Annotated in this window: 58 protein-coding genes; 36 read left to right on the forward strand and 22 right to left on the reverse strand. The window is 45.4% G+C overall.

Annotated elements, in window-relative coordinates:
• On the forward strand, positions 1–85 hold an 85-nt coding region (locus FQV28_RS04165; RefSeq protein WP_146494376.1), incomplete at its 5' end, for an IS3 family transposase.
• Between the two features lie 65 nt (positions 86–150).
• Here the strand turns inward: FQV28_RS04165 and FQV28_RS04170 are convergent.
• A complete protein-coding gene (locus FQV28_RS04170; protein ID WP_146494321.1) occupies positions 151–813 on the reverse strand; it encodes a B3/B4 domain-containing protein in 663 nt (220 codons plus the stop codon).
• Positions 814–879: 66 nt separating this feature from the next.
• On the opposite strand from FQV28_RS04170, the gene queG reads away from it, so the two are divergent.
• The 3 genes from queG (at position 880) to FQV28_RS04185 (ending at position 3,150) form a co-directional block, all read left to right on the forward strand.
• Positions 880–2,025 carry a tRNA epoxyqueuosine(34) reductase QueG gene (gene queG, locus FQV28_RS04175; protein WP_146494322.1) on the forward strand — a complete coding sequence of 382 codons (1,146 nt, stop codon included), beginning with the start codon at positions 880–882 and terminating at the stop codon, positions 2,023–2,025.
• Positions 2,026–2,034: 9 nt separating this feature from the next.
• Positions 2,035–2,508 (forward strand): tRNA (uridine(34)/cytosine(34)/5-carboxymethylaminomethyluridine(34)-2'-O)-methyltransferase TrmL, encoded by a 474-nt coding sequence (trmL, locus tag FQV28_RS04180; RefSeq protein WP_146494323.1) that lies wholly within the window; start codon positions 2,035–2,037, stop codon positions 2,506–2,508.
• Between the two features lie 333 nt (positions 2,509–2,841).
• Positions 2,842–3,150: a hypothetical protein gene (locus FQV28_RS04185; RefSeq protein WP_146494324.1), complete on the forward strand. Its 309-nt coding sequence runs from the start codon at positions 2,842–2,844 to the stop codon at positions 3,148–3,150.
• A gap of 65 nt (positions 3,151–3,215) precedes the next feature.
• Here the strand turns inward: FQV28_RS04185 and FQV28_RS04190 are convergent, their stop codons facing one another.
• Complete coding sequence (locus FQV28_RS04190) at positions 3,216–4,517, reverse strand: NCS2 family permease (RefSeq protein ID WP_146494325.1); 1,302 nt, start codon at positions 4,515–4,517, stop codon at positions 3,216–3,218.
• Positions 4,518–4,667: 150 nt separating this feature from the next.
• Here FQV28_RS04190 and FQV28_RS04195 point away from each other — a divergent pair, with 150 nt between their 5' ends.
• Both FQV28_RS04195 and FQV28_RS04200 read left to right on the forward strand, forming a co-directional pair.
• Positions 4,668–5,498, forward strand: coding sequence for an aldo/keto reductase (locus FQV28_RS04195; RefSeq protein WP_146494326.1), 831 nt, complete (start codon positions 4,668–4,670; stop codon positions 5,496–5,498).
• Positions 5,499–5,592: 94 nt separating this feature from the next.
• Positions 5,593–5,835: a DUF1572 family protein gene (locus FQV28_RS04200; RefSeq protein WP_255472798.1), complete on the forward strand. Its 243-nt coding sequence runs from the start codon at positions 5,593–5,595 to the stop codon at positions 5,833–5,835.
• Positions 5,836–5,942: 107 nt separating this feature from the next.
• On the opposite strand, the gene FQV28_RS04205 is transcribed toward FQV28_RS04200, so the two are convergent.
• From FQV28_RS04205 to FQV28_RS04215, 3 genes are read right to left on the reverse strand one after another with little or no spacing between them, the layout of a single operon-like run.
• Positions 5,943–6,788, reverse strand: coding sequence for an RluA family pseudouridine synthase (locus FQV28_RS04205; RefSeq protein WP_146494328.1), 846 nt, complete (start codon positions 6,786–6,788; stop codon positions 5,943–5,945).
• 55 nt (positions 6,789–6,843) lie between these two features.
• Positions 6,844–7,314: a thioredoxin family protein gene (locus FQV28_RS04210; protein WP_146494329.1), complete on the reverse strand. Its 471-nt coding sequence runs from the start codon at positions 7,312–7,314 to the stop codon at positions 6,844–6,846.
• 1 nt (position 7,315) lies between these two features.
• Positions 7,316–7,741, reverse strand: a complete 426-nt coding sequence (locus FQV28_RS04215) for a disulfide oxidoreductase (protein WP_146494330.1) — start codon at positions 7,739–7,741, stop codon at positions 7,316–7,318.
• A gap of 132 nt (positions 7,742–7,873) precedes the next feature.
• On the opposite strand from FQV28_RS04215, the gene FQV28_RS04220 reads away from it, so the two are divergent.
• From FQV28_RS04220 to FQV28_RS04235, 4 genes are all read left to right on the forward strand, one after another.
• A complete protein-coding gene (locus FQV28_RS04220; RefSeq protein WP_146494331.1) occupies positions 7,874–9,418 on the forward strand; it encodes a carbon-nitrogen hydrolase family protein in 1,545 nt (514 codons plus the stop codon).
• Positions 9,419–9,502: 84 nt separating this feature from the next.
• The gene (locus FQV28_RS04225) at positions 9,503–11,203 is read left to right on the forward strand and encodes a phospho-sugar mutase (protein WP_146494332.1); all 1,701 of its coding nucleotides are present in this window, start codon (positions 9,503–9,505) and stop codon (positions 11,201–11,203) included.
• 102 nt (positions 11,204–11,305) lie between these two features.
• Positions 11,306–12,421: a GAF domain-containing sensor histidine kinase gene (locus FQV28_RS04230; RefSeq protein WP_146494333.1), complete on the forward strand. Its 1,116-nt coding sequence runs from the start codon at positions 11,306–11,308 to the stop codon at positions 12,419–12,421.
• 14 nt (positions 12,422–12,435) lie between these two features.
• The gene (locus tag FQV28_RS04235) at positions 12,436–13,071 is read left to right on the forward strand and encodes a response regulator (protein ID WP_146494334.1); all 636 of its coding nucleotides are present in this window, start codon (positions 12,436–12,438) and stop codon (positions 13,069–13,071) included.
• A 643-nt stretch (positions 13,072–13,714) separates the two neighbouring features.
• Here the strand turns inward: FQV28_RS04235 and rsgA are convergent.
• Positions 13,715–14,794: a ribosome small subunit-dependent GTPase A gene (gene rsgA / locus FQV28_RS04240; RefSeq protein WP_186763777.1), complete on the reverse strand. Its 1,080-nt coding sequence runs from the start codon at positions 14,792–14,794 to the stop codon at positions 13,715–13,717.
• 393 nt (positions 14,795–15,187) lie between these two features.
• Between rsgA and ehuB the strand changes: the two genes are divergently transcribed.
• From ehuB to FQV28_RS04295, 11 genes are all read left to right on the forward strand, one after another.
• On the forward strand, positions 15,188–16,054 hold the full coding sequence (gene ehuB, locus FQV28_RS04245; RefSeq protein WP_146494336.1) for an ectoine/hydroxyectoine ABC transporter substrate-binding protein EhuB: 867 nt from the start codon (positions 15,188–15,190) through the stop codon (positions 16,052–16,054).
• 95 nt (positions 16,055–16,149) lie between these two features.
• On the forward strand, positions 16,150–16,806 hold the full coding sequence (ehuC, locus tag FQV28_RS04250) for an ectoine/hydroxyectoine ABC transporter permease subunit EhuC (protein ID WP_146494337.1): 657 nt from the start codon (positions 16,150–16,152) through the stop codon (positions 16,804–16,806).
• Positions 16,806–17,516, forward strand: coding sequence for an ectoine/hydroxyectoine ABC transporter permease subunit EhuD (gene ehuD, locus FQV28_RS04255; RefSeq protein WP_146494338.1), 711 nt, complete (start codon positions 16,806–16,808; stop codon positions 17,514–17,516). The genes ehuC and ehuD overlap by 1 nt, the downstream gene beginning before the upstream one ends.
• Complete coding sequence (gene ehuA, locus FQV28_RS04260) at positions 17,513–18,289, forward strand: ectoine/hydroxyectoine ABC transporter ATP-binding protein EhuA (RefSeq protein ID WP_146494339.1); 777 nt, start codon at positions 17,513–17,515, stop codon at positions 18,287–18,289. Before ehuD ends, ehuA begins: the two co-directional genes overlap by 4 nt.
• 162 nt (positions 18,290–18,451) lie before the next feature.
• Positions 18,452–19,693: an acyl-CoA dehydrogenase gene (locus FQV28_RS04265; RefSeq protein ID WP_146494340.1), complete on the forward strand. Its 1,242-nt coding sequence runs from the start codon at positions 18,452–18,454 to the stop codon at positions 19,691–19,693.
• Between the two features lie 27 nt (positions 19,694–19,720).
• Complete coding sequence (locus tag FQV28_RS04270) at positions 19,721–21,337, forward strand: long-chain-fatty-acid--CoA ligase (RefSeq protein WP_146494341.1); 1,617 nt, start codon at positions 19,721–19,723, stop codon at positions 21,335–21,337.
• 82 nt (positions 21,338–21,419) lie between these two features.
• A complete protein-coding gene (locus tag FQV28_RS04275; RefSeq protein ID WP_146494342.1) occupies positions 21,420–22,487 on the forward strand; it encodes a phosphotransferase family protein in 1,068 nt (355 codons plus the stop codon).
• 162 nt (positions 22,488–22,649) lie between these two features.
• Positions 22,650–23,645: a phosphotriesterase family protein gene (locus tag FQV28_RS04280; protein WP_146494343.1), complete on the forward strand. Its 996-nt coding sequence runs from the start codon at positions 22,650–22,652 to the stop codon at positions 23,643–23,645.
• Positions 23,646–23,759: 114 nt separating this feature from the next.
• Positions 23,760–24,953, forward strand: coding sequence for a cytochrome P450 family protein (locus FQV28_RS04285; protein ID WP_146494344.1), 1,194 nt, complete (start codon positions 23,760–23,762; stop codon positions 24,951–24,953).
• A 126-nt stretch (positions 24,954–25,079) separates the two neighbouring features.
• Positions 25,080–26,381 carry a DUF2254 domain-containing protein gene (locus tag FQV28_RS04290; RefSeq protein ID WP_146494345.1) on the forward strand — a complete coding sequence of 434 codons (1,302 nt, stop codon included), beginning with the start codon at positions 25,080–25,082 and terminating at the stop codon, positions 26,379–26,381.
• 102 nt (positions 26,382–26,483) lie between these two features.
• The gene (locus tag FQV28_RS04295; RefSeq protein ID WP_146494346.1) at positions 26,484–26,888 is read left to right on the forward strand and encodes a YndM family protein; all 405 of its coding nucleotides are present in this window, start codon (positions 26,484–26,486) and stop codon (positions 26,886–26,888) included.
• Between the two features lie 81 nt (positions 26,889–26,969).
• On the opposite strand, the gene FQV28_RS04300 is transcribed toward FQV28_RS04295, so the two are convergent.
• The 3 genes from FQV28_RS04300 to FQV28_RS04310 form a co-directional block, all read right to left on the reverse strand.
• Positions 26,970–27,293: a DUF5658 family protein gene (locus tag FQV28_RS04300; protein WP_146494347.1), complete on the reverse strand. Its 324-nt coding sequence runs from the start codon at positions 27,291–27,293 to the stop codon at positions 26,970–26,972.
• Positions 27,294–27,576: 283 nt separating this feature from the next.
• On the reverse strand, positions 27,577–28,467 hold the full coding sequence (locus tag FQV28_RS04305) for a cation diffusion facilitator family transporter (RefSeq protein WP_146494348.1): 891 nt from the start codon (positions 28,465–28,467) through the stop codon (positions 27,577–27,579).
• Between the two features lie 64 nt (positions 28,468–28,531).
• Entirely contained in the window at positions 28,532–29,809 is a 1,278-nt protein-coding gene (locus tag FQV28_RS04310) for a hemolysin family protein (protein ID WP_255472803.1), read from the reverse strand.
• A gap of 230 nt (positions 29,810–30,039) precedes the next feature.
• Between FQV28_RS04310 and chrA the strand changes: the two genes are divergently transcribed.
• From chrA to kynB, 3 genes are read left to right on the forward strand one after another with little or no spacing between them, the layout of a single operon-like run.
• Complete coding sequence (chrA, locus tag FQV28_RS04315; RefSeq protein WP_146494350.1) at positions 30,040–31,209, forward strand: chromate efflux transporter; 1,170 nt, start codon at positions 30,040–30,042, stop codon at positions 31,207–31,209.
• Between the two features lie 13 nt (positions 31,210–31,222).
• Entirely contained in the window at positions 31,223–32,476 is a 1,254-nt protein-coding gene (gene kynU / locus FQV28_RS04320) for a kynureninase (RefSeq protein WP_146494351.1), read from the forward strand.
• The gene (gene kynB / locus FQV28_RS04325; protein ID WP_146494352.1) at positions 32,477–33,097 is read left to right on the forward strand and encodes an arylformamidase; all 621 of its coding nucleotides are present in this window, start codon (positions 32,477–32,479) and stop codon (positions 33,095–33,097) included.
• Between the two features lie 44 nt (positions 33,098–33,141).
• Here kynB and FQV28_RS04330 read toward each other — a convergent pair whose 3' ends face one another.
• Entirely contained in the window at positions 33,142–33,579 is a 438-nt protein-coding gene (locus FQV28_RS04330; RefSeq protein WP_146494353.1) for a phosphatase, read from the reverse strand.
• A 194-nt stretch (positions 33,580–33,773) separates the two neighbouring features.
• Positions 33,774–34,292, reverse strand: a complete 519-nt coding sequence (locus tag FQV28_RS04335) for a universal stress protein (RefSeq protein WP_146494354.1) — start codon at positions 34,290–34,292, stop codon at positions 33,774–33,776.
• 478 nt (positions 34,293–34,770) lie between these two features.
• Here FQV28_RS04335 and FQV28_RS04340 point away from each other — a divergent pair, with 478 nt between their 5' ends.
• Positions 34,771–36,507 carry an ABC transporter ATP-binding protein gene (locus FQV28_RS04340; RefSeq protein ID WP_146494355.1) on the forward strand — a complete coding sequence of 579 codons (1,737 nt, stop codon included), beginning with the start codon at positions 34,771–34,773 and terminating at the stop codon, positions 36,505–36,507.
• Between the two features lie 2 nt (positions 36,508–36,509).
• Positions 36,510–38,264: an ABC transporter ATP-binding protein gene (locus FQV28_RS04345; RefSeq protein ID WP_146494356.1), complete on the forward strand. Its 1,755-nt coding sequence runs from the start codon at positions 36,510–36,512 to the stop codon at positions 38,262–38,264.
• Between the two features lie 375 nt (positions 38,265–38,639).
• Here the strand turns inward: FQV28_RS04345 and FQV28_RS04350 are convergent, their stop codons facing one another.
• On the reverse strand, positions 38,640–38,867 hold the full coding sequence (locus FQV28_RS04350; RefSeq protein WP_186763778.1) for a hypothetical protein: 228 nt from the start codon (positions 38,865–38,867) through the stop codon (positions 38,640–38,642).
• A 528-nt stretch (positions 38,868–39,395) separates the two neighbouring features.
• Entirely contained in the window at positions 39,396–39,599 is a 204-nt protein-coding gene (locus FQV28_RS04355) for a YheE family protein (RefSeq protein WP_146494357.1), read from the reverse strand.
• A 74-nt stretch (positions 39,600–39,673) separates the two neighbouring features.
• Between FQV28_RS04355 and FQV28_RS04360 the strand changes: the two genes are divergently transcribed.
• The 3 genes from FQV28_RS04360 (at position 39,674) to FQV28_RS04370 (ending at position 42,063) form a co-directional block, all read left to right on the forward strand.
• Positions 39,674–40,831, forward strand: a complete 1,158-nt coding sequence (locus FQV28_RS04360) for a DUF445 domain-containing protein (RefSeq protein WP_370455110.1) — start codon at positions 39,674–39,676, stop codon at positions 40,829–40,831.
• A 12-nt stretch (positions 40,832–40,843) separates the two neighbouring features.
• On the forward strand, positions 40,844–41,191 hold the full coding sequence (locus FQV28_RS04365; RefSeq protein ID WP_146494358.1) for a YlbF family regulator: 348 nt from the start codon (positions 40,844–40,846) through the stop codon (positions 41,189–41,191).
• A 92-nt stretch (positions 41,192–41,283) separates the two neighbouring features.
• A complete protein-coding gene (locus FQV28_RS04370; RefSeq protein ID WP_146494359.1) occupies positions 41,284–42,063 on the forward strand; it encodes an enoyl-CoA hydratase in 780 nt (259 codons plus the stop codon).
• 159 nt (positions 42,064–42,222) lie between these two features.
• Here FQV28_RS04370 and FQV28_RS04375 read toward each other — a convergent pair whose 3' ends face one another.
• Positions 42,223–42,456 (reverse strand): YczI family protein, encoded by a 234-nt coding sequence (locus tag FQV28_RS04375; protein WP_146494360.1) that lies wholly within the window; start codon positions 42,454–42,456, stop codon positions 42,223–42,225.
• A gap of 177 nt (positions 42,457–42,633) precedes the next feature.
• The gene (locus FQV28_RS04380; protein ID WP_146494361.1) at positions 42,634–42,819 is read right to left on the reverse strand and encodes a YhzD family protein; all 186 of its coding nucleotides are present in this window, start codon (positions 42,817–42,819) and stop codon (positions 42,634–42,636) included.
• Positions 42,820–42,943: 124 nt separating this feature from the next.
• Here FQV28_RS04380 and FQV28_RS04385 point away from each other — a divergent pair, with 124 nt between their 5' ends.
• The 5 genes from FQV28_RS04385 to yhaM all read left to right on the forward strand — a co-directional run bounded on the left by FQV28_RS04385 (position 42,944) and on the right by yhaM (position 50,184).
• On the forward strand, positions 42,944–43,843 hold the full coding sequence (locus FQV28_RS04385; RefSeq protein WP_146494362.1) for an ABC transporter ATP-binding protein: 900 nt from the start codon (positions 42,944–42,946) through the stop codon (positions 43,841–43,843).
• A complete protein-coding gene (locus FQV28_RS04390; protein ID WP_146494363.1) occupies positions 43,836–45,083 on the forward strand; it encodes an ABC transporter permease in 1,248 nt (415 codons plus the stop codon). The genes FQV28_RS04385 and FQV28_RS04390 overlap by 8 nt, the downstream gene beginning before the upstream one ends.
• 103 nt (positions 45,084–45,186) lie before the next feature.
• Positions 45,187–46,404, forward strand: coding sequence for a metallophosphoesterase family protein (locus FQV28_RS04395; RefSeq protein WP_146494364.1), 1,218 nt, complete (start codon positions 45,187–45,189; stop codon positions 46,402–46,404).
• A gap of 4 nt (positions 46,405–46,408) precedes the next feature.
• A complete protein-coding gene (locus FQV28_RS04400) occupies positions 46,409–49,249 on the forward strand; it encodes an ATP-binding protein (RefSeq protein WP_146494365.1) in 2,841 nt (946 codons plus the stop codon).
• Positions 49,246–50,184 (forward strand): 3'-5' exoribonuclease YhaM, encoded by a 939-nt coding sequence (gene yhaM, locus FQV28_RS04405; RefSeq protein WP_146494366.1) that lies wholly within the window; start codon positions 49,246–49,248, stop codon positions 50,182–50,184. Before FQV28_RS04400 ends, yhaM begins: the two co-directional genes overlap by 4 nt.
• A 92-nt stretch (positions 50,185–50,276) precedes the next feature.
• Here the strand turns inward: yhaM and FQV28_RS04410 are convergent, their stop codons facing one another.
• The 7 genes from FQV28_RS04410 to FQV28_RS04440 form a co-directional block, all read right to left on the reverse strand.
• Positions 50,277–51,164, reverse strand: a complete 888-nt coding sequence (locus FQV28_RS04410; protein ID WP_146494367.1) for a peptidylprolyl isomerase — start codon at positions 51,162–51,164, stop codon at positions 50,277–50,279.
• A gap of 293 nt (positions 51,165–51,457) precedes the next feature.
• A complete protein-coding gene (locus FQV28_RS19440) occupies positions 51,458–51,643 on the reverse strand; it encodes a hypothetical protein (RefSeq protein ID WP_146494368.1) in 186 nt (61 codons plus the stop codon).
• A 60-nt stretch (positions 51,644–51,703) separates the two neighbouring features.
• Positions 51,704–52,249: a DUF3267 domain-containing protein gene (locus tag FQV28_RS04420; RefSeq protein ID WP_146494369.1), complete on the reverse strand. Its 546-nt coding sequence runs from the start codon at positions 52,247–52,249 to the stop codon at positions 51,704–51,706.
• A gap of 106 nt (positions 52,250–52,355) precedes the next feature.
• Positions 52,356–52,916, reverse strand: a complete 561-nt coding sequence (locus FQV28_RS04425) for an HTH-type transcriptional regulator Hpr (protein ID WP_146494370.1) — start codon at positions 52,914–52,916, stop codon at positions 52,356–52,358.
• A gap of 190 nt (positions 52,917–53,106) precedes the next feature.
• Positions 53,107–53,532, reverse strand: a complete 426-nt coding sequence (locus FQV28_RS04430) for a YtxH domain-containing protein (protein WP_146494371.1) — start codon at positions 53,530–53,532, stop codon at positions 53,107–53,109.
• 125 nt (positions 53,533–53,657) lie between these two features.
• Entirely contained in the window at positions 53,658–54,188 is a 531-nt protein-coding gene (locus FQV28_RS04435) for a tryptophan transporter (protein WP_146494372.1), read from the reverse strand.
• Positions 54,189–54,291: 103 nt separating this feature from the next.
• Positions 54,292–54,723, reverse strand: a complete 432-nt coding sequence (locus FQV28_RS04440; RefSeq protein WP_370455111.1) for an HIT family protein — start codon at positions 54,721–54,723, stop codon at positions 54,292–54,294.
• Between the two features lie 149 nt (positions 54,724–54,872).
• Here FQV28_RS04440 and FQV28_RS04445 point away from each other — a divergent pair, with 149 nt between their 5' ends.
• Both FQV28_RS04445 and FQV28_RS04450 read left to right on the forward strand, forming a co-directional pair.
• Complete coding sequence (locus FQV28_RS04445; RefSeq protein ID WP_146494374.1) at positions 54,873–55,622, forward strand: ABC transporter ATP-binding protein; 750 nt, start codon at positions 54,873–54,875, stop codon at positions 55,620–55,622.
• The gene (locus FQV28_RS04450; protein ID WP_146494375.1) at positions 55,606–56,811 is read left to right on the forward strand and encodes an ABC transporter permease; all 1,206 of its coding nucleotides are present in this window, start codon (positions 55,606–55,608) and stop codon (positions 56,809–56,811) included. Before FQV28_RS04445 ends, FQV28_RS04450 begins: the two co-directional genes overlap by 17 nt.
• The last annotated feature ends 181 nt before the right edge of the window (positions 56,812–56,992 follow it).

The following is a 56,992-nucleotide window of genomic DNA, read 5'->3' on the forward strand; positions in this document are numbered from 1 at the left end:
TTACATGTATTATTACAACTACATCCGACCGTTCCAAAAATTAAACTGCCACTCTCCGGTTGAATACCGGACAATGGCAGTCTAGGTGTTTTTTCTTGTGTCTCAAATTAACGGGTCAGTCCATTTTTCGAAGAGTGGTTTTTATGTTATTCACCAAACCGCAATGTCAGCGTCGCCGCCGTTGATGCCGGTGAACATATTGGATGCGGCAGTCAACAGCTGGATCGCAGTGTCGCGGTCCATGGACGGGCGCAAATAAAAGATATGTAGCGCATTGGCAGTCTGTTCGGTGACCATCGTGCGTTTAGAATCGACGTACGGGCTGCCGAAAGCGCCTTGCTCATCTTTAGATACAAGAATATTGGTTAAGGTATTGATGCGGTTGTTGAGGCCCTCGTATTGATCTTCTTCGGTGCCGACGGAAATTTCCACAGCACCTGAAATTTTGTCCGCATCGTACAGGCCGAGCGGGATTTCGTATTGCAGCGAAAGAAAGCTGTTCATATCTACTCCTGAATGGACAGGCGTCAAGTAATTCTGTTTGCGGATTCTGCGGAATAAAGCTTCTGCGGATGGGCGGTAACGGCTGGGATCTGAGCCAAGCGCTTTCCACAACAGTTGCCATTCGAGGAGTCCCGGAAAATCGGTGATTTCTTTGTCTTCCAAATCAAAGTATAATTGTTCCTGGAAAAGCTGGAGCCGGCCCTTTAACATTTGAGGTGACTCGGAAACGGTGATATTGTTATAATGAATCGTTCCTATTTTAAAATCAGGAAGAATTTCGATAATTTTAGGATTGATTGAGATGTCCATGCGCAATCTTCCTTCCAAATGGGTTTTAATCATCGTATCATAAAATAGAGTGAGGGGTTACCAACAATGAATCTCGAAGGGTTTCAACAAGAGCTTGTTGCATATGCCTCTGAAATTGGGATTGATAAAATCGGTTTTGCATCGGCAGAGCCTTTTTATAATTTGCGCCACCGGCTCCTCCGCCAGCAGCAATTGAAGTACCAGTCCGGATTTGAAGAACCGGACATCGACAAGCGGACACGGCCGGATCTGCTGCTGGATGAAGCGGTGAGCATCATCGCAATTGCGATAGCTTATCCGTCAAAAATGAAAGACGCACCGCAAGGCGTGAAGGGGGCGCGGCGCGGCATTTTCTCCCGTTCGTCTTGGGGGAAAGATTACCACGCAGCGCTGAAGGAACGCCTGACGTTATTGGAAGCCTTTATTGCGGCCCATTATCCTGATGCCCGTATGCGGTCAATGGTAGACACGGGTGAATTGTCAGACCGGGCAGTGGCGGAACGCGCCGGCATCGGCTGGAGCGCGAAAAACACCAACATCATCACGCCGGAGTTTGGATCGTATGTATACCTCGGGGAAATGATCACCAACATTCCGTTCCGGTTTGATGAACCGATGGAAGACCAATGCGGCGATTGCCGGCTGTGCATCGATTCGTGCCCGACAGGTGCGATTGTGGAAGGCGGCCAATTGAACGCCCAGCGCTGCATTTCGTTTTTGACGCAGACAAAAGGTTTTTTGCCGGATGAATTCCGGACAGTTATCGGCAACCGGTTGTATGGCTGTGATACTTGCCAAACGGTGTGCCCGAAAAACAAACGGAAAGCCAACCAGATCCATGCGGAATTCGAACCGGATCCGGAAATCGCCAAGCCGCTGCTAGAGCCGCTGCTCTCGATTTCCAATAAAGAATTCAAAGCGAAGTTCGGCTATGTATCGGGTTCGTGGCGCGGCAAAAAGCCGATTCAGCGCAATGCCATCTTGGCACTGGCGCATTTCAAGGAAGAGGGCGCCGTACCGGCATTGATTGATTTACTGATTAATGATGACCGGCCTGTCATCCGGGGAACAGCCGCCTGGGCAATCGGGAAAATTGGAACGGCTGAAGGGCTTATCGCTTTAAAACAAGCAGGGCAAAAAGAGCAGGATGAAGAAGTGCTTGAAGAAATTCACAAAGGATTGGCATTTTTTGCTGAAAAATTGAAAGGATAAGTGAAAGATTTGGCTATACACATTGTTTTGTACCAACCGCTGATTCCGGCAAATACCGGGAACATCGCCCGCTCCTGTGCAGGAACAGGAGTGAAATTGCATTTAGTCCGGCCGCTTGGCTTTTCAACAGACGATAAAATGTTGAAGCGCGCAGGCCTTGATTACTGGGAGCACGTGGATTTGACGTACCAGGATTCGCTGCAGGATCTGTTCGACAGCTACAAAGACGGGGAATTCTATTACATTACCAAATTCGGCACGAAAACGTATACGACATTCGATTTTTCGGACAGAGAAAAAGATCATTTCTTCGTGTTCGGCCAAGAAACAAAAGGCTTGCCAAGAGAATTGATTGACGAGAACCTGGACCGTTGCCTGCGGATTCCGATGAACGAGCATATCCGCTCGCTGAATCTGTCCAATACGGCGGCTATTTTGATGTACGAAGCGTTGCGCCAGCAGGATTATCCAGGATTAAAATGAAAAAAGGACAGCGGAATCGCTGTCCTTTTGCATTATTTCTCGTCGAATGTACCTGGTTTGTCGTCGTGCCCAGCTGAAAGAATAGCTGATAAGAAGGCTACCACGACACCTAAAATAAGGATTAAGTTCATAATTAACGACCTCCTTGAAATGTGCATCTGTTGTTTAGTATAGCTTATACACGGGAAAAATGAAATAATAGTGCGGAATGAAATGTGAAGAATTTCTGTCCATATCTGTGAATGATTTAAAGAAAGAAAAAATAAATTGAAACATAATCAGAACTCATTCGTATATATAACATACGAAAGTTTCGGGGAAGAGGTGAAAAGAATGAGAATGAAAATTTCTGTGGCTTTATTGTGGTTGACGGGGCTTGCCGAAGCATTCTTAGCGATTCCGTTCATTGGCGGTGGATTTGTCGTCAGCACCGGATATACAGCGCTTGGCGTCATGTTTGTCCTCCATGTGATCACATTGTTTTTCTGTTTTCGGGAATATTCACCAAAGAGCGGTTCGATTTTAGGGATTATCACAAGCTTAGTCTCTTGGTTCCCGCTGATCGGTTGGGCGCTTCACTTGCTGACAGCTGTTGTTCTTATTTTCTCGGCTGCAGTTTCAGACCGACGCGCAAGAATATAAAAATGGAAAAAACCGCCGAGAAGGCGGTTTTTTTTGTTTTGCAATCGTAGTATTGATAAAGCTTTTTAATGAGGCGCAATCAAAATTTGAATGGTGAAAAGCACTGCGAATACATACAAGATCGGATGGACCGATTTTCCCTTTCCTTTGAAAATCTTCATCAAAGGATAGGAGATAAAACCAAGCGCAATTCCTGTTGCGATGCTTGAAGTCAAAGGCATAGCCAGGATGATCAAGAAAGCGGGGAACGCTTCGTCAAATTGCTCCCAGTCGATTTGTTTGACCGCGCCAATCATCAAGCTGCCGACAATGATCAAAGCAGGCGATGTAATTGCAGCAACGCTTGATAAAGAACCGACAAGCGGACCGAAAAAAGCGGCAATGATGAATAGGATGGCAACCGTCAAAGTTGTCAAACCTGTCCGCCCGCCCGCAGCAACCCCAGCTGACGATTCCACATAAGCGGAGGTCGGGCTGGTCCCGATCATGGCACCCGCTGTAGCGGCGACCGAGTCGGCAAGCAATGCTTGGCGCATGCGCGGCATTTTGTTTTCTTTCATCAATCCTGCTTGTTTGGCAACCCCGATCATCGTTCCAGTCGTATCAAACAGCGTAACAAGCAAGAATGAGAACACGACGCCGTATAAGCCATACTGGATAACAAGTTGAAAAGCTTCGAGCGGGTTCCAGATGATGATGCCTTCCGGCAAGGACGGCAGTTTCAAGAATCCATCCCCGAATTTCAGTTGCCCTGTGAAGAAGGCGACAAGGCCTGTAACAATCATTCCATAGAAGATACCGCCGTGTATGTTCAACGACATGAAAATAAGGGTAATCAATAAGCCGAGCAATGTTAATGCTACAGGCGGGGAAGTCAAATCCCCAAGCCCGACTAAATTTGCTTCGTTGGCAACAATAATGCCGCTTAGGCGCATGCCGATAAAAGCGATGAACAGCCCGATTCCTGCTGTGATGGCATGCTTCAAGTTTTCCGGAATGGCTTCAATCAATACTTTTCGCAAACGCGTCAATGACAAAACAACAAAAATCAATCCTCCGGCAAAAACCGCCGCAAATGCAGTGGTGTAATCAATCGCACCGCCGGAAGCCAGCACCATCGACGTGAAATACGCATTTAACCCCATGCCGGGAGCTATGGCAATCGGATAATTGGCGAATAGCGCCATCCATAATGTGCCGATTACAGAAGCGATAATTGTCGCAAGGAATACTTGGTCAAACGGCACGCCCGCCGCTCCTAAAATAACTGGATTCACGATGACAATATAAGCCATTGTCAAAAACGTGGTAGTTCCTGCCAATACTTCAGTTTTTACATCTGTTCCATATTCTTTTAAATGAAACATCATTAAACTCCTCTCGAAACACGAACATTTTAAACGACCTTTCAAATATTATTCGCTTTTAAAAGAAAAAGCAAGAGTTTTAGAAAAAAAAGTGGAAAGTCGATATTTGTGCCGGCTATTTGTACAATGAGGAAAGAAAGGGTGAATGTTATGGAACTTACAATCAACTCAACAAAAATCTTACATAATGGTATTGAAATGCCGCGTTTCGGCCTCGGTGTTTACAAGATGACTGATAAGGAAATTGCAGTAGAGGCGATGGTCACTGCCATCAACGGCGGTTACCGTGCAATTGATACGGCGGCATTGTATGGCAACGAGCGGGAAGTGGGGGAAGCGGTACGCGCTTCGGACACAAAACGGGAAGAGTTGTTCATCACCTCAAAAGTATGGAACTCGGACCAAGGCTATGATGAAACATTGCGGGCATTTGACGCATCTCTCGAGCGGCTCGGCTTTGATTATTTGGATCTGTATTTGACGCATTGGCCGGTTCCCGGCAAGTACGAAGATACGTACCGGGCGCTTCAGCGCTTGTACGATGAAAAACTGGTCCGTTCTATTGGAGTTTCCAACCACCAAGAGCACCATCTTGAAAAAATCATGGCCACTGCCAATACAAAACCAATGGTCAATCAAATCGAACTGCACCCGCACTTGACGCAAAAGCCGCTGCGCGCATTTTGCGCAACAAACGACATTGCTGTCACTTCTTGGTCGCCTCTGGCACGCGGAACCTTATTAATGGAAAGTACTCTTCAGAAAATTGCGGACGCCCATGGCAAAACTGTTGCCCAAGTGATCATCCGCTGGCACCTGCAAAGCGATTTGCTCGTCATTCCAAAATCCGTGACGCCAGCCCGCATTGCACAAAACGCCTCAGTTTATGATTTTTCGTTGTCTGCAGAAGAAATGGCGATAATTGATGCACTCAACCAAGACCGCCGCACTGGCATTCATCCGGATAACATAACTGCTTGATAAAACAAACCGCCGATCCATTGAATGATTGGCGGTTTTTCGTTTTGGATAGGGACCGGAACTTAACTCCTCGACTTTCCGGACTATTGAGGAATTGACAGAGACTTCTTGGCAAAACCACGTTGCTGCACTAGACGCCGGACTTGGAGAGTGGCAAAGGGCCGTTGAAGAATCTACCGAAGAGCAGCTTCACGAATCAATTCCAGGATTTCCGGAAGAAGCTGTCTGGTGGGGAGCGCTATCCAATCTTTGTACACATAACACGTACCATATCGGGCAGATTATCTATATCCGCAAAGCACTTGGCAATTGGGAAATAGCAGCGGACTGGGCGTAGAAAAATAGCATCTATGTTTACCATTGCTTGTTGTACGGCCGCAAGTGACTTTTGCAAAATAAAAAACCTGCATAGAGAAATCTATGCAGGTTGCTTGATGTTCTTGGTTACCGTGAAGTGTCTTCAACCACAATTTTTTCGCCGGTAAACGGGTGGATAAATGACATGCGAAATGCATGCAGGTGATAGGCGCCGTCTTGTGTCGGCGTTCCTCCATACAATTCATCCCCGATAATCGGATTTCCAAGATGGGCGAGGTGCGCCCGGATCTGGTGAGTCCGGCCGGTTTCAAGCGTCAGGTGGAGGATTGATTTGCCTTCCATTTGTTTGATCACTTTATAATGGGTGACTGCGCTTTGGCCGGTCGGTGATGCAATGCGGCGGGAAGCATGATGGCGGTCGCGTCCTAGCTTCGCGTCGATGGTTCCGGATTTTTCGCGGACTTTCCCTTTGACGACGGCTTCATAATCACGGACAAGCTGTTTTTGCTCGAGCATGCGATCCAAGACATTTTTAGCAACTGGATGCTTGGCCACCATCAACAAGCCCGACGTTCCTTGATCAAGACGATGGACATGTTCGGCATAGGAACCGCCATTGCGGACGATATGGCCGAGAATGGCGTTGATGAATGTATCGATCTGGCCTGTTTCGTTCGGGTGTGTTTTCATGCCTTTCGGTTTGCTGGCGATGAGAAAATGGTCATCTTCAAACAATATCGGCAATTCCACATCGTGCTTCGGCTCATAAGGCGACGATGCAGGAGGCAAGTCGAAATGCAAAACCGTTCCTTTGGCGAGAGGTTCTTTCCAAATTACCTCTTGAAACTTATCGTTTTTCACGCTTTTCGCCATCCGCATTTCATGGACGACCTTTTTTCCTAATCCCCATTCGGACCGCAGCAATTCTTCGACAGTCATGCCGTCGTCTTTCACTTCATAACTCCAGCTCATTTGGCTTTCCTCCATAAAAAAGGATCATGCGCACTGCACATGATCCTTTTGTCAGTTATTTTAAAACAACTTCATTGAAAAACTGTTCAATATTTTCTTTCGGCTGTGAACCGACCCAGCGTGCCACTTCTTTTCCGTCTTTGTAGTGGACAAGTGTAGGCGTTGCTTCAATCGCATAATCCGTCCACCCTTGTTCAAACTCTAACAGATTGTACTGCATGACGTCTACAGCCATATCTTCAGCAACCGGCATCAAAACCGGAGTTGTTGCCTGGCAATGAGGGCAAGTTGGACTGAAAAAATAAACTGTCGTCGGCTCGCCGCTTGTAATCTTTTCATTGACTTCAGCTGGCAATGCAATGTTCTGGTAGTTTTCATCGTCCAACTGATCGATGGTCGGCTGTTCCAAATCTTCTGTGCCGTAAGGATTGTTTGCAAGCTTTTTGTCATTCGACTGATTGGTCAAGAAGATGATCAATCCGAAAATAAGGACGAAAACAGCCGCGATGGCTATCATTTTTTTCATTTTATTTTTCCTCCTTGAGTGTTTTCCATAAATAAATGCTCAGCCCTGCGATGGATGTAAATGCGATAAGCGCTAAAAATGGAATGGTGATAAATCCTAGCCAATTGATGTATTGGCCGGTACATGGTACTTGCCCGCAGGCAGGAGCTGAGTCAGCCAAAAAAGCCAGCTTTTGGATTCCGTAGTGGTAAAGGGAGATGCAGCCGCCGATAATGGCAAAAATCATGGTAGTAGCGGCGATGCGCACATTTTTCTGAACATAAGCAACTCCGATGATGATAACGAGCGGATACATGAAAATGCGTTGGATCCAACACAATTCACATGGTACATACCCCCGGATTTCAGAAAAATAAAGTGATCCCATTGTAGCAGCCAGTGAGACCACCCACATGGACAGCAAAACGTTTTCTTGGCGCTTGGACATATAAGTAGTACCTCTTTTCAAGATTTTCTTCTATAAAAGTATAATTCTTAAACCTCGGCAAGTAAAATATTATCATGATAGTAGACTATCCTATATAATGAACTATGAATCTTTTGTGAAGGAGTGGCTGCAGTGCCAGAACAGTTCGATTTATCCAATTTCGAAAAAAGCATGATCATCCGCGAGATGACGTATGCCGATATAAATGCAATTATGGAAATGCAGCGTTTATGTTTCCCGGGGATGGACCCGTGGAAAGAAGAGCAATTGAGAAGCCATTTGGGCGTTTTTCCACAAGGGCAGCTTGTAGCTGAACTCGATGGAAAAGTGATCGGCTCGTGCTCGAGCTTATTGATAAACTTTGATGAATACGATGACCGCCATACATGGGACGATGTCACTGACGGCGGATATATCACCAACCATAATCCTGATGGCTACAATATGTACGGGATCGAAGTAATGGTCCATCCGGAGTTCCGGCGGATGCAGGTCGGGCAACGGCTCTACGAAGCGCGCAAGGAATTGGCGCGAGAATTGAACCTGAAGTCGATTATCATCGGTGGACGGATTCCGAATTATTCAAAGCACGCAGATGAAATGTCGCCAAGAGAATACGTGGATTCGGTGTCCCGCCATAAAATCTACGATCCTGTGTTGACTTTCCAATTGATGAACGGTTTCCAGCTCATGCGCATCAATCCGAACTATTTGGATGACGACTTGGCTTCAGGAAAATACGCGACACTCATGGAATGGAACAATGTGGATTATAAGCCGATTTCCAAACGCCATTTCAAAACAAGTTTGCCGGTCCGCATCTGTGTGGTCCAATATCTGATGCGCGCCATCGAATCGTTTGAAGACTTGGCAAGCCAAGTGGAATATTTTGTCGATGTGGCATCTGATGCACATTCCGACTTTGTTGTGTTCCCGGAAATTTTCACGACACAGCTCATGTCCTTCTTGAATGAGCCATCGCCAAGCCAGGCAGTGCGTAAATTAACCGAGTATACACCTCAGTATATCGAATTGTTTACCGATCTTGCAGTGCGCTATAACGTCAACATTGTCGGCGGTTCTCACTTCGTCAAAGAAGAAGACGATGAAATTTACAACATTGCTTATTTGTTCCGCCGCGATGGCTCGATCGACAAACAGTATAAAATTCACATTACGCCGAATGAACGGAAATGGTGGGGAATTTCAGCAGGCGATTCAGTCCGCGTGTTTGATACGGATTGCGGAAAAATCGCCATCCAGATTTGCTACGACATTGAATTCCCTGAACTTGCCCGCATTGCGACAGATATGGGAGCCAATATCATTTTCACGCCATTCTGTACTGAAGACCGCCAAGGTTATTTGCGCGTCCGTTATTGTGCACAAGCGCGTGCTGTAGAAAACCAGATTTACACAGTCATTTCCGGGACAGTCGGCAACTTGCCGCAAACGGAAAATATGGATATCCAATACGCCCAGTCCGGCATTTTTGCGCCTTCCGATTTTGAATTTGCCCGCGATGGCATTGTCGGGGAAACAAACGCCAACTTGGAGATGGTGCTGATCGGGGATGTGGATCTTGAGATTTTGCGCCGCCAACGCCAAAACGGTACGGTCAAGCAATTGAAGGACCGCCGCCACGATGTTTACCGCGTGGAATATAAAAAAGATTGATATATAGAAGCCGCTTCCAAAATGGGAGCGGCTTTTTTTTGTGTTCTTTGGTAAACTAAATGTAAAAGAAAGGGAGGGATTTTTATGGCATGGCAAGAAAAAATCAAGCGCTGGCTTGAACACGATCAATTGGATGAAACAACAAAAGAAACCTTGAACCAGTTAAAAGATGACGACAAGTGGGCAGAAGACGCTTTTCATCAGGATTTGGTGTTCGGAACTGGAGGCATGCGCGGGGAAATCGGACCGGGCACAAACCGCATGAACATTTATACTGTGCGGAAAGCATCTCAAGGCATTGCGGATTACATAAAAGAGAATGGCGCAGAAGCGATGGCAAGAGGGATGGTCATTGCATATGACAGCCGCCGCATGTCCCCTGAATTCGCGATGGAAGCGGCGCGGACATTTGCTGCAAACGGCATTCATACCTATTTATACAGCGCTCCTCGGACAACGCCTCAGCTGTCTTTCAGCGTGCGTTATCTGAACGCGTTTATGGGGATTGTCATTACAGCAAGCCACAACCCTCCGGAATACAACGGCTATAAAGTATACGGAGAAGACGGTGCCCAATTGAATTTGGCGGATGCCGACCGCGTCATTGATTATGTAAGCAAGGTAGAAGATGAACTCAATATCAGCAACGCTGAGTTCCAAGAAAATCATCTTGTCATGATTGATGAAAAAATGGACCAGGCTTATATTGCCAATGCGTTAACCGTACAGGAACATGAAGCGGGCCCAATCCAAGCAGTGTTTACGCCGCTTCATGGCGCATCCGGCTCGACGGTGCAGCGCTTGTTGAGTGAAGCGGGTTATACCGGCGTCACGTATGTGAAAGAACAGATGGAGCCAAATGGTGAATTCCCGACAGTCAAATCACCGAATCCAGAAGAAGCTTCTGCTTTTGAAATGGCAATGCAATACGGCAAAGATGCCGGAGCGGATTTATTGATTGCTGTGGATCCGGACGGCGACCGCGTAGGGATTGCGGTTTGGGCTGGCGAACACTATGAACTTTTAAGCGGAAACCAGACCGGCGCAATTTTGATTGAGTACTTGCTCAGCCAAAAAGAACGCAAAGGCACACTGCCGGAAAACGGCCGTATCTTCAAGACCATTGTTACTTCTGAATTTGGGCGAGTTGTCGCTGATGCATACGGAGTTGGCTGTGAAGACGTGCTTACCGGATTTAAATTCATTGGTGAAAAATTAAAAGAAAATGATGCACATAAGACTTTTGAGTTTTTATTCGGATACGAAGAAAGCTACGGCTATTTGATCAAGGACTTTGCCCGTGATAAAGATGCAGTGCAGTCAGTCTTATTGCTTGTCGAAGCTGCTGCTTATTACAAGCAGCAAGGCAAGAGCCTGCACGATGTGCTTGTCGGGCTGTATGAGCGCTTTGGCTGGTACCGCGAAAGCCTTGTATCGATCACGAAAAAAGGCATTGACGGCGCCCGGGAAATCAGTGCGCTGCTTGAAGGATTGCGCAAAGAGCCCATTCAGGCCATCGCTGGTGTTCCGGTTGTCATGATTGAAGATTACGAAACGCAAAACCGTGTATTCACAGATCTTGCGACCCATGAAAAAATCGAATTGCCGCAATCGAATGTCCTCAAATATTTCCTGAAAGATGGTTCATGGATCTGTGTCCGCCCGAGCGGCACGGAACCGAAAGTGAAATACTATTTCGGCGTATTTGCGGATACCGAGCGGGACAGCGATGAAAAGCTGGAATTCATCAAAGAGTCTTTCCTGGATGAAATGAACAGACGCTAACAAAGCAGCTCCCTCTTGCAGGGAGCTTTTTCATTCCAAAGGCTGAGGCACAACTGTGTATAAAACGTGTATCGTTTAGGTATAGGCAGTGAGGTGGAAATTATGGTTTTAGACGAACATTCCAATGTGACGTTATTAAAAGAAATTGCCGAATTTCTTAATGAAGAAACGGATATGGACCGCATGCTCGATGGGGCGATTGACAAATTGCTGAAAGGCTCAAATTTCGAGACCGCTTGGATTTTTTTCATCGATAGCAGTGGCAAGCATCAATTGGTAGCGCATGCCAATTTGCCGCCGGCGCTTGAAGACCAAGATTGCCGCCATCTGCAAAAAGGTGGCTGCTGGTGCGTCAAACGCTACCGGGATAGCAATCTGAAAAAGGCATCGAACATTATCGCATGCCAGCGGATTGAAAACGCGCTTTCCGCCAAAGCAGGGGATACAGAAGGCATTACCCACCACGCTACTGTGCCGCTGCAATCGGGTGAAGAAAAATTCGGGTTATTGAATATTGCTGCGCCCGATACGGTTCGTTTTTCAAATGATGAACTGGCTTTGCTCGAATCAGTCGCGTTCCAAATCGGTTCCGCGATCAAGCGCATCGGGCTGACAAAGCAAGAGCAAGAACTCGCCCTTGTCAAAGAACGCAACCGGCTGGCGCGTGATTTGCACGACTCAGTTAATCAGCTGCTGTTCTCTGTCACTTTGACTGCGCGTGGTGGAATGGAAATGACTGAAGATCCGGACGTCAAAGAGACGTTTCGGGACATCCAGCACTTAACACAGGAAGCGTTGAATGAAATGCGGGCGCTTATTTGGCAGCTGCGTCCAAAAGGGCTGGAAAGCGGTTTGCTTGAAGCCATTAAGGGATATGCTGAGATGCTGGGCTTGTCGCTGGAACTGAAAGTGACCGGTGTTATCCAATTGCCATCGCGAATCGAGGAAACCTTGTTCCGAATCGCTCAGGAAGCATTGAATAATGTCCGGAAACACGCGGGGGTCAGCAAAGTGCAACTGTATTTGTCTGTCACCTCTTCGGATGTCTTGCTCGTCTTGAAAGACGAAGGCCGGGGATTTGCGATTGAGGAAGGGATCTACATTCCGTCAATCGGCATTCAAAGCATGCGTGACCGTGCGGCAGCGGAAGGTGGAGCGGTCGAATGGTCAAGCGAAATCGGAAAAGGGACGGAAATTCTCGTGCGAATGCCTTATTGAAGGGGGAGTTGTAAGTGAAAGTATTGATAGCAGATGATCACCATGTTGTCAGGCGCGGCTTGTTGTTTTTCTTGAAAACGCAGAAAGACATTGAAGTGATTGGGGAAGCGGTCAATGGAAAAGAAGCAGTCGAAATGGCGGCGGCACTTCAGCCTGACATCGTTTTGATGGATTTGGTGATGCCGGTTATGGACGGCATTCAAGCGACTCGAAAAATAAAAGAACAAAATCCGCACATCACCATTTTGATGCTGACGAGTTTTTCGGACAGGGACCATGTCGTGCCGGCGATTGAGGCAGGGGCTGCCGGTTATCAATTAAAAGATATCGAGCCGGATGAATTGGTTGCCTCGCTGCGGAGTTTGATGCGAGGGGAGAATACGCTTCATCCGAAAGCGACTTCTGAACTGTTGAAAGGGCCGGCAGAACCTCCGCCGCATACGGTTAATCTGCTGACTCCACGGGAACAGGAAGTGCTTTTTGAACTGACGAAAGGCAAGAGCAACCGGGAAATCGCCTCGGCGCTTTTCGTAACAGAAAAAACCGTCAAAACCCATATTTCCAATATCTTTACAAAACTCGGCGTTCAAGACCGCACACAAGCAGCTCTATACGCAGTCAAACATGGACTTACAGAGCCTGCACAATAAAAAAGAGTGATACGAAAACGTATCACTCTTTTTTTTCGGTTGTTGAATAACTCCTATAGTGAAGGGATCAGGAAATGTCCTCGTTGCTATTCCGCAAAACAGCTCCGCTTTCCGCGGGCTTGCGCCGAACTAACTCGGGCGAACTGCCCGAGTGGATTTCGGCACTGCGCTATCCCGCAGGAGTCTCCGCTGTTTTGCTCCATAGCTAAGGGAAATGGATTGGAACAAAGCTAGCTTCCCTTATTCAGCCGAAAGGCTTTCTACTTTGATCACTTGGTTACTAGGATAGACAAAGCTTACCTGCTTAGATAGATATCTAAATGAAGCGGAAGGTGGCGACTCCTGCGGGAATGGTGCGAGTCCTGAGACCCCGCAGGAAATGAGTTGGGCAAAAGTAATTTGCCCAACTCATTTGCGACGAAGCTAGCGCAGCGATGCAACGCTTTTTCATGTCTCGAAGCTAGCGTAGCGATGCAGAGACAGGAGCACAAGGTTTTCGCAGCGAGCGAGGAGGCTTAGGCCGCACCCCGAGGAAAGCGTCCGCATGGAGCGCAATGTGAAAAGAGCAACAAGAGTTTCTGGAAAGCCTGAGGAGCGATACGTACAAACGTATCGCTCCTTTTTGTTGCTTTATCTTATTGCTTCATCGTTTTTTCACGGGCCGTTTTCTGTAGTCTTTCGTAACCTGCTTCCACTTATTGCGCTCTGCTTTTTGGGCAGCAAGGTCGCTCTTTCGTTCCATATGGGCGAGTTCGCGCTTCAATTTCAAATAGCTTTGGTAGCGGTCACGCGGCAGTTCTCCGGTAGCCAGTGCTTCCTGGATGGCGCAGCCGGGTTCATTGCCATGGCTGCAGTCGCGGAAACGGCATGCATCCGCCAAAGTTTCCACATCGCTAAAACTTGTTTCCATGCCTTCCGAGGAATCCCCGAGCTGAAATTCCCGCATCCCCGGCGTATCAATCAGCAATCCGCCTGTCGGCAATAACACCAGTTCCCGGTGCGTTGTCGTATGGCGCCCTTTGCTGTCGTCTTCGCGGATTCCTTGTACAGCCATCAGTTCGCTTCCGGACAATGCGTTGATCAGCGATGATTTTCCGACACCCGAAGAACCGAGCAAAGCGCCGGTTTTAGCGCCTGCCAAGATTTTCTGCAAATTGTCGATGCCTTCGCCGGTGACACTCGAAACGGCATAAACCGGAACACCAAAAGCGACCGCTTCCACTTTTTGTAGATACGGCTCGATGTCCGCGCATTGATCCTTTTTGGTCAACACGACAATCGGATTTGCACCGGAATCCCAAGAGGCGATCAAGTAGCGCTCTAAGCGCCGAATATTGAAATCCTGGTTCAACGACATGACCAAAAATACAAAGTCAACGTTGACCGCAATGGTTTGAATTTCTGAAGTATCGCCAGCCGACTTCCTCGAAAACTGGGAAGAACGGGGGAGGACGCTTTGTATAATCCCTTTTTCTTCGCCCGGCATTTGTTCGACCATAACCCAATCGCCGACTGATGGAAACGCTTGATAACCGTGTTCGTGCTTGTATTTTCCGGAAAGGGAGCTGAGCCACTCGCCGTTGTCTGTTACAACTCGGTATAAATGTTTGTGTTCTAGTATCACGCGCCCGGGGATTCCCGGGGCTGAGGCTTTTTCTAGCCAGCTATTATTCCAACCGTACTGTTCAATCTTATTCAATGTGAATTCCTCCTGTTTATGCATAATAAAAAGACCATGGATGCGCGCAAATCGCAGTCCATGGTCCCCAGGCATAATGGAAGAAGCATATCGGTTAAGGCCGATACACAGAAGGGGGCACTATAGACTGGATTTGCGTTTTAGAAAATAAAATAGCCATAATGCCTCACCTCTTTCTTCAAGTTAAATCAAATATAGTCGAATGGAAAGAGAAGGTCAAGGTGTTTTGAAAGAAAAGTTGAATGAATCTGAAAACATTATTCCCAATTTTGATGAGACGAAGAAAAAATTAATAAAACCTGGCTAAATATATTTTAAGTATCAAAAATATGTTAGGATAAAAATGACACAATAAGAAAGAATATTCAGATAAATTTTCTTCTTGCAGATTGACTATCAAACAAAGGGGAGAGCGCCATGAAGAAGTGGAAGCAATTCACAAGTGGATCCATAGCATTCTTAATGCTGGCGGCATGTTCTTCAGGAGGCGGCGGCAGTGGGAGCACCTTGCAAACGATCGAAGAAGAAGGAACAGTAACGGTCGGGTTTGCCAATGAGCGCCCATATGCTTATCAGGAGAATGATGGATCGATCACTGGCCAATCAGTAGAAATTGCCCGGGCTGTTTTTGCAGAAATGGGTGTGGAGGAAGTGGAAGGAACGGTAGTCGATTTCGATTCCTTGATCAGCGGTTTGAATTCCAGGAATTTTGATGCGGTGACCGCCGGTATGTACATCACGCCGGAACGCTGCGAAAATGCCGCATTTGGCGAACCGGAATACAGGATTGGAATCGGCATTGCCACTCAAGCCGGAAATCCGATGGATATTAATAGCTATGAAGACATTGCAAGCAATCCAGATGCGAAAGTAGCAGTCATGGCCGGCGCGATAGAACGCGAGTATATGCTGGCGAATGGCGTAGCCGATGATCAGATTCAGCAAGTAAACGATATTTCGGCTGTCATTACGGCGCTTGATACCGGAAGAGTCGATGCCATTACGATGACCGATTTAACATTGCGGACAGCATTACAAGACCAAGATGCGCAAAACATTGAAATTGTAGAAGGTGTTGAACAGCCGCTTGTCGACGGAGAAGAAGTGATCGGCTATGGAGCCGCAGTCTTCCATCCGGACGATCAGGAATTAGTGGATCGGTACAATGAAGTGCTGGCGGAATTCAAAGAATCCGGAAAATTATTGGAGCTGATGGAACCGTTCGGATTTACGGAAGAAAATTTGCCTGGGGATGTTACGACAGAAGAGCTTTGCGCTGGCTGATCCGATTTGAAGAAATAGGACGTAACTGCGCCAGATACTCTATTGGAGCATCTGGCGCAGTTAGTTAAGATCAGCCATTAAAAGGAGTGAGTCTTATGGAGACGATTGATATTGTCGGTATATTGATGAGAGGTGTTACAGTCACGGTCAGTTTGCTCGCTGCAGCTGGTGTGCTTACTTTTATCGTCGCCTTCATCGCGGGACTGTCGCGCGTCTCCCGGTTCAAAACTGTCAGGCTGCTTACGACGGTCTACGTGGAATTTTTCAGAGGGACCTCGTTGCTGGTCCAGCTGTTCTGGATCTTTTTTGTTTTGCCGCAGCTGTTCGATATCCGGCTTGAACCGTTTTTGGCTGGAGTCGTCACACTCGGCTTGAACTACGGCGCTTATGCATCCGAGATTGTCAGAAGTGCCATCCTTGCTGTTCCAGAGGGGCAGACAGAAGCGGCCATTGCTTTGAACATGTCGCGCTTTCAGCGCATGCGCCGAATCATTTTGCCGCAGGCTCTTCGGACAATGCTGCCAGGATTCGGCAATATCTCTATTGAACTCTTAAAAGGCACATCACTGGTTTCGTTGATTACGCTGCAGGATATGATGTATTTGGCGCAAAATCTGCGGGCGTCGGATTACAGCCTCAGCCTTAAAGTTTTCGCGGTCTTGCTTGTCATGTATTTTGTGCTGGCTTTGCCATTGATCATTTTATCGCGGTATCTTGAAAGGCGCGCGTCCCGGGGGGTGGCTAGTACATAATGGAAATTTTCGATTGGTCATACGCCGCAGAAGTTTTTCCGTTGATATTTCGTGCCATGTTCGTCACGCTAGGAATCACATTAGCCGCATTTGCAGTGGCATTGATTGTTGGGCTTTTGCTTACTTTGCTCAGAAGATCCAAGTTCAAGCCCCTTGCATGGATCACCTATGCTTTTATCGAGTTTGTCCGGGGTACTCCGGTGCTGGTACAATTGTTTTTCGTCTATTTTGCCTGGCCAATGGTGCCAGTGGTCGGTTTTGAAATGTCGGCGATGACAGCGGGCATCGCGACGCTCGGCATCCATTACAGCACGTATTTATCAGAAATTTACCGTTCAGGCATTGAAGCGGTCGACCAAGGGCAATGGGAGGCGAGCAGAGCGCTCAATTTCAATAAGACGAAAACATGGACGAAAATTATTTTGCCGCAAGCCATTCCGCCGATCATTCCGATGCTCGGCAATTACTTGATCGTTTTGTTCAAGGAAACACCGCTCCTAATGGCAATTTCGGTGAATGAAATGCTTTTGACTGCGCGGAACCTCGGCTCGCAAGTTTTTTCGTTTGTTGAAGTCTATACGATAGTCGGACTGTTGTTCTTACTGTTGAGCTACCCGTCCTCTCTTTTGGTCGGCTTTGCTGAGAGGCGCATGAACAACCGGTATATGCGCAAAGACAAAAAAGTGAAAAAGGAGAATGTGATTTCATGACGACGCAACCCATTGTTCAGTTTAAGAATGTAAAAAAATCGTTTGGCGACCTGGAAGTGCTAAAAGGGTTTGATTTGGACATAAAACCCGGTGAAAAAGTTTCCATCATTGGCCCAAGCGGTTCAGGAAAGACAACTATTATTCGGATGCTCATGACGCTCGAGAAGCCGACGGAAGGCGACATTTTAGTCAATGGCGAAAATTTATGGCATATGAAAACGAGCGGCAAACAAGTGGATGCCAACGAAAAGCATTTGAGCAAGATTCGAGGGAACATCGGCATGGTTTTTCAGCATTTTAATTTGTTTCCGCATATGACCATCCTGCGCAACTGTACAGAAGCGCCGATCCAAGTACTCGGCCTCGGCAAAAAAGAAGCCGAACAACGAGCAATCGAAATGCTTCAAAAAGTCGGTTTGGCCGACAAAATTAATAACTATCCATTCCAGCTCTCGGGTGGCCAAAAGCAGCGGGTAGCGATTGCCAGAGCGCTTGTCATGCAGCCGAAAGTGATGCTGTTTGATGAAGTGACTTCTGCGCTTGATCCGGAACTGGTGGGCGAAGTCCTGCAAGTTATCAAGGATTTAGCCGAGCACAGCGACATGTCGATGATTTTGATTACACATGAAATGGATTTCGCCAGGGAAATTTCAGACCGCGTCGTCTTTTTCGCTGATGGTTATTTAGTTGAGCAAGGCCCTCCGGAAGAATTGTTTCTGCAGCCAAAAAGCGACAGGCTGAAAAATTTCCTTCAGCGGTTCAGCCGGGTCTGACGAAAAAGACTGAGGTTTTCTTTAAAGAACCTTAGTCTTTTACTAGTAAATCTACGATGCAATGCCTAAAAGATTCCTTGCATTTCGAAAATGAAAACGCTAACATTAAGTTAATATTCTGAACATACTAACTGGTTAGTATTAAGAAAGCAGGGATGGCTGTTGGATTTTTCGTATTCAGAGAAAACAAGAAAATTGCAGGAACAACTGGTTTTATTTATGGAAGAGCATGTATACCCAAACGAAAAAGTATTTGAAGAGCAATTGAACGGGCAGCAAAGCCGCTGGAGCAGAGTGCCGCCGGTTATGGAGGAGTTGAAACAAAAAGCGAAAGATGCCGGTTTATGGAATCTGTTTTTGCCGGAGAGCGAATACGGAGCCGGTTTAACCAATCAAGAATATGCGCCGCTTTGTGAAATCATGGGCAGATCACTGATCGGACCAGAAGTGTTCAATTGCAATGCGCCGGATACCGGAAACATGGAAGTGCTCGTCCGATACGGAACTGAAGAACAGAAAGCGCAGTGGCTAAAGCCTTTGCTGAATGGAGAAATCCGTTCGTGCTTTTCGATGACAGAGCCGGATGTGGCATCCAGCGACGCGACCAACGTTGCCGCATCAATCACCCGGGACGGAGATGAATATGTTGTTGATGGACGGAAATGGTGGTCGTCAGGAGCAGGAGATCCGCGTTGTAAAATAGCCATCGTCATGGGAAAGAACAATCCAGAGGCGCCAAAGTATGAACAGCAATCGATGATTTTAGTTCCCCTTGATACTCCAGGAGTAAGAGTTGAACGGATGCTGACCGTGTTCGGCTATGACCATGCGCCGCACGGACACGCTGAAATCACATTCGACAATGTCCGAGTGCCGGCAGCAAACATTATTTGGGGCGAAGGAAAAGGGTTTGCGATCGCTCAAGGCCGCTTAGGCCCAGGGCGAATCCACCATTGCATGCGCTTGATCGGAGCGGCAGAACGGGCACTTGAAGAAATGTGCCGCCGGGTTCAGGAGCGCAGCCCGTTCGGGAAACCGCTGGCAAATCAAGGCGTCGTCCGCGAATGGATCGCTGATTCGCGCCTTGAAATTGAGCAGGCGCGGCTTTTGACGCTGAAAGCCGCTTATATGATGGATACATCCGGCAATAAAGAAGCAAAAGCGGAAATTGCGATGATAAAAGTGGCGGCACCGAATATGGCATTGCGGGTTATCGACCGCGCGATACAAGCTTTTGGTGCTGCTGGAGTAAGTGATGATTTTACGCTTGCTGCCCAGTGGGCCAACTCTAGGACACTTCGTTTGGCCGATGGTCCTGACGAAGTTCACCGCAATCAAATTGCGAAACTTGAGCTGCAAAAATATCAGGAGAAGGAAGAGCCGTTCGCTCGCGCATTAAAATAGCAGATCATCTATAAAGGGGGAATTTGAATGAAATTGGAAAACGTGTGGTTCCAGCATTATCCAGAAGGTGTCCGCTCAGATTTTTCGTATCCTGAAAAAACGATGCCCGAGTTCCTGGCGGAAGTGGCAGGGAAAATACCTGATCGCATCGCTTTGAAGTTTTACCACAAAGAAATCACTTATAGGGAATTGCATGGGCTTTCGAGCGTTTTTGCGTCAGCTCTTCAGAAATCCGGTATCCAAAAAAGCGATCGTGTCGCCATTATGCTGCCAAACTGCCCGCAGTATGTCATTTCCTATTATGGCATCCTGAAAGCTGGTGGCATTGTCACCCAAGTAAACCCAATGCTGATCGAAAGAGAACTTCTGTATTTGCTGAATGATTCTGGTGCAGAAACGATTGTTGTTTACGAACCGTTATACGCCCGCATTAAAGCGATTGCTGACGAAACAAATTTGAAAACAATTATTGTCGTAAGTTTCGAACCAAACCAGCTGAAGCTCGAAACAGATTGTTCATTTGAAGCTTTTCTTGGAAAAGGCGATGGCAATATTGCGCCAATTCATATAAACATTCATGAAGATGTGGCTGTGCTGCAATACACGGGCGGCACTACCGGACAATCAAAAGGTGCCATGCTGACGCACCGCAATATAGCGGTAAATGCATTGCAGTCTCAAGAATTTTTCAAACAAGAAGTGGCATTTGGCGAAGAAAGCTGCTTGACAGTCATTCCGCTGTTCCACGTTTTTGGCATGATTTCCGCTATGAACTTATCAATTTTGAATGGATCGAAAAACATTTTATTGCCGCGTTTTGATTTGCAGGAAGTGCTGGAGACGATCAAAAACGAACAACCGACGACATTTCCAGGCGTGCCAACAATGTACATCGCCATCACCAACCATCCGGATGCGGAGAAGTACGGAATCGACAGCATCCATATATGCAATAGTGGAAGCGCGCCGATGCCGATAGAAACCATGCGGGAGTTTGAACGGAAAACAGGCGCTAAAATTTTGGAAGGGTATGGCTTATCTGAAGCCGCACCGGTCACTCATTGCAATCCGCCTTTTGCAAAGCGGAAACCAGGAAGCATCGGCATCGGTTTTCCTTCTACCGAATACAAAGTCGTCGATCTGGCGACAGGCGAAGAAGAAGCGCCGATTGGCGAGGCTGGGGAATTGATCATCCGCGGACCACAAGTGATGAAAGGCTATTGGAATATGCCGGAAGAGACTGCGCATACATTGCGTGGTGGCTGGCTCTTCACTGGAGACATCGCAAAAATGGACGAAGAAGGCTATGTCTATATTGTCGACCGCAAAAAAGATATGATTCTTTCAAGCGGTTTCAATGTTTACCCCCGGGATATCGAAGAAGTGCTGTACGAACATCCAGCTGTCCAAGAAGCGGTCGCAATCGGTGTTGCAGACCCTTATCGCGGAGAAAGCGTAAAAGCGATCATTGTCAAAAAAGCGGGGCAAGAAGCTACAGAAGAAGAAATCATTGAGTGGGCAAGCGGCAGAATGGCCGCTTACCGGGTGCCTCGGATAGTAGAATTCCGATCAGAATTGCCAAAAACTAACGTCGGTAAGATTTTGCGGCGCGCCCTCCGCGAAGAATCCGGATTCAAAGGATAGTACAAACAAAAAATACGGCATGAACAGGTTTAAAAATCTGTTCTCTTTTTTATATAAAGTTCTGAAGAGAGAGGAGCCAAGCATGGAACACTCAGTAAATAACACCATTCACGTAAGGTCTGGGGAAGAGCTGGATAATGAAAAGCTCAGCATTTTTTTGCGCAATCATATTGAAGGGATACCTGAGGGCAAATTACACATCCGGCAATTTGGCACAGGGCATTCGAATTTAACATACGCTCTAAAAATAGAAGAGTGGGAAGCTGTACTGCGCAGGCCGCCGCTTGGTCCGGTTGCCCCAAAAGCGCATGATATGGAACGGGAGTTCCGAATACTTTCTGCACTGTATCCCATTTTTCCAGCAGCTCCGAAACCGTTTGTTTTTTCGGATGATCTTCAAGTTGTCGATAGCCCATTTTTTGTTATGGAGCGCCGGCATGGAACCGTTCTTGATACTTCTTTTCCGGCAGCTGTTGAACCGGCAGAACATCTATGTAAAAAAATTTCCGAGCAAATGGTCGATCTGCTGGTTGAATTGCATGCAATTGATTATACAAAAACGCCGCTTGCCGCCATGGCGAAACCCGAAGGCTTCATGAAGCGCCAAGTGGAAGGGTGGGTTGGCCGATTTGACCGTTCAAAAACAGAAGAAATTGCCGGAGTTCGTGAATTGACGGAATGGATGGCGCAAAATGTACCGAACTCTCAGCGGCCGGCGATTATTCATTATGATTTCAAGTTGAACAACGCCTTATTTTCGGAAGATTTCTCTCGGATTACAGGTCTCTTTGATTGGGAAATGACGACTGTCGGTGATCCATTGGCGGATTTAGGTGCTGCTATGAGCTACTGGATTGAACCGGATGACCCGCCCCTATTGAAAAAGGGTCTTGGACAAGAACCAGTGACCGTGATGAGAGGTTTTTACACTAGGGAGGAATTTATGCAAAGGTACGCAGAAAAAAGCGGACGGGACATATCGGAAATGCATTTCTATCTGACATTTGCCTATTTTAAGTTGGCCGTCATCATTCAACAAATTTACTTTCGCTTTAAGAATGGCCAGACACAAGACCCTCGTTTCGCGCATTTCGATCAGTTTGTGAAAAGCCTTATTCAGCATGCATTGATGACTGCTCAAAAGAGATGAACTTGTGCCGGAATTCCACTTGCTATCAAAGAAAGAGGGGATCGGTGGCTTGCCGAAGACTGCTTATGTCTGGTCGCCGAATTCAGCGGCAGAACAATAATGTGTTTTCTCAAGCCGATTGCCCTTGAACAGAAACACCATAAACTAAAGGGGGCTGTCTAGATGGTAAAACAAATTGAAACTGTGACAGGTGCAATTTCTCCAGATCAGCTTGGAAAGACGCTAATCCATGAACATTTCATTTTTGGGTATCCTGGATTCCAGGGGGATATCACGCTTGGCCCGTTCAATCGGGAAAAAGCGGTAGCTGCAGGAGTGGCGACGGCGGAAAAAGTTATGGGACATGGCATCAAGACTGTAGTGGATCCGACACCGAACGAATGCGGACGTGATCCTGGAGTGCTGAAGGAAATTTCCGAACAAAGCGGCTTGCAAATTATCTGTGCTACCGGCTTCTATTATGAAGGAGAAGGGGCCACTCCGTATTTTAAATTCAGGGCCGCACTTGGAAGTGCAGAACGGGAAATCGAGGAAATGTTTTTAACGGAAATTACAGCCGGCATTGGAACGACCCGCATCAAACCGGGCATCATCAAACTGGCTTCCAGCAAGGATGAAATCACTGATTACGAAAAAATGTTTTTTAAGGCGGCTGCAAAGGCACAGCAAGAAACGGGCATCACGCTATTGACCCATACGCAGGAAGGCACGATGGGTCCGGAACAAGCTCAATTTTTGCTGGGCCTTGGAGCCGATCCCGCTGGAATCGTCATTGGCCATATGTGCGGCAATACGGATTCGTCTTACCATAAACGGACTTTGGAAACTGGCGTAAATATTGCGTTTGATCGTTTCGGCCTTCAAGGAATGGTGGGAGCGCCTATTGACCAGCAGCGCATCGAAACTTTGCTGGAGTTGTTGAACGAAGGCTTTGAAGATCAGATCATGCTGTCGCACGACTCCATCAGCATGTGGTTAGGACGTCCGCCTGTTATTCCGCCTGCTGTTGAAGCGGCTGTTGCCAACTGGCATCCTACCCATCTGTTCGAGAACATTTTGCCTGCACTTAAAAGCGCAGGAGTGACAGAAGCACAGTTGGATAAAATGTTCTTAGAAAATCCCAAAAAATTATTTGCTGCCGAGACTATAACCGCTTAAAAAGAAAGCCGGTAACCCGGCTTTTTATTTTGGGGTTTTTCCCAAATTTGGGTGAAAGGAACGAGTCAAAGTCATCGAGGTACGGGTATAGAAAAGAAAAAAGGAGGAGAAGCGATGAACGGTTCCAATTCAGAAAAACCTGCTTTGTTTTCACCAGGATTTTTGCAAAATCCCTATCCGACATATAGTGATCTACGGGAAACAGATCCAATTCACCAAGTGAGGTTTCCGGATGGCCAGCTTGGCTGGTTGGTTACTCGGTTTGAAGATGCGACAGAGGTATTGAAGGATCCGCGTTTTATCAAAGATATCTCCAAAATGTACGGAGGAAGTATGGACCAAATGAGCGTTTTTACGCAAAATATGTTGTTTTCCGATCCGCCTGATCACAAACGGCTTCGGGGGCTTGCACAAAAAGCTTTCACGCCGAAACTGATTGCAGGTATGCGGGACCATATCCAAGAAATTGCGGATGAATTGCTGGATCCTCTGTCTGATAGGAATTCAATCAATTTGATTGATGAATTTGCCTTTCCGCTTCCGATTATTGTCATCTGTGAAATTCTTGGTGTACCTGCAGAAGACCGGGATAAATTTCGTCTTTGGTCAAATTCTTTGATTGAGGGAACAAGCGGTGAAATCGGCGTCAGTATCTTCGAGCATATGAACCAGTTTATTCAATACTTAGGCGAGTGGTTTGCAAAAGTCAGGGAGAATCCAGGCGATGACTTGATCAGCCAGTTGATTATTGCAGAAGAAGAGGGAGACCGGCTGACGGAAAAAGAATTGTACGGTGTCGTATCTTTGCTGATTATCGCGGGCCATGAGACGACAGTCAATTTGATCGGCAACACAGTATTGGCTTTGCTGGAATTCCCGGAGCAGCAAACCTTATTGCGGGAACATCCTGAAATGATTCCACAAGCTCTTGAGGAATCGCTGCGCTATAATGGCCCCGTTGAATTCAGTACATCCCGTTGGGCATCTGAGGATTTGCAGTTAGCCGGAAAAAACATAGGCAGAGGGGACTTGGTTGTCGTGTCTTTGAATTCAGCCAACCATGATCCTGCAAAATTCAATGATCCAGAAACATTTGACATCACTCGAGAAAAAAGCCCGCACCTTGCCTTTGGAATGGGCATTCACTTTTGCCTTGGAGCGCCGCTAGCGCGTTTAGAAGGTGAGATTGCCATATCCAGTTTGTTGGAGCGCTTTCCCGAGATGCAATTGCAAATTGACAAGAGCAAATTGGAGTGGCGGCCAGGAATGATTGTCAGAGGCGTCAAAGAAATACCGCTATCGGTATAAAAAGCCATCTGCGGAATCTGCTAGATCTTAAAGGAAGGGACAGGAGATCCCTTCTTTTTTTGAGTTTGCTGGTTACCTATAACGGGAAAGGAGAGGGAAATCAAAAATGAAAGCAGGGGATAAAATGTGAAACCGATTTCCTACACATTAAAAGAAAAGGTTTGGATCACCCCGGCATTATACAGCATCGGGGCAATCCTTTTATCATTAGCGGCATTCTATTTTGATTTGTATTTCGTAGAACGCTTGCAAAGTTACATCCCCTCGATATTTCTGACAAGTGTAGAAGTTGGCCAGACCATACTGGGGATTTTGACAGCGGCCATGCTGACCATGACAACTTTCACTTTCTCAACGGTTCTGGTCGTTTTAACAACCTACACCTCTCAATTTTCGCCGCGTGCACCTGAGAATTTTATTAGAAGCCGGTCCACCAAGCATGTTCTCGGGATTTTTGTTGCTAGTTTTATTTTCAATATGCTTTCGCTCTTATATATTCGGGAAGATGTGTTTGACCACGAAATTTTAACAACAGCTATCGGTATTTTTATCGTTTTTTTCAGTATTGCAACCTTTGCTTACTATATTCATTTTGTTGCTACAAATGTGCAGATCAGCACATTGATCAATAAACTCATTGATGACGCAGAAGACGTAATCTCCCAATACATTGGACTTCAAGATGAAAATTATGTTTCTTTGACAAGTTGGGAACCCAAGAAACAGCGGGAAACCCTTAAAGCAAAAAGCAGGGGGTATATCCAATTTCTTGATCTTGTGGATTTGGTGAAAATCGCAGAAAAGCATGATATTCAAATTGAGGTGCTGGTTAAAATCGGCGACTATGTCTATAAGGGCAAACCGCTCATGCACATTTACAAGGAAGATAGCCAAAAGCTTTCGCTGGATGAATTTTTAACGGTTGGAGACGAACGGACTGCTGAGCAGGATCTTGGCTATGCGATACAGAAAATAGTCGAAGTTGCCATACGCGCAATCTCACCTGGCAGGCAGGATCCGAATACTACCAATGATATCTTGATACGTCTTGGGCATCTTTTAGGGGAAATGGGGCATTTAAAAACCGACGATCTGGTATTGGCGGATACCAGAAATCAGAATCGCATCCATTACCGCTTCGCTTCTTATCGCGAAATCTTGTACCGGACTTTCTACCAATTATCTTATCAGGGCCGGAATGATATTTCAGTCATTTCTTCTATGACAGAATCGCTTACGGTAGCTGCAGCCCTTGCACCGAAGATGAGGCATGAAACCATTTGGAAAACGCAGCTTTATATTCTAGAAGGCATTAATGACGAGGCTTTGAAAGACGCCGACTGGGAATTTCTACAGAGTAAAATCGATGAGTTGGCTGAGATGACAGAACAGCGGCCTGTCCGTCTTGAAGCGCTCTTTGAAGACTAAGATGATTTGTATAATTAAATGATATTTTATACTTAAAAAATGATTATAAAAAAATAAAGCTGGGTATAAATTAATGACACCAAAACAAAGGAGGAAAGTTAAATGAACCATATTAAAGCACTCATTATGAAGTTCGTCATGATCGCAGCAGTCCTTTTGATTGTATTGACCTTATTTTTCGACGTACCTTTCGCAGATACTTTATGGATCAGCTTAGTTCTTACTTTAGTAGCTTATGTCATGGGAGATTTGATGATTTTCCGAAAAGCTGGCGATGCAAGAAACCAAAACAAACGCAATATGATTGCTACAATTTCCGATATTGTTGTTGCCTTTTTAGTTATTTGGTTGATGGGTGATGCATTAGTGGGCGGCAATGTCGACATTGTCACACCAGCCATTATTTCTTCTATTGTTATCGGCGCAGGAGAATGGTTCTTCCATAAATATCTTGACCGTAATGTTTTCCCAGAAAAACATGACCATACTACAACTGCAGCCCGATAAAATAAGTTCAGTCAAATAAAACGCTTTTAAAAAGCATCACTTGAAGTGATGCTTTTTTTGTGCAATAAAGAAGCTTGTTTCTTAGGCCATTACCAGAAAGCTGATCCAGATTACATGGAGCAGCAAAATGACAGAGTAAAGCATATTGGTGGAAATGAGGAAAAAACGCCATTTCCCAGATTGAACGAAAACAAATGGGGTGAAAAGCAAACAGAAAAGAAAAAAGGACAATAATAGTTTGATGGAGAAAATGGCAAAAGGAGAAAATTCCTGTAATAAAGGATTTCCTTCGTTGATGAAGCCGAATGTCAGCCCCCAATATGTAAGTGTACCGTCTAGAACATTAAGAAGAATCAATGCCCAGATATGCTTTTTTAAAGGTGTATTGTTTTCAATCGCTATCATTTTCCATACCCCGCTTATCTTCTGGATTTTACAGATTAGCGCTATTTATACGAGAAAATAATTTTTCGTTGTCGCTATTATTTACCCGGAACGCATCAGGTTAATATTAATTGAATTTTCTGATAAATAACTCACTCTTAACTATATAAACATGTGCCATTTAAATCAAGCATGAACTGCAATCTTAATTTAGAGCATAAAAAAGCCTGTCTTGAGAGATTCAAGACAGGCTGAAGGACAACTAGGCGGAAGAAACGCCAATTGAAAAATTTAGATTCGAAGGTTATTCTTCATCATCAAGCGGCATCGTAAAGTCCGGTTCTATATGGACAAGAATAACGCAGTTCGGCTTTACTTTGTGGATTTTCCGTTCAATTTCTTCGGTGATCCAATGGCTTTCCATCACGTTCAAAGAAGGATCAACGGCAATGGTCAAATCGACAAACATGACATTTCCATGGTTGCGCCCTTTGAACTCCCGCAAGATTCGGACGCCTGGCACTTTTCGGACAATCACTGACATCGTTTCCCCTTCTTCTTCGTTGAACGCGTCTGTCAGCGTTAAGACTGCTTCTTTAAAAATATCCCACGCTGTTTTCAGAATAATGAACCCCACAATAAGCGCTGTAATAGTATCGAGAATGGGGGCCCCATAAATCGCTCCTATGATGCCGATTCCTGCGCCGATGCTGACAAGGGCGTCTGATCGGTTATCGTAAGCTGCAGCTTTAACAGAAGCACTTTTTATTTGTTGGCTCAACTTCAAGTTATAGCGGTATACTCCGTACATGACGATTGCCGAAAAGAAGGCAACTCCGGCAGTGAGCGGAGAAGGGGCTGCATCGGGCGGTCCAAAAAAACCGCGTGCAGCGCTGAGCAATACTTGGATGCCGATGACGGCCATAATGAAGGATGCTAAGAGGGATGCGATGGTTTCAGCACGCAAATGGCCGTAATGATGGTTTTCATCTGGGGGCTTTTGCGAAATGCGGAGGCCGACTAGAACTGCAACTGAGGCAATTATATCGGATAAATTATTCAATCCATCGGCTATTAATGCTTCAGAAGATCCAGTAAACCCGAAGGCAAGCTTGATCGCGCTAAGGAATATATAAGCGCCTATACTCAGCCATGCCCCTTTTTCTCCTTTGCGGAGGTTTGTGTATACTTCCATTTTTGTTTCCCGCCTCCAAGTCTTGTAAACAAAGGGAAACGACCCTCAAATGAGAGCCGTTTCGTTAAGTCATCTTATGTTCACTATTTAGCGTTTTATGTACTTCCAAATATCGAATGTGATGGCCATCACTTTCTTTAACAAGAAATTCGTAGCCTTGGTCAGTGATTTTTTGCCCTTTAATGATATCAAAACTTCTGGACATAAACCATCCTCCAATAGTATCTATGTCTTCCTCTCTAATGTCAATCCCCAACAATTGGTTAACACGATCAATGCGGATCTTTGCATCAAAAATATAGTGGTGCTCACCGATTTTTTGGACTTCCGGAGTTTCATCGGTGTCAAATTCATCGCGAATATCCCCGACTATTTCTTCAATGATATCTTCAATCGTAACAAGCCCACAAGTGCCGCCATATTCATCCCTTAAAATAGCCATATGAATATGTTCCCGCTGCATTTTCACTAAAAGATCGCCAATTGGCATAGAGCCGATTACTTGTATAATAGGTTGACTATACAGCGCGGCCGTCAATTCACCGATTGAAGTATCTCTCGCATAAGCTGTCAGCAAGCGTTTCATGTTTACAAGCCCGATTATATGGTCTTTATCTCCGCTAATGACCGGATAACGGGTAAACCGATTCACACCGGCAAGGCGAAAAACTTCTTTTACAGCCATGTCTTTTTCCACCGTGGCCATTTCTGTCCGCGGCACCATGATTTCTTTAGCCAGCAGGCGATTGAATTCGAGAATCTTGCTTGCATATGCATATTTAAATGGAGTGATGTTGCCGGTCGCGCTGCTGATTGCCAGCTTTTCTTTCAAATCTTCTTCGGCGTAGCTGTCAATGGCAAATACGAATCGCCTTATTCCAAACAAACCAAAGACAAGGTTTGCAAGCATTTTGATAAACTGCAGAACAGCAAGCAAAAACCGATATGCCCAAAAGAGCGGTTTTTCGTTCAATAAAACAATTGGTTCAGGTGCAACGGCTTTTGTGGTCAGTCTTCCTACAGAGATCATGGCAAGAGTGGCCGACAGAAAAGATACATTGAACAGCAGTGGTATGGCAGTATTATTTGATAGGTTCATAGCCAACACAAATGACTGGACCAATTTTTCAATCGTTCCATGAGCTATCCAGCTAAGTCCCAGCACAGACAAAGCAATTCCGATTTGGCATGCGAACACATAACCGTCGGCATTAACGTTAAAAGGCATAGGGATTTTCCGTTTGCCGGCTGCATGCTGATTCACATGAATAGGACGAGATTTGGAAATAGCAAATTCACTGGCGGAAAAAAAGGCAGCGCAGGTGATTGAAACGGCGAACACTATCAAATAAATGGCAAGGTCCAATAAATTCCTTTGCTTCAGATCCGTAAACGAAAGTGAAACAAAGTTTTCACCTCCTGCTGGCTAGGTAATGTGGATTAGCTTCATCATAAGATAAAAAAACAGAAAATACAAATTATTTCGTCTAGTAAATTTATATAACTGTAATAGTTATTTGCATTGGTTTTCCGTTATGCTAAAGAGATAAAAACAAAGAAAAGGAGAGGCTTATGGCAAACAAGAAATACATCGAAATTTTAAAAGCATCAACAAAACTTGGTTTGACTTCTTTTGGAGGTCCAACCGCTCATCTTGGCTATTTCAGGGAAGAATATGTCGCAAAGCGGAAATGGCTGGATGATAAAGCGTATGCTGATTTAGTGGCGCTATGCCAATTCCTGCCCGGCCCAGCCAGTTCACAAGTCGGGATTTCCATCGGGATACTGAGAGGAGGCTTGTTCGGCGGGTTTCTTTCATGGTTCGGATTTACAATGCCGTCCGTCATACTTTTAATGCTCTTCGCGTTGCTGATTACCAATGGGTCGTTCGATAGCGGCTGGCTTCAAGGCTTGAAAATTGTAGCTGTAGCCGTAGTGGCCCATGCATTATTGGGAATGGGAAAATCACTGGCACCGGACAAACCGCGAGTGGCAATAGCAGTAGGCGCCGCATCCGCCATTTTATTGGTTCCTACAGCATGGGCTCAGATCGCCATTATTATTCTAGCCGGCATTATCGGTTATGTTCTGTACCGGAAGGAAAAAGCACCAGATACAATAAGGCTAGCTTTGGCTGTCAGCAAAAAAACCGGTATGGCTGCTTGGGCTCTGTTTTTTGGGCTTTTAGTCGGTTTGCCGCTTTTGCGGCCGGTTATCGATTCGGTATATTACGCAATTTTTGATATTTTTTACCGGGTCGGTTCAATCGTTTTTGGCGGAGGACATGTTGTCTTGCCAATGCTTGAGCGAGAGGTAGTACCGGTTTGGATGTCTCCGGATTTGTTTATTTCTGGTTATGGGGCTGCTCAAGCGGTGCCAGGTCCGCTGTTCACATTGTCAGGTTATCTGGGCCAGATAATGGGCGGGGGCTTGGGTGTGCTTATAGCGGTTGTCGCAATGTTTTTGCCATCATTTCTTCTGGTAATAGGAATTCTGCCTTTTTGGAATACCGTCCGCAGCAAGCCGGGTGTCCAAGCGGCATTAAAAGGCGTTAACGCAGGAGTTGTCGGCATTTTGCTTGCGGCACTGTACGACCCGGTTTTCGTCTCGGCTATACAAGTTCCGGCCGACTTTGTAATCGCGATTTTATCTTTTGCATTGTTAGTCTATTTCAAATGGGCTCCGTGGAAAGTTGTCCTAGTAGCAGCTGTCTTAGGAGCGGCAGCTTACGCATTTCAATAATGGGGGTTGGAAAATGGCAACAGCGATCGAATTGGACGGGAAGGATGTTTTGTCTCGCTTCAAACAGGAATTTTATCAGCCGGATGGCCGCATTTACATGGACGGCAACTCACTTGGGCTAATGTCCAGGCGAGCCGAAGCCAAATTGGTGGAATTGATGCACAGCTGGAAAGTGTTCGGCATTGATGGATGGACGGAAGGAACGCATCCTTGGTTTACTTTAGCAGAAGAAATGAGTCTGCAGATAGCTCCTATGGTTGGAGCCAAGCCACATGAAGTGATGGTGACGGGATCGATAACTTCCAATATCCATCAAATGCTGTCGACGGTTTTTCTGCCGACCTCTGAACGCTTTGCTATTGTGGTTGATGAACTGAATTTCCCGTCCGATATTTACGCTGTGGAAAGCCATTTGCGGCTCCGAGGCCTTGATCCAAAAACAGCTATGCGAAAAATACCGAGCAAAGACGGATATACGCTGGAATATGAAGATATTGTCTCTCATTTGCAGGAAGATGTAGCGCTTCTTTTTCTGCCTTCGGTATTGTATCGAAGCGGCCAACTATTGCCGATCCGCAACATTACGGCAGCTGCGCACGATAAAGGCATTTTAACCGCGTTTGATTTGGCGCATTCCATCGGTGCTTTGCCGCATGAACTGCACAAAGACGGTGTGGATTTTGCCGTTTGGTGCCATTACAAATACATGAACTCGGGACCGGGAGGAACGGGAGGGCTCTTTATCCACGAGCGCCATCATCACCTTGAACCTGGCCATGCGGGCTGGTTCGGCTCTGATAAAGCAAAGCAATTCGACATGGATCACCGCTTCTCAAAAGCGGAAGGAGCAGGAGCCTATCAAATCGGAACGCCGAATATCTTCAGCATGGCACCGCTTCTCGGAAGCTTAGAGATGTTCGAAGAAGCCGGCATGGCGGCCATTCGGGAAAAATCGCTGAAGCTGACAGCTATGCTGCGGAACTTGATCAAAGAGCAACTGCCTGAATTTGTGGATGTAACACCAAACGAAGATAACAGCAGGGGTGGCCATATTGCTCTGGCGCATCCCGAAGCAGCGCGCATTTGCAAAGCGCTGAAACAAGCGGGCGTCGTTCCGGATTTTCGGTCGCCGAATATTATCCGTCTGGCACCAGTCGCTTTCTACACCTCATTCTGTGATGTAGAGGAAACGGTTAGCCGGTTGAAAAACATTATGCAAGAAGAGTTGTATAAGAATTTCACAAATGAACGAAACGTGGTGGCATAAATGGACAAGAAAATCATCGATATCTCAATGGAATTGAGCAACAAAACCCCGCAATGGCCAGGAGACCGGCCGTTCTCATATAGTTTAACGGCCACAAAAGAAGACAGTGGTTCAGTCAATGTCGGCGAAGTCAAAACCAGTACACATATGGGTACGCACATCGATGCACCGTTTCATTACGATAATGATGGATTGACGATAGAAGAAATGCCGTTGGATATCTATCTATCCACAGCTCAAGTGATGGATGTAACGGGGATGGAAAAAATCACGAATGATCACTTGAAAAAGCCGGAGGCAGGCGTAAAGACGGTTTTGCTTAAAACTGGCGTCTGGCAGGACCGGTCAAAATTTCCCGAGCGCTGGCCAGTATTTGACGTGTCGATTGCTTCTTGGTTGAAAAATAATGGAATCCGCTTGCTTGGTGTAGATGTCCCATCCGTCGATCAGGAAACAAGCAAGGACATGGTGATGCATCAAGCGATGAACCGTGAAGAACGCTATATTTTGGAATCCATTGTGCTGGATGGTGTGGAAGAAGGGATATATGAGCTCGCAGCGCTGCCGCTGAAAATCAAGGGAGCCGAAGGAAGCCCGGTACGTGCCATTCTTTATAGATAAAAGAAGACGCAAAAAACCCTGTACCTGATGGAAGGTACAGGGTTTTAAATATAATCGGAACGGAAATACGGTTCAAGTTTTTTAATATTGATAGCGATTTCATCGCAAATTTCCTGGTAAAGGGCCCACTGTTCGACAAAGTCGGTTGACCGTAATTCCGGATTCCGAATGTCCCAACGCAATAATTTCTGAGACGGCAAGTCGGATGGGATGGCTCCTTGTTCAAAATCGCCGTCATGCAAAGCGATAATCAAGTCCGCTTCACTTACTTCTTCCAAGTTGTAGGATCTTGGCTGTACTTCGGGTATATCAAGCATGATTTCCTTCATGATTTCGATTGGAGTATCGCTGTAAAAAGAATCTTGGTCCCACGCGGCACTTCTTATCTCCCAATCAGGAAGTTTCAGGCGATTTGCCCAAATTTCAGCCATGAGCCCACGCTGCTGTTGGGGAGATAGAAAATAAACGGTATGTTTAGACATGGCTGATCCCCTTCTTCCTCGCTTTGAAGTTTTACTTGTTAGTAATCTTTACCCATTCCAGGGGCTCTTAAACTAATAAAATAATGATGAAATTGAATCATAAGGCTATATAAATGCAAAGGTTAGATAAATGCAAAAAAATAAAGGGTCTGACCGAAAAGCCACTGATTGTCTGGCTTGTCGGTCAGACCTTTCTATTTTACAACCAATACTGAGCAAGGTGATTCTTTTAGCAGTTTTTTGCTCATCGATCCTACAAAAAAACGCTGTAAACCGGATTTTCCGCTGTTTCCAATGAGGAGTAAATCGATTTTCTGTTCTTCGATAAAAGCGGGAATTGTTTTTGCCGCATTGCCTTCTAAAGCAAGTACAGTCCCTGACACATCTTGTGCATCCAATTGCTGCTGAATCGCATTATGCATGTGCTTGGAATATTCGGCAGAGGTGTCCACAAAATCGTGAGGAGTTTTATATCGCTTTTCCCCAATTTCAGGCGGCATAAATTGTGCATAATTGCTGTCAACTCTTGCCGATACAACTGGAGCAGAAGCATTTCCAGCCTCCATAAAGCCAGTGGACTCCTGATCTTCTTCATTGACATAAATAATGGACAACTGAATATGTGGAAGGGCTTTTTTGAATTCAAGCGCTTTTTCAAACGCCAGCCGGCTTCCGTCCGAACCATCATAGGCGACCAGGATATTAGTATACATTCCATTCACCTCGAATCCAATTTGCTATTAGTAAAATACCCGCCAAAAGAGCATCGAAACATCGATGGATTTTTTGAAAATAAATATTTGTCCGAAATAAGTTGACAATTCAAAATTGTGGGTGGTACTCTTAACCTATCAAATTCAAAGGAAAAGGAGGTCGTGACAATGAAAAAAGTAACAGTACATGCAAAAAAAGAATTCCATACATTGGTCAGGCCATCCTATTTTTGCCGTTGAATTTATTTCGTAAGTAGAAGTAAACGGGAGAGGTCTGAGCACCGATCCTTTTTCATGAGCGCATGCCCAGAAAACGGGTATGCGTTTTTTTGTGGTTTGATCAGCTTATTGGCTGTTTAAATAAACTAATTATCCAAGGAGATGCTGAAGATGAACAGAAGCAAACAACAGAAGATTATGATCAAGGAATCGCTAGAGGGAGATTAGCAAATCGGAAAAAAGAAAGAAGGTTTAACAGATGTTTGATGTTTTATGGAAATTAAAATGGTTTTTTAGGGAAAATTGGCTGCGTTATACGGTGGCCATCGGATTATTATTTATCGCAAATATTATTGAAATTATTCCGCCTTGGTTGATTGGGGTTGCAATCGATTCAATCGCCGAAGGGCAATTAACCAGCACGTTGCTCTGGCAATACATCGCCGTTCTGGCCGGCTCGCTCGTACTTGCTTATGCCATCAATTTCATTTGGCAGTACCAGCTGTTTGGCGGAGCCTACGTTATTGAACGGCAACTGCGTTCAAGCTTAATGGGCCATTTCTTAAAAATGACGCCGACCTTTTATGAAAAAAACCGTACGGGCGACCTAATGGCACGAGCTACCAATGATTTAAGGGCAATATCCGAAACGGCAGGGTTTGGGATATTGACATTAGTTGATTCGACTTTGTATATGGCGACAATTATTATCGCAATGGGCGTACTCGTTTCATGGGAACTGACGTTTTGGGCTTTGCTGCCATTGCCGATTCTTGCAATTGTCGTCCAAATTTTGGGCAAAAAAATCCATGAACGGTACACAGCAGCACAAGATGCATTCGGTGAAATGAACGACAGCGTACTGGAATCGGTCGGAGGTGTTCGCGTTATCCGGGCTTATGTTCAAGAACGCGCGTCGGAACAGCAATTTGCTGAAATGACGGAAGATGTTTATGAAAAAAACATGGCGGTCGAACGAATCGATGCTTTGTTTACGCCGGTCACAAAAGTGCTGACATCTGTTAGCTATATGATTGGTCTTGGGTATGGGGCATTTCTTGTAGCGGATGGCACAATGACACTCGGTGACCTTGTCGCATTCAACGTTTACTTAGGGATGATTGTCTGGCCAATGTTCGCAATCGGCGAATTGATCAATACACTGCAGCGTGGAAACGCATCACTTGACCGTGTCGACGAAACGCTTGGCTACACAGAAGATGTGGTTGACCCGGCGCATCCGAAATTTGCGGACCGTCCTGAAAAAATCGGCTTCCAGGAAGTCAGTTTTACGTATCCGCAATCGAGTTCGATTAATCTGCAGGGCATCAATCTATCATTGAACAGCGGACAAACACTCGGCATCGTCGGGAAAACCGGCAGTGGGAAAACGACATTTGTGAAGCAATTGCTGCGGGAATATCCGCTTGGCGAAGGTTCGATCCGAATGAATGAAATCGACTTGAATGATTTAACAAAAGAACAGCTGCGCAGCTGGATCGGCTATGTTCCGCAGGACCATGTCTTATTCTCGCGGACAATCCGCGCGAATATCCTTTTCGGGAAATCTGATGCAACAGAAGCCGAGATACGCAATGCACTGCGCTTGTCTTATTTTGAGAAAGATTTGGAGATGCTGCCGAACGGGCTGGAAACACTCGTTGGTGAAAAAGGAGTCGCATTGTCCGGCGGGCAGAAGCAACGCATTTCCATTGCACGGGCGCTCATTAAAAATCCGGAAATACTTATACTTGATGATTCCTTGTCTGCGGTAGATGCCAAGACTGAAGCGAAAATCATTGAGAATATTCAGCGGGAACGTTCCGGAAAAACAACAATTATTACGACACATCGGCTTTCAGCTGTCCAGCATGCCGATTGGATTGTTGTATTGGATGACGGCAAAGTCATCGAAGAAGGAACCCATAAAGATTTGTTGAAGGCACATGGTTGGTATAACGAACAATTCCTCCGACAGCAAATCGAGGAGGTGTAAAAATGGGGACAGGAAAACGGCTATTACAATATTCAATGCAATTTAAAGGGATTTTAATAACAGGGATGATTCTCTTGGCGATTGCTGTGGCTGCCGATCTGGCGGCACCGCTTATCGCGAAAGAAATCATCGACAATCACATTTCCGGATCGGTGGGAACGGTTGATTTTGAACCGATTGCCCGGTTGTTGGCTGTTTTTTTCGCCACCGCGATCATCACAGCGGTTTTCCGCTATTTGCAGTATTTATACTTGCAAAAAGGAGCGAATCGCATCATCAGAAAAATGCGCAATGACGTGTATGAACACACGCAAACTTTGCCGATCCGCTATTTTGACAATTTGCCGGCAGGCAGGGTTGTGGCGCGCATAACAAACGATACAGAAGCAATCCGGGATTTGTTTGTGACGGTGCTGTCCCAGTTTGCTACAAGCTTCATGTACATGGGCGGCATTTACATTGCCCTCTTTTATCTGAACTGGCAGATGGCGATCATCACACTCGGTTTGATTCCGCTGCTGTATGTTTGGATGCTGTTTTATCGGAAGTATGCTGCAAATTACAATCATGTAGTGCGTGAAAAATTGAGCGACATGAACGCGATGATCAACGAATCTATCCAGGGCATGACAATCATTCAAGCGTTCCGCCGGGAAAAGCAGATGAAAGAAGAATTTGAGGAAATGAACGACAAGCATTTCGAGTTTCAGCAAAAGCTATTGCTGCTTGAAGCTGCAGCTTCCTACAACTTGGTAGGGGTATTGCGTTCGATGATTTTCATTTTGTTCATTTGGTATTTCGGCGGGGCAGCGTTGTCCGGCAGCGAAATCGTTTCAGTCGGGGTAATGTACGCATTTGTCGATTACATCATCCGCTTGTTCAATCCGATCAGCGGAATCGTCAACCAATTTGCTAAGCTTGAAAAAGCGCTTGTTGCAGCAGAGCGGGTATTCGGTTTGCTTGATGAAACGGGAGAAGCGGTCAGCGACGAGAAAATCCCACGCTACCGCGGCAACGTACGATTTGAGAATGTCTGGTTTGCGTACAAGGAAGAAGAGTATGTACTGAAAGACATTTCATTTGAAGCGAAACAAGGGGAGACAGTGGCGTTAGTCGGCCATACAGGATCTGGAAAAAGTTCGATTATGAATTTGCTTTTCCGTTTTTATGATGTGACGGAAGGTGCGATTACGATTGACGGCGTCAATGTTGCTGATATGAGCCGCCAGTCGATGCGCGAACATATGGGCATCGTCCTGCAAGATCCGTATTTATTCAGTGGAACAATAGAATCAAATATTACACTGGGGGATAAACGCATAACACGCCAAATGGTGGAAGATGCCCTTGTTGCAGTCGGCGGGGAGCGCGTCTTGAAGCATTTGCCGAAGGGCATCGACGAGCCGGTCGTGGAAAAAGGCAGTACGCTTTCTTCCGGCCAACGCCAATTGGTGTCATTTGCCCGCGCGCTTGCGTTTGATCCGGCCATTTTGATCTTGGATGAAGCGACTTCCAACATTGACACAGAAACGGAAGAAATCATCCAGCATGCCATGGAAGTATTGAAAAAAGGGCGCACGACATTCATCATTGCACACCGGCTTTCCACCATTAAAAATGCGGACCGCATTTTGGTGCTCGACCGCGGCAGAATTGCCGAATCCGGTTCTCATGAAGAATTGATGAAACTCGGCGGCACCTATTACCAAATGTATCAAATTCAATCTGGAGTGTCCCAAACCCAAACTGTTGGGTAAGGGGCATTCCCTTTTTTGTTGCTGTAGAAGACAAAAAACAAAACTTAGCAGTAGAAAAAAGTAGACTTCTAAAGAAGAAAGACTGAAGAAATCGCTTCAGGCGGACGCTTTCTTATCATTAGTCAAGCCTTTTTCTTTTGCAGAAGAGTGGAATGAGTGAAGCGTAGGCAGCGGGCCTTCCGTTCCGGCGCTCGCTTTCCGCGGGCACGGCCTTAGCCGCTTCACTCGCTGTGCTCGCTCCAGGGTCTTCGGCTCGTGCTGGTCCCGCAGGAGTCGAGCGCCTGCACGCCAAGCCACCGGTGATCTGAAAAGAGGCAGGCCAAATAAGCCTGCGCTTTCCGGTTTTTTCGCAGGGGCGCATGTGCTATACTCCTGTTACGAAGCCTTGCCGGCTTCGTACTGGTAGAGGAGGCCGTGTTGAATAAGGTGAAATGCGACTTTCAGGAACTTATTCACACAGGCAATCACCGCAACCTGATGGGGCTTCCCGTTGGGTTGCTTTTTTAATTGGTCGTAATAATCCACGATGGTGTTCTGCGTCTTCGCCCGCAAGGAAAGCATGTTCAGCACCATGGTGTAGAGGATTTTCCGCAAGAAAGGCATTAATTCAACCGATGGTGACTAATGCCTTTGCGATGAAGCTAGCGAAGCGATGCAGGAGCAGTCGATTTTCCGCCGCCTTACGCTCTTTCTTCTAGGATTGATGTAAATATTTAGGAATGACAAACTTATTTGAATTTGTTGTTTATATTTTTGCTACTAGATTACTAAAGGTGAAGCGATGTATTCCCTATTCTCACGTTTCGAAGCTTTTAAAGTTGAATTGAAGAAATTAGCTTTTACAAACTGCTTCAACCGCTTTGGGAATGCCTTCCGCAGACCCATAGGCGCTTAGAAAGTTACTAAAAGATAAATGACATTCTATTTTCCATTGTTTTATTAAGGGATATGGAGTAAAACAGCGGAGACCCCCGCCCGCAGGAAAGCGCAGCTGTTTTGCGGAATATCGACACACGGATAATGTTATTTAACCTATAAAGTTAAAATAATAAAATAGAAAAATTTCTCTATATAAATGTTTAACTCCCCTGATAAAAAGGCAAACAAAAAAGCGCGGAACTTTTCCGCGCGTTAATCGTATACATGAAAGAGCATGAGCTCGTGGATCATCTTTTTGACGGCTTCTTCATGGGTCGGCTGCTTTGACAGCCAAACGATGGTGCCATCTGGGTGATACTCGCCAGTGATGCGCTCGTTTTTATAAAAAAACGAAATGTTCCACCCTGGAAGTTGGCGATTCTCAAACATTGGTGTAAATTTAAAATGTTGCAGCATCTAATTCCTCCTTTGCCGTTCATCTTCATTATAGGTGGAGCAGCAATGATTGACAAAGAAGAAAAAAGAAATGAGTGAAGCAGTTGAATATATTTGTAACCATCCTGATTATGATGATCATTGGCGCTTTGATTGGGGGGTTCACGAACTATATCGCTATTAAGATGTTGTTCCGCCCCTATAAAGCGCTGTACATTGGCAAGTGGCGCTTGCCATTTACACCGGGGCTAATTCCAAAGCGGCGCGATGAATTGTCGACTCAACTTGGCCGGACCATTGTCCAGCATTTATTGACGCCGGAAACATTCAAAAAGCGTTTCTTCAATGAAGAAATGACGCAAAAGACAGAAAGATGGATTCAAAATCAGTTGGAAGTCCAAGTGTTCCAATCACCGAGAACGATTAATGGCTGGCTTGAAGGAGTCGGCCAGCACGGAATTGATGTCCGTGTTGAAAGGAAACTTGATGAATTGGTTGACCGCCAAGCTTTGGCGCTCGCTGATTACATTGAAGGGAAAACAATCGGTGAATTGATGCCTGAAAAATGGAAAGAAGAAACCGAATTGAAATTGATCCAAGGGGCAAAGTATGCCATTGACCGTGGTTCGGATTATTTTTCTTCTCTTGAAGGGCGGGCTACGATCAAAAACTTTCTGGACGAATTTCTGGCTTCCCGCGGGCGTATTGGCAATATGCTGCATTCCCTGATAGGGGAGTCGCGGACAATTGTCGACCGCATCCAGCCTGAAATCATTAAATTCCTGAACTCCCCGCGAACATTTGAATTTGCGGTGACGCTTGCATACGGGGAATGGGAAAAGTTTCAAGAGCGGAAAGCCGATGAGCTGCTGGTGGAATTTGATTTTAAACCGGCCCTCAATACAGTCAAACAATATGTCAAAGAAACAGCCAATATTGAAGGGCGTTTAAACACGACACTTGCTGAGACTTGGCCAACAGGGGTAGAATGGACAAGAACGAATTTTACTCCGCTTGTGACGGAGTTCATCTTCCAACAGGGAGAAGAAAAATTAGAAGACACCTTGCGGAAAATCGATATTGAAGGCATGGTGAAAACGCAAGTCGATTCTCTCCCATTAGAACGCTTAGAAGAACTCGTTCTGGGGATTTCACAAAGAGAATTGAAAATGATCACGGCATTAGGATTTGTTCTTGGGGGTGTAATCGGAATTTTCCAAGGGCTTCTTAGTCTCATGATGAATACAATGTAAAGGAGAATGATGATGGCAGTAAACATTTATGACGACATCAACAAATTAGCAAGCACATTCCGCGAAACAGAAGAATTCGGTAAACTTCAGGAGGCAGTTGCTGCAGTGACTGCAGATGATGAAGCAAACGACTTGTTCAAGAGCTTCCGTGATCTGCAAATTACGCTTCAACAAAAACAAGCGCAAGGTGAAGAAATCACTGAAGAAGAAATCATGGGCGCTCAACAAACCGCTCAAGAAGCGCAGCAAAACCCAAAAATCTTGGCAATGCTGGAAGCTGAAATGGGCTTGAGCCAAATGATCGAAGAAGTGAACCGTGTATTGATCCAACCGGTTCAAGCTTTATACGAAAGCATGTAAAAATTTCTCTTAAATAAAGGGATACAAGAAGAAGACACCGAATACGTAAAGATGAATGCTAATTCATTTTTGCGAAAGGGTGTCTTTTTCTTATGTACGAAACCATCCAATTAATAAAAAAAGATCGTGTTGGCCACTTGGTATTGAATCGGCCAAAATCGATGAATGCGATGACCGGCTTAATGATGAAAGAACTGGCCGACTGTTTTGAATCGTTGCTTCAAGATGGCTCACTTCAAGTGTTGGTCATTCGGGGAGAAGGGCGTGCTTTCTCAGCAGGAGGCGATATCAAGGAAATGATGGATCCCGATCGTCCGATGGATATCGATGTGGTGATGAAAGATGTGTCGCGTCTGGCAAAAGCGCTTTATACACTGCCGCAGATTACCATTGCGTCGATACACGGGGCTTCAGCGGGCCTTGGTTTTAGCATGGCGTTAGCTTGTGACTATATTATTGCGGAAGAAGGCAGCAAGTTGGCGATGAACTTTATCGGCATCGGCCTTGTACCGGACGGCGGCGGACATTTTTTCTTAAAAGAACGTGTTGGGGTCCCGAAAGCCAAACAAATTATTTGGGCCGGGCAAACGTTGAAAGCGCATGATGCGATGGCAAAAGGACTGGTGGATGAAGTGACTGCGGAAGGGCGCGCGCTTGAACACGCCGAAGCATATGCGCAAGAAATGCTGATGTCGCCGCTTCGGGCCAAATTAGCATCAAAACATGCGCTGCACCAGCTTAAAATCGGAGAACTTGATAAGATGCTGGAAATGGAAGCGGCTGCGCAATCGGCCATGCGAAAATCGGAAGACCACCTTGAAGGCATCCAAGCGTTTGTTGAAAAACGCAAACCGGAATTTACGGGAAAATAACAGTCGCTTGAAGAAAAAGGGTTCGATTGTCTGAAACAACGAAAATTTCTAGGCTCTTTTCACCTTAGTAATTACTTTATGTAAACATAGGAAGCGTATTCTAACTCGAATACGCTTCTCGGTTCATTTGATTGAGAATAACTAGTTGCATTCAACGCCTTATAATAAGATAAAACTTTGAATAGATACAACTAGTGAAAATGCAAATGCAAGTACCAACAACCAGCCCATCAGCTTTCTGTTTTGCTGGAATTCCTGTATCCCCATCATCAACATTGTGAGTCCCAAAAATAAAGTCAAATATGCTTGAAATTCATAATTTCGTGTAATTAGCCCATAACCAGCCAGGCCTAATGAAATAATGGAAAATAAAATCCGGAAAATTACTAACAACGTTGCTTCCTCCTTGAATGAAACCGTCTGTTTTCTTAACTAAGGCAATAGCCAAATGACATTCAGCAAAATTTGCGATGAAGCATTCATTTTATTAGTGAAGCGAAATGAAAAATACTGAAAATAATTCTCTAAAACTTTTAAAAGCATGGCGCATTTTGCCATGCTTTTCGTCTTTTATGAATGGAACAGCAATAATTTTCCGGCTGGCGAAACAACACGGTGCGTTTGGTTCAACAAATCTTTTTCTTCAAGAAGCGCCCGTCCTTTGTCTCGTGCTTCCTCATCAGTAGAAGCAGTGAACGTTTCTTCCGTGATCAATTTGCCGGTTTGCTCAAAAGCAGTTAATTTATACGTTTTCATGCTGAAAACATCCTTTCTGAATGCTTATTCATTTTAAGTATAGCCGGTTTTAATTTAAATGTCCTCCGATTGCGAAACATTTTAATGGGTGTTCCGTATAAATAAAGAGAGAGGAGGAGTCTAAATGGCTTTATATGTAGAACAAGCGACAAAAAAATTCGGGGATTTTACAGCTGTAGACAATGTTTCGCTCAGGGTAGAACGAGGCCAAATGCATGGCTTTTTGGGTGCCAACGGAGCAGGGAAAACGACGACATTTCGGATGATTCTGGGGCTTCTTGATCCCACTCACGGAGAGGTTAGTTGGAACGGAAAGCCTATTACATACGGGACAAGCCCGGAAATCGGCTATTTGCCGGAAGAACGGGGTTTGTACCCAAAGATGAAAGTTGAAGACCAACTGATTTATTTGGCGGAATTGCGCCGGATGCCGAGGAAAGAGGCGAAGCGGGAAGTGGCCAATTGGCTTGAGCGGTTTGAAGTGCCTCACTATGCTTTGAAAAAAGTGGAGGAGTTGTCAAAAGGCAATCAACAGAAAATCCAGCTTATTGCATCTCTGTTGCATAAACCATCTTTGCTGATTTTGGATGAGCCGTTCAGCGGACTTGATCCGGTCAATGTGGAAATGCTGAAGAGCGCCATTCTGGACTTTCAAAAACAAGGGGCAACTATTGTATTCTCCAGCCACCGAATGGACCATGTTGAAGAATTGTGCGATGACATCAGCATTTTGGATAAAGGAAAAATGATTTTGTCCGGCTCGATCCGTGACGTGAAACGGTCTTTCGGCAAACAAAATGTCCGCATCAAAACAGAAGGCGACTTGTCAGCGCTGATGGATGTGAAGGGCGTAGAGAAATACAAGAAAACACGCGATGGAGCGCTGTTTCAAATTGCTGATGAAAAAACTGCGCAAACGCTTTTAACTGAATCGATGAAGTTTGGGACACTGCGGCATTTTGCCATCGAAGAACCTTCGCTCGAAGAAATTTTCATCGCAAAGGTGGGAAAAGTGTATGCATAGTTTTTGGATTATTTTCAAGCAGGCGTTCCTGACAAAAGCAAAAACAAAATCTTTCGTTATCACTACACTGATTGTCTGTGCCTCTTTTTTTCTGATGGCAAATCTGCCGAAAATTTTAGATGTGTTCCAAGGTCCTCAAGAAGATTCGGTCCTCCATATTGTGGATGCATCAGGAGAACTGGCCTCCCGTTTTCAAGAGCAGCTGGAATTGCTGGATAGCAGCGTCCAAGCGATGCCCACTGACATGACGGAGCAGGAATTGAAAGATGGCATCATAGATGGCACGGTCTATGCTTACATAGTGCTTGAAAAAGAAGAACAGCTGACGGCACGCTACGTTTCGGAATCGGCCAATGAAATGGAAAACGGTTCCGATATTGAACAAGCGGTGCAATCACTGCAAACGGTTTTAACGGCTGAAAATTTGAACTTGAATGGCAGCCAAGTACAGCAGTTGTTTTCGCCGGCCGTATTTGAACGGGAAGCGGTATCGGAGTCGTCTAAATCGCAGGAAGAATTAAGCCAGGCAAGAGGGCTGGTTTACATTTTGATCATGTTGATTTATATGTCTGTCATTTATTACCCCAATATGATCGCCACGGAAGTGGCCACTGAAAAATCATCCCGGGTCATGGAAATTCTGATTTCAAGCGTTTCTCCTGTCAAGCACATGTTTGCGAAAATTGCGGGCATCGGCACACTCGGCATTTTGCAGATGATGCTTTTTGGCTTGTCAGGCTATGTGGCGATCAAAACGGCTGGAACGAGTATGACAGAGGGCGTTTTCAGTGTTTTCGGTTTTTCGGAAGTAAAGATCAGCACCTTCTTGTTTGCCGTTCTATTTTTCCTATTGGGGTATTTTCTATATGCTGTGCTTGCCGCGCTGCTCGGTTCACTTGTTAGCCGGATCGAAGATGCGCAGCAATTGATGCTTCCGATGATGTTTTTAATCATTGTGGCTTCGTTTATTGCCTTTTCCGGCATTTCCGTACCAGAAGCAAAATTTGTGACCGTTGCATCTTTCATTCCGTTCTTTACGCCGCTGGTCATGTTTTTGCGTGTCGGCATGCTTGATCTTCCGCTATGGGAGCCGCTGTTGGCGGTTGCCCTTATGCTGATCACCATCGGGCTTCTTGGCTGGTTTGGGGCAAGGGTCTATAGGGGCGGGGTATTGATGTATGGCTCTTCCCAATCGCTAAAAGATATACGGAAAGCTATCGCATTGGGCAATAAAAAATAATGGAAAAGCCGTTAGCGGAGGAGTTTTCTGCTAACGGTTTTTTTTCGGCCTCTTCCATGTTAAAATAAGAACAAATATTCGGCTTTTTAAAGGGGTTTTATTTATGGGGCATATTCGATTTATCCATGCGGCCGACTTGCATTTAGGCAGTCCGTTTACAGGCATGAAGGGTTTGCAGAAAGAGCAGTGGAAAAAGTTGAAAGACAGCACACTGGATGCTTTTGACCGGCTGATTGACTACACTGTCGCAGAACGGCCTGATTTTTTACTGATCGTCGGCGATATCTATGACGGAGAGGATCGCAGCATCCGTGCACAGCACCGGTTCCAATTAGGGATGCAGCGCCTTCGGGATTCAGGAATTCCAGTGGTGATCAGCCATGGCAACCATGATCACTTAAGCGGCAAATGGACTCGTTTCGAATTGCCGGAAAATGTGCATGCATTTGGGCCAGCCGTTTCCCAAATAGAGCTATCAACCGAACATGGAGATGTGGTCATTACCGGTTTCAGTTATGGGGAACGCCATATTAAAGAACCGATGATTTCAGCTTATCCGCCTGCTGAAAGGCAAGAAGCTTTCTATATTGGCATGCTGCACGGGAGCATGGAAGGAGATACAGCGCACGCTGTGTACGCTCCTTTTACAAAAGAGCAGCTGCTCACCAAAAATTACGATTATTGGGCGCTTGGCCATATCCATATGCGGCAGGAATTGCACCAGGAGCCGTCCATTGTGTATTCCGGCAATATCCAAGGGCGCCATAAGGGAGAAGCAGGACAAAAAGGCTTCTACGATGTCGCATTGTCAAAACATGAAACCTTGCTTTCTTTTGTGCCGGTATCCGTTATTCAATTTGACCGCATTGCGGTCTCTTGCAGCGGAATGATGCATATGAACGAAGTGCTGGAGGCATGCCGAGAAGCTGCAGCCCAGTATGCCAGCCGTTACGGGGAAGCTATTGTCGAGCTGGAATTTATCGGCATGGACGCAGAAGCAGCTGAGCTCTTCAGGGAGATTCCGGAAACTGAATTGATGGAAACAATCCGTGAAGCGGTAGAAGCGGATGGGGAGTTTGTATGGATCCACAGTCTCGCTTTTGAGGAAAATGCGGCTGACTTGCCGATATCACCGTTTGGCGAACAAATTATTGGTGCTATCAAGGCTTGGAACATCAACAACTGGAAAGAAGTGCTGAATGATTTGTACCGGCATCCAAAAGGCAGCAGATTTCTTGATGCGATAGACAACCAAACCATTGACGAACTTCAAGAAGGTGCCATCCAGAAAATACGGCGCGGCATGCAAATAGAGGAGTAACCATATGAAAATTGAAAAATTGATTATTTACGGGTTCGGCAAACATGAAAACCGGACAATTGATGTCAGTCCGCAATTATCTTTGTTTTATGGGCCTAACGAAGCTGGAAAGACGACCATTCAGCAATTTATCATCCAAACATTGTTTGGCTATCCTATGCGCAATCAAACAAAAACGCGATATGAGCCAAAATCTGGCGGCAAGTACGGAGGGCAGCTTCAATTGGTTGATGAAAAATACGGCCGGGTAATCGTCGAACGAGTAAAAGGAAAAGCAGCAGGCGATGTAACGGTCTTTTTTGAAGACGGTACAAGAGGCGGAGAAGCCGAGCTGAAAATGATTTTGCGCGACTATGACCGGGCCGCATTCGAATCCATTTTCTCGTTTTCCATCCATGAGCTGCAAGGGCTGGAGCGGATGACTGAAGAGGAGTTGAGCAGAACGCTGCTTGCTTCCGGAACAACAGGAATTGATGCCATTACGAAAATGGAAAGCCGTCTGGAAAAAGATATGGGGTTATTGTTCAAAAAGGCCGGCCGCAATCCGGAAATGAATTTGCTGATTGAAGAACTTAGAGAAAATGAAAAAGAATTGAGGAACTTTCGGTCGGAGACAGAACTTTACGGACCATATTTAGAGCGGATACACGAGATAGAAAACCGGTTAGCCGATATGACGGAAGAAGAAAAGCAAATTTCCAGCAGCATGCGAGAAGCGGAAAAACACCTTCAGTCGCTGCCTTTGCTTGAAAAATCGGCAATGTTAACAAAAGAGCTAAAGGAGCTTGAAGGAGCCGGCGGTTTTCCAGCAGACGGCAGACGTCGTATGGAAAGGCTGCAAGACCGGATGACCGAAACAGCTTCAAAAATTGATTACGTGAATAACGAGCTAGCAGCGCTTCGGGGCTCGGAGGAAGGTCTACACGATACAGAAACGCTCGAACAGTTGCTGAACAGGGAATCGGAATGGCATCAACTGCAAATGCTGCATCGCCAAAAGAAAGATGAAATGACCAAATTGCTGGACGACCAGGAAAGGCTAGTCGGTTTGGTGGGCATGCCAGCCGAAGCGGCGCTGCAGAGCGATGTATCATTGAACCGCGAAGAACAGCTGATTTTTCATGTTGAGCAACTGGATATGGAAGAAGAGGAAAAGCGCTTTACTGCCCGCCAATTGTCTGAAGAAAAAAGTGTAATGGAGAATGCCCGGAAACAGGTGGGTGCGCTTTTGGAACATCGTCCTACGGACAGGGAGCGCCAGGAAGCTGAGCAGTGGCCAGCTATATCAATGCGGCTGGCTGAGGCAAAAGCTGCGAAGCGTTTAGAGCGTTCCGCCGACTCGCGCATGCTCAGCTTCTTTTTTCTTGGCTTGGGCCTCCTGGGCCTGCTGTTCGGTATGATACAGGGAAATTATGCAGTTGCAGGCATAGCGTTCCTTGCGGCAGCAGCCGGTGCTTGGGCAATTATGAAAAACGGCCAGCCGGCAAAAAGGGATAGCGGCCATGAAAAACTTTTACAGAAGTATGCGGGAAGAGAAACCGAAATGGATGCGCTGGTCCAGCGGGTGAACGAATTCGACCGAAAGCTGGAGGACGCACAACTTCGGTTTGCTGCCGCCAAAGAGAAAATAGCACTGCTATCCCAAACAGCACTAGGACAGCCAGCAAAGGAAGCGTACGAGCAATTTCTTGAGCAACTGGGAATCGACCCGCGTTCTAACCGGTCAACCGTCCTGGACCTATTTGAAAAGCTAAGAGAAATTCAAGCCGTGCATTCCCGTCTCGGCCGCCTTGAACAAGATGTAGCCGTCCTTGCCCGACAGATAAGTGAATGGCTGGAACAAGCGGAAGCGATTTTAACAAGGCCACTATCTCCTGCAGGCCTATATGCTGAGTTGCGAAGTGAGTATGCCATTCGCCAAAAGCAGAAAGCAGAGGCGCTGAAAAGGGAAGAAAAACGAGCGGAACTTAAGGCCGAGGCTAAAAAAACTGCCGCCTTTTTAGAGCAAGTAGAAAAAGAAAAACATTTGTTGCTTCAGGAAGCAGCAGCGGCTGACGAAAACGCGTTTTACAAAGTTGCCGACGATGCAGCAAAAAAAGAAGCCCTTCTGCATGAGCTTGCGCCTATTCGTTCCCAACTTTCTGTTTTAGGGCATGCAGAACTTCCGGCCGGCTTAAACAAAGAAGAGCTAAGCGGCTTTTTAGCCCATCAGGAAACAAAACTAACGGAACTGAAGAATGAACGCAACGAATTGCTTGCGGAACTGGCTGATAAGCAGCAGACAACGCAAAAACTGCTATCAAACGGAGAGTACGAAGAGAAGCTACAGCAATTTGAAGAGAAAAAAGCCGAGTTTGCAGCACTTGCGAAAAGCTGGGCGATCAACAAGGCCATCATAGAAGCGATCAAGCAAACCATGGACGAATTAAAAGAAAAGAAATTGCCAGCAGTTATTGCTGATGCCGAAACATACTTCAGCAAACTGACAGCCCAAGCGTATAGCGGATTAGAAATGAATCCCGCGGGCTTTTTCGAAGCGGTAAGAACAGATGGCATGCGTTTTCATATTGCCGAACTGAGCCAAGCGACAAAAGAGCAAGCATATATTGCTCTAAGGCTGGCCCTTGCGGTGTCGATGCAGCAAAGCCATCCGTTTCCTATAGTGATGGATGACGCTTTTGTCCATTTTGATCGCAGTCGCCTTCAGCAAATGATAAACTTAATAACAGAGCTGCAAGCGAACCATCAGTTTATTTATTTTACTTGCCATGAAACTATGCAGCAGGTTTGGCCGAATGCCCATGTCATTCATGTGGCAAACACAGAAAGGAGTGTGCACTCATGACAAAAGGAATCACACAACGGGCAGTAGGGGAGACCATTGATGAATATTTGCTGATCAAGCAATCCGTCAAAGGCGTCACCACAACGGGCAACCCGTTCATATCGCTTGTCTTACAGGACAAAAGCGGAGATATCGAAGCGAAATTGTGGGATACAAAAGAAGAACAGGAAAAAATGTTTGCAGCTGAAACCATTGTGCGGGTAGGAGGGGAAATCCATAATTACCGCGGAAAAAATCAATTGCGGATCAAAAGCATCCGTCCGGCCAAGCCGGAAGAAAACCAGTCGATCGCTGACTTGATGCCATCTTCTGAAAAAAGCACCGAACAATTGTCAGAAGAAGTGATGAGCTATTTATTTGAAATGCAAAACCCTCAAATTCAGCGCATCACACGCCATATTTTAAAAAAATACCAACAAAAATTCCTGACATACCCGGCAGCTACAAGAAACCACCACGATTATGTTTCCGGCCTTGCAGACCACGTTGTTTCCATGCTGCAGCTTGGGAAGGCGCTATGCGGCATTTATCCATCGTTGAACAAGGATTTGCTGTATGCCGGCATTATTCTTCATGACATTGGAAAAGTGTTTGAGTTGTCTGGCCCTATAGCTACAACTTATACCATCGAAGGAAACTTGATCGGGCATATTTCCATCATGGTAACCGAAATAGCCAAAACAGCGGAAGAGCTTGAAATTGACGGAGAAGAAGTGCTGTTGCTCCAGCATCTTGTCCTGTCCCATCATGGAAAAGAAGAATGGGGGAGCCCGAAACGGCCGATGATTAAAGAAGCCGAAATCCTTCATTACATCGACAACATCGATGCCAAAATGATGATGCTCGACCGGGCGCTCGGTAAAACGAAACCTGGGGAATTCTCAGAGCGCCTGTTTGCCCTGGATAACCGTTCGTTTTATAAGCCGACGATTTAAAGTGGGCTTCTCATTAATTTACTAAACAAATAATCAATAGCAAAAACCCGTTGTTATGGGTAGCCCATAACAACGGGTTTTAATTTGCGCCCTTATTCAGCTGGTGCTGCTTCAGCGTTTAGAATGCTGTCCAAAGCGCCTTTTAAATCTTCATCTTTAATATCGATATTTGCGTCTTCCATCATCTTAGCGATTTTTGGAACAAGAGCCGCTTGATCCGCTTTTGCAACTGCTAATTCAGTGCGGATCGCTTCTTTTTGGTCTTCAAGTGCCGGTTGATCTTCCACTTTGCGTTTTTCAAGAACTTGGATGACGTGGAATCCGTGCTGCGTTTGAACCGGTTCACTGATTTCGTCTACTTCCAAATTATAAGCCGCTTCTTCAAATTCAGGTACCATTGCGCCAGCGCCAAACCAGTCAAGGTTTCCGCCGTTTGCAGCTGACCCTGGATCCGTGGAGTTTTCTTCAGCCAATTTTGCGAAGTCAGCGCCTTCGTCCAATTGTTTTTTGATGTCTGCCGCAGTTGCTTCATCAGCAACCAAGATATGGCGGGCATTAAGCTCAGTGCCTTGGCGGTCATATTGTTTTTGAATTTCTTCGTCAGTGACTTCAACGTCTTCAGTCAATGCTTTTTCCTGAAGCAAATTCAAACGGATGACTTTTTTATAGCTTTCTTCTGTTTGGTTGTTTTGAGCAAGGAATTGGTCGAAGCTTTCGCCCATTTCTTCCTGTGATTTCTTATACTCTGCGTCTACTTCTTCGTCAGTGACTTCGTAGTTTTCGCCAAGCACTTTTTCAATCATAAGGATCTGAACAGCTTGTTCACCCACTGAAGCTTTCATTTCTTCATAAAGGTCGTTTTTTGTGATATCTCCCACTTCAGAAGATACGACAACTTCGCTGTCTGAACCGTTCCCGCTGCATGCGGATAAAGCTAGAACTGATGCAGCCAAAGTGACTGTTAAAAATGATTTTTTCATTATTTTCGCTCCCAACTTTCTTTCTTGATGCCAGTGTTACTATACCATAAAAGCTTAAAAAATCAAAAAGTTTCGTAAAAGTAAAATCCGGGTAAATAAAAGCGCACAAAAGTGATGAAGATTCTCACGGCTTGCCAGCAGCCCGGGCGTGGCTTCAGCCATTTTCTCCGCTACGGGATCTTTAGCTCACGCTCAACCAGCAGGAAAGGGGATGGTTTGAAGATTGGCTAACATGCCAATCCAATAGAATGCCCAACAAACTAAAAAGTTCATTTGCCAAAAGGCAAATGAACTTATGGGGTAAATTCTACGCCAACGTATAAGGATACTAGTAAAATTGTGATTAATATATTAATCGTCCGAAATATTTTTTCATGATTTTCCTCAGGAATTTCCCGTGAAGTTACCAATGCTAATGTCATGCGGTTGATTTGAAACAAGTAAAATACAGAGAAAACAACTACAAAGCCGATTAACATGAATTTCCTCCCCTCTGAACTTAGGTTCTAGTATAGCAAATCCGGGAAGAAAAAACAGGTTTAGGCCATCGGCTGAGGCACAAGAATTTCAAAGCCGGTATCTGTTTCTTCTATTAACGCATGTTTTGGAGAACGCGCTAAATTCCGCATGTAAATCAAATCAGGAACGCATAGGGCACAATGGTATGCAAGCAGCATCGCAAAATAATGGCTGAAAGCCGGCATCCAAATGCTCAAAGTGACAATGGCTGCATTAATCAAAAAGAAAGGAGTGACCAAAGTAAAGATAAAACGTATTTTGGCCACTGGCTCAGCTATTTTCAGCGTAATGATGGGCATCAATCCCAATTGTTTTGTGAGAATCAGGCGTATGCATTTGCGGCATCCGAAAAGCGGAATAAAATGGCATACTTTGTGAAGCGGATAAATCCCTAAGATTGCCAGGATAAATGGCAGAAAGTACTGGTCGGATAAAGGATCGGTATAAACGATGTTGAGCGTGATATAGAAGCTGATGAATACACCAACTCCGATAAGCGCGGACATCATGAATAGCCGGTCGAATCCGTACTGTTTTTTTACGTTTATAGTTTTCCAGCAATGCATGATTTGCATCTCCTACAAGTGAGAATTCTCTTATGAGTCGATACATACAATACAACTATTTTTAGAGAAAAGCAACCATAAAATTAAGGTATTTCAAGAATGTTTTTTATGGTTTTTCAGCAGTTTGGATAATGTGATTTTCTTCGCTGAACCGGTTTTCGATGTTCTTGAAGGAAGCTTCGAAGATCTCCATAAAATCATCTCCGTAAATATTGCGGATAACGGCCATTACGTCCATGAATTCTGGAAATCTTCCGTATAATTCCCGCAAAGGCAGAGACCCTTCGATAACTGAATGAGGAGTATCGTGGTATTTTTCAATCATTTCTTGCATCAACTCTTCGCCTTTTTTCGTCAGTTCAACATATGTATTGCGTTTATCGGTATCGCGTTTTGAGAAAGCCAATAATTCGCGTTCTTCCAGTTTTTTCGAAAAGTTAAAGGCTGTCGAGACATGCATCACACCAAATTTTGCCACGTCTGAAATAGAAGCGCCTTTTAAATGATAGGAGATCCATAGAATGTGGTGTTCATTAATATTTAAATCATAAGGTTTTATCCATAGTTGCCAATCTTTTTCGACTGCTTTCCATAACGCTTTTGATAATTGGCCTATGCGTTGGCTAAACAGCATGGCTTCTTTCATCGTGTATTCTCGTTCACTCATTTAGGCACCAACTTTCCCCCGAAAGTATCTTCTCTTATTATAGCAGTAAAGCAACTACTATTAAAGTGCGAATAGTAAAAAAATTTTAAAATAAGAAATCTTGTGAAATTTAGGTCGAAAGATTTTAGAAAAATCGGAATTCAACCAAAAAAATGCCGGCAGCTTTTCTTGTAAGCTGCCGGCATTTTTATTATTTTTCGTTTACGGAACTGCTCTGGTCTTCTTTATTATCTTTGCTCTCATTGTTTTTATCATCTTTTTTATCTTTGCTGATCGACTTTTGAAGTTCTTCAATTGATTTTTGGATTGCCAAAATCTCAAGCTGAAGATGTTCTTTAGCCGGAACCGTACTTTGCTGCCATGCTTCCATTGATTTTTTCAGTTCATCCATCGCGGCAGGAAGCTGGCTTTTAGATTCAGCCGTTAAAGCCGCTACAGATTCTTTTAGTTCGTTTACTTTCTCTTTTACTTCGGATAATCTGTCTTTCCAATCAGTAGAAGTGGATTTCACCGAAGTCCGGAGATCTTTACCTGATTGTGGAGTAGTAAATAATGTTGCTGCAGCTCCTGCTGCTAGCCCTGTCGCAAGCCCTATAAAAAATGTTGATGCTCTCATATGCCAAACGCCCCTTTCATCTATACGGTTCTTTTCCTTTATTCCACTTAATTAAAACATAAAGATGAATGGGGATTCAACGAAAAAAAGCTTTTCACCGGTTTTATCGGTGAAAAGCTTTTTAATTATACGCTTTGAGACACTGCAGTTTGCAGTTTTGAACGCTTGACCAACGTAATTACAATCGGGAAAATGAGCGCAAATGCCACACCATTAAATAAGACGGCAGGCAAGACGACAGTTGTGAAAAGCAGTCCGAAAGGAATTTCTGCGCCGATAACGAATATTGCCGCTGACAAGAAAATCGTGCCGGACAAAATTGTGCCAAGGCCACATAAAACAACTGCTACCGGAAGTTTTGTTGCAACTTTCTTAATGAGCAGTACAACTGCGAAAAAGACGAATGCAGTAATGAACTTATCGATAATGTTCGGGAAAAAACCGCCGGGGAATGTGGAAAACAGACCGGAAATCACACCAGTTGTCACTCCCAGCAAAAAGACGCTTTTAACATTCGGGAATAACAAGATTCCGACAAACATCATCGTTAGCATGAAATCGGGTTTCATGCCCCCGTTAATTCCAGGGATGATCAAGTAAAGTGCTGCTCCTACGCTGACCAGCAGCGCCATTAAAACTAGATTTTTCGTATTCAATTCTCATCTCTCCTCAGCTCTACGCTTTTTTGTCTTCCCGGTCGTATCCTCATGATCGCCGGCGAAAAACTTAACCTGATTCTATCTTTTATCAAGGCATAAATCAAGTAAGGGAACTCAATTTTTCTTTTACTTCGTCCGCCAATTGCTGGATGCGTTCGGCGGTGAATTCTTTTTCTTTTGTTACCCATTTTGCTCCAAAACCGTCTGTCTCGCCATAGCGCGGGATGAAGTGCAAATGGAAATGTGCAACGCTTTGGCCAGCTTTGGCGCCGTTGTTGTTCAGTAAATTCATGCCAGCGGGTCCGAACGTTTCTTTAATGGCAGAAGCAATTTTCGGCACGACCGAAAACAAATCGGCCGCTTCTTGGGAGGTCAGATCGTATACCAGTGCCCGATGTGTTTTAGGGACAATCAGCGTATGCCCTTTCGTCAAAGGCATGATATCCATAAAAGCATACACATTGTCATCCTCATAGATTTTCACACTTGGGATGTCGCCAGCAATAATCTTACAAAAAATACAGTTTTCCATATTCCTCATCCTTTCATCGTTTCCCTTTTGGCAAGCAAGGAAATCCCGTTATTTCAAGTTTTGCTGTTCCTATTTTATCATATTTAATTATCCACAAAAGAAATCATCTACCAGTTTTGATACAATATGATGAGAAAGAGGTGTTGGCAATGGCAGTTTTGGAAGTTGAAGCGCTGACGGGAGGCTATACACGAAAACCCGTTTTGCAGGATGTGACATTTTCGATCAAAAAAGGCGAACTTGTCGGATTAATCGGATTGAATGGTGCAGGGAAAAGTACGACGATCAAACATATCATCGGATTGATGCAGCCGAAATCAGGCGAAATTCGTTTGAATGGCAAATCGTTTGAAGATGATATGGATGCTTACCGATCATCTTTTTCTTATATACCAGAAACGCCGGTTTTATATGAAGAATTGACGCTTCGGGAGCATTTGGAATTGACCGCCATGGCTTATGGGCTGGATTCCGCGACATTTGAAACCCGGTCAGCAGAATTGTTGAAAGAGTTCCGGATGGAAAAACGGCTTCGTTGGTTTCCATCCCATTTTTCAAAAGGGATGCGCCAAAAAGTGATGATTATGAGTGCATTTCTAGTGAATCCGTCCCTATACATTATTGATGAGCCATTTGTGGGACTAGATCCGCTTGGCATCAAATCGCTTTTGGACCAAATGGAGCAACAAAAGAAAAAAGGGGCATCGGTTCTGATGTCCACCCACATTTTATCGACAGCTGAACGTTATTGCGACCGGATTATTTTGCTGCATAACGGGCGTGTACGGGCAAGCGGCACGATGGCTGACTTACGGAAAGCATTCAATATGCCGGATGCTTCACTGGATGATTTGTATATTGCAATGACCGAGGATGAACTTAATGAAGAATTTGCATAATGTGTGGTCAAAGCGGCTTCAGAAATACGTGGTTGAAGTCCAAAATTATTTAAAATACGTGTTCACTGGCCATATTGCGGTGGTGCTGTTGTTTGCCATCGGCGCGGCCGGCTACGCCTATAGCGAATGGGTGCAAAACATTCCCCCGGAATTCCCGGGAGCTTGGCTATTGGCAGTAGTTTTTGGGGTGTTATTGGCTTATAGCCCGCCGACAACGTTGCTGAAAGAAGCAGATGCAGTATACTTTTTGCCGCTTGAAAGCAAATTGGATGAGTTTCTGAATCCGGCATTAAAATGGACATTTTTCTCGCAGCTATATTTGCCGGTTGTGGCGTTTGTTGTGTCTCTGCCCATGGTAAATGCCCTATACGGATTGGATTCCGCTTTATTGATCGGGTTGCCGATTTTACTGTTGCTATTGAAATGGTGGAATATCCAGACGGAATTTTCGTTCCGAAAAGCGAAAGCCGGGCAACAGGCATGGGTGGATCGCCTTGTCCGCTTTCTTGCCGTACTTTTGTTTGTTTATTTCTATATAGATGAACAGTTATTATTTGCGGTTGTTGTATTATTTATCATTATCATTTACGGCCGGTGGGTAAAACAGCAGGCAGTCGGCAAACCGTTTGCTTATGGGCACTTTATCGCGCTCGAAGAAAATCGGATGCTGCGCTTTTACCAGTTCGCCAATTACTTCACAGATGTTCCGCATATAAAAGGCAAAATCAAGGCGCGTTCTTGGCTCAACTGGATTTACCGCTTTATCAAACCAGGACCCAAAAACGCCCACCTTTATTTGGTGTGGCGCACGTTTATCCGGTCGGATGAATTGTTTTATCTATGGATCCGATTGACTGTCATTTTGATGGCCGGCGCTTGGCTGATTCCGTTTCCGGTTGCGGTCGCCATTTTTGCTGCGGCGCTGGCATTTGCTTCAGCTATCCAGGTGTGGCAAGGGCTGAATAAGACCCAGCATTTCCGGATGGATAATTTGTTCCCGTTGACTCAGTTTAATAGAGAGCAAGCGGTTTGGAAGCTGGTGTTGATCGTTCAAACGGTGCAAGCGGTTCTTACAGCGCTTGTTTTAGTGCTGGCTGGGATGTTCCTTACTGCTTTAGCCGCTTTTGTAATCATCGTTTTGGTATCATTGCTTACGGTGTCGGTTTCAAAGAAAAATAAGAAGAAATAAACCAAACCCTGCATCAGAAAGATGCAGGGTTTGGTTTTCAGGCTGTCGAGAAATTCTTGTTGCTCTTTTCACATTGCGCTCCAGGCGGACGCTTTCTTATCAGTAGTCAAGCCTTTTTCTTTTACAGAAGAGGGGAATGAGGGAAGCGTAGGCAGCGGGCTTTCCGTTCCGGCGCTCGCTT

Source organism: Planomicrobium sp. CPCC 101079 (assembly GCF_007859275.1).
GTDB lineage: Bacteria > Bacillota > Bacilli > Bacillales_A > Planococcaceae > Planococcus.

Excerpts from the sequence above, each read along its gene's own strand:
- FQV28_RS04285 (WP_146494344.1), top strand. The coding sequence starts at position 23,760 with ATGAACGGTTCCAATTCAGAAAAACCTGCTTTGTTTTCACCAGGATTT.
- FQV28_RS04440 (WP_370455111.1), bottom strand. The coding sequence starts at position 54,723 with ATGGAAAACTGTATTTTTTGTAAGATTATTGCTGGCGACATCCCAAGT.
- FQV28_RS04305 (WP_146494348.1), bottom strand. The coding sequence starts at position 28,467 with ATGGAAGTATACACAAACCTCCGCAAAGGAGAAAAAGGGGCATGGCTG.
- FQV28_RS04450 (WP_146494375.1), top strand. The coding sequence starts at position 55,606 with ATGAAGAATTTGCATAATGTGTGGTCAAAGCGGCTTCAGAAATACGTG.
- FQV28_RS04395 (WP_146494364.1), top strand. The coding sequence starts at position 45,187 with ATGGGGCATATTCGATTTATCCATGCGGCCGACTTGCATTTAGGCAGT.
- FQV28_RS04210 (WP_146494329.1), bottom strand. The coding sequence starts at position 7,314 with ATGAAAAAAATGATAGCCATCGCGGCTGTTTTCGTCCTTATTTTCGGA.
- FQV28_RS04300 (WP_146494347.1), bottom strand. The coding sequence starts at position 27,293 with ATGATAGCGATTGAAAACAATACACCTTTAAAAAAGCATATCTGGGCA.
- FQV28_RS04215 (WP_146494330.1), bottom strand. The coding sequence starts at position 7,741 with ATGTCCAAGCGCCAAGAAAACGTTTTGCTGTCCATGTGGGTGGTCTCA.
- ehuD (WP_146494338.1), top strand. The coding sequence starts at position 16,806 with ATGGAAATTTTCGATTGGTCATACGCCGCAGAAGTTTTTCCGTTGATA.
- FQV28_RS04340 (WP_146494355.1), top strand. The coding sequence starts at position 34,771 with ATGTTTGATGTTTTATGGAAATTAAAATGGTTTTTTAGGGAAAATTGG.
- FQV28_RS04275 (WP_146494342.1), top strand. The coding sequence starts at position 21,420 with ATGGAACACTCAGTAAATAACACCATTCACGTAAGGTCTGGGGAAGAG.
- FQV28_RS04430 (WP_146494371.1), bottom strand. The coding sequence starts at position 53,532 with ATGAGAGCATCAACATTTTTTATAGGGCTTGCGACAGGGCTAGCAGCA.
- FQV28_RS04400 (WP_146494365.1), top strand. The coding sequence starts at position 46,409 with ATGAAAATTGAAAAATTGATTATTTACGGGTTCGGCAAACATGAAAAC.
- rsgA (WP_186763777.1), bottom strand. The coding sequence starts at position 14,794 with ATGCATAAACAGGAGGAATTCACATTGAATAAGATTGAACAGTACGGT.
- FQV28_RS04195 (WP_146494326.1), top strand. The coding sequence starts at position 4,668 with ATGGAACTTACAATCAACTCAACAAAAATCTTACATAATGGTATTGAA.
- FQV28_RS04410 (WP_146494367.1), bottom strand. The coding sequence starts at position 51,164 with ATGAAAAAATCATTTTTAACAGTCACTTTGGCTGCATCAGTTCTAGCT.
- FQV28_RS04355 (WP_146494357.1), bottom strand. The coding sequence starts at position 39,599 with ATGCTGCAACATTTTAAATTTACACCAATGTTTGAGAATCGCCAACTT.
- FQV28_RS04295 (WP_146494346.1), top strand. The coding sequence starts at position 26,484 with ATGAACCATATTAAAGCACTCATTATGAAGTTCGTCATGATCGCAGCA.
- ehuA (WP_146494339.1), top strand. The coding sequence starts at position 17,513 with ATGACGACGCAACCCATTGTTCAGTTTAAGAATGTAAAAAAATCGTTT.
- FQV28_RS04330 (WP_146494353.1), bottom strand. The coding sequence starts at position 33,579 with ATGTCTAAACATACCGTTTATTTTCTATCTCCCCAACAGCAGCGTGGG.
- FQV28_RS04385 (WP_146494362.1), top strand. The coding sequence starts at position 42,944 with ATGGCTTTATATGTAGAACAAGCGACAAAAAAATTCGGGGATTTTACA.
- FQV28_RS04365 (WP_146494358.1), top strand. The coding sequence starts at position 40,844 with ATGGCAGTAAACATTTATGACGACATCAACAAATTAGCAAGCACATTC.
- FQV28_RS04380 (WP_146494361.1), bottom strand. The coding sequence starts at position 42,819 with ATGAAAACGTATAAATTAACTGCTTTTGAGCAAACCGGCAAATTGATC.
- queG (WP_146494322.1), top strand. The coding sequence starts at position 880 with ATGAATCTCGAAGGGTTTCAACAAGAGCTTGTTGCATATGCCTCTGAA.
- FQV28_RS04185 (WP_146494324.1), top strand. The coding sequence starts at position 2,842 with ATGAGAATGAAAATTTCTGTGGCTTTATTGTGGTTGACGGGGCTTGCC.
- FQV28_RS04390 (WP_146494363.1), top strand. The coding sequence starts at position 43,836 with ATGCATAGTTTTTGGATTATTTTCAAGCAGGCGTTCCTGACAAAAGCA.
- FQV28_RS04225 (WP_146494332.1), top strand. The coding sequence starts at position 9,503 with ATGGCATGGCAAGAAAAAATCAAGCGCTGGCTTGAACACGATCAATTG.
- FQV28_RS04370 (WP_146494359.1), top strand. The coding sequence starts at position 41,284 with ATGTACGAAACCATCCAATTAATAAAAAAAGATCGTGTTGGCCACTTG.
- FQV28_RS04425 (WP_146494370.1), bottom strand. The coding sequence starts at position 52,916 with ATGAGTGAACGAGAATACACGATGAAAGAAGCCATGCTGTTTAGCCAA.
- FQV28_RS04230 (WP_146494333.1), top strand. The coding sequence starts at position 11,306 with ATGGTTTTAGACGAACATTCCAATGTGACGTTATTAAAAGAAATTGCC.
- yhaM (WP_146494366.1), top strand. The coding sequence starts at position 49,246 with ATGACAAAAGGAATCACACAACGGGCAGTAGGGGAGACCATTGATGAA.
- FQV28_RS04190 (WP_146494325.1), bottom strand. The coding sequence starts at position 4,517 with ATGTTTCATTTAAAAGAATATGGAACAGATGTAAAAACTGAAGTATTG.
- FQV28_RS04420 (WP_146494369.1), bottom strand. The coding sequence starts at position 52,249 with ATGCATTGCTGGAAAACTATAAACGTAAAAAAACAGTACGGATTCGAC.
- FQV28_RS04345 (WP_146494356.1), top strand. The coding sequence starts at position 36,510 with ATGGGGACAGGAAAACGGCTATTACAATATTCAATGCAATTTAAAGGG.
- FQV28_RS04335 (WP_146494354.1), bottom strand. The coding sequence starts at position 34,292 with ATGTATACTAATATCCTGGTCGCCTATGATGGTTCGGACGGAAGCCGG.
- FQV28_RS04270 (WP_146494341.1), top strand. The coding sequence starts at position 19,721 with ATGAAATTGGAAAACGTGTGGTTCCAGCATTATCCAGAAGGTGTCCGC.
- kynU (WP_146494351.1), top strand. The coding sequence starts at position 31,223 with ATGGCAACAGCGATCGAATTGGACGGGAAGGATGTTTTGTCTCGCTTC.
- FQV28_RS04350 (WP_186763778.1), bottom strand. The coding sequence starts at position 38,867 with ATGCCTTTCTTGCGGAAAATCCTCTACACCATGGTGCTGAACATGCTT.
- kynB (WP_146494352.1), top strand. The coding sequence starts at position 32,477 with ATGGACAAGAAAATCATCGATATCTCAATGGAATTGAGCAACAAAACC.
- FQV28_RS04205 (WP_146494328.1), bottom strand. The coding sequence starts at position 6,788 with ATGAGCTGGAGTTATGAAGTGAAAGACGACGGCATGACTGTCGAAGAA.
- FQV28_RS19440 (WP_146494368.1), bottom strand. The coding sequence starts at position 51,643 with ATGTTAATCGGCTTTGTAGTTGTTTTCTCTGTATTTTACTTGTTTCAA.
- FQV28_RS04170 (WP_146494321.1), bottom strand. The coding sequence starts at position 813 with ATGGACATCTCAATCAATCCTAAAATTATCGAAATTCTTCCTGATTTT.
- ehuC (WP_146494337.1), top strand. The coding sequence starts at position 16,150 with ATGGAGACGATTGATATTGTCGGTATATTGATGAGAGGTGTTACAGTC.
- ehuB (WP_146494336.1), top strand. The coding sequence starts at position 15,188 with ATGAAGAAGTGGAAGCAATTCACAAGTGGATCCATAGCATTCTTAATG.
- FQV28_RS04280 (WP_146494343.1), top strand. The coding sequence starts at position 22,650 with ATGGTAAAACAAATTGAAACTGTGACAGGTGCAATTTCTCCAGATCAG.
- FQV28_RS04445 (WP_146494374.1), top strand. The coding sequence starts at position 54,873 with ATGGCAGTTTTGGAAGTTGAAGCGCTGACGGGAGGCTATACACGAAAA.
- chrA (WP_146494350.1), top strand. The coding sequence starts at position 30,040 with ATGGCAAACAAGAAATACATCGAAATTTTAAAAGCATCAACAAAACTT.